This is a genomic window from Streptomyces sp. NPDC048479, from assembly GCF_040651435.1.
In the GTDB taxonomy this organism is placed as follows: domain Bacteria; phylum Actinomycetota; class Actinomycetes; order Streptomycetales; family Streptomycetaceae; genus Streptomyces.
This window is the reverse complement of sequence record NZ_JBEZKA010000005.1, coordinates 168,697-224,111: the sequence shown is the minus strand read 5'-3', so window position 1 is coordinate 224,111 and position 55,415 is coordinate 168,697. Positions and strand designations below refer to the sequence as shown.

Genomic DNA, 55,415 nt, shown 5'->3' with positions numbered 1-55,415 from the left:
GGGTGCCTGGGTGTCGCCGCCGCCTCCGCCGCCGGGGCCGTCGAGGCTGATGTCGTCGGCGTAGTAAGTGCCCTGTGCGTACCAGCCGTTGAGGTAGATCTCCGCGCTGGTCTGCGAGGCACCGGTGGTGAAGGACACGGTGAGCTGGGTGTATCCGGTCGCGGACGGGATCCAGGTGGAGGCGCCGCCGGTCACACCGAGGTACACGTAGTTGCCGCGCACCCAGCCGGAGAGCGTGTAGGCGGTGTTGGGCTGCACCGGGACAGTCTGGGTGCACTTGGCGTTGTCGCTGCTGCTCGCGGCGCCGGCCAGCGCCTTCGTACCACTGTGTACGGGGCTGCTCACCACCGAGCCGAGTCCGCCGGTGCAGGACCAGCCGGAGAGGGAGCCGGTTTCGAAGCCGGGATTGGAGAGCAGGTTGGCTGCCTGGGCCGTGCCGGGCACGGCGAGCGAGGCTGCCGCGGCGAGCAGCGCCGCGCCGAGGCCGGCCAGTAGTCGATTTCGGATACGCACGTGACCTCCCAGTGAGGGGCGGGTGCGGGTCGACGGACCTGACGCGGCGCCACGATTGGTCTGGACCTGCGAGGCGCATTGAAGCGAAATGCCGTGGTCCCGTCAAGGGGTGCGGCGGAACAACTTCCTCCGCGCGCCCTTGAGTTGGAACTGACGTCTCACCGCGGAAGCCGTGCACGGGCGACCTTGACCCTGGCCTTGTCCCTGTTGTTGCTGCCCTTGGCCTTGCGGGACAGACGGCGCTGTTCCCGCTTGAGCACCTCTCAGAATCGCTGCACCGGGCCGAAGCCCTGCGCGCTGCACGACGGCTCCAGTAGCACCGGCGAACACCGGCGCCCGAAAAACGTCGAGGCCGGTCCGTCGACTGACGGACCGGCCTCTCCCGGTGGGCGATACTGGGTTCGAACCAGTGACCTCTTCGGTGTGAACGAAGCGCTCTCCCACTGAGCTAATCGCCCGGGAACGCACTGAACCATACAGGCCCCTGCGGGCTTCCTTCAAACCCTGCCGAGGTATGCGGCCAGCCCACGCCGCCCGCCGCGCATCATCGCCGCGTGGTTGGCGAGGAAGACCGGCCGGCACGGCAGCGCCAGCCGCCTCATCAGCGGCTTGCGCACCTCCACCTCCTGCTCGTACACGGCCCGGGAGCCGGCGTCGCGCTCCGTCAGCGTCCACCGCGCCCACCCCTCCAGGTCCCCCTCCATGCCCACTTCGAGCAACCCCGCGGTCGGGTCGCGCCGCTGTGTGCGAGCGGTGACGAGCAGGTCGTACGGGAGGAAGGAGCGGAAGCGCGCGGTGCCGGTGTCCTCGTCGAGCCGGGTCACCTCGCGGACCTGCGGCCACCACAAGGGGTACTCGCCGACCCGCTCGAGGACCGTGTACACGGCACCCGGTCCGGCAGGCAGATCCCAGACGCTGCGGAAGCGGTAGTGACACCAGTTCATGGTGCAAGTCTGCGCCTGCCGGGGCGTACTCACGTGCGATCTGAGTATCCGCACCCATGTCCTGTCATGTGGCGGGGGCCACACTCCAGACCATGGAGAACGTTCCGCCACCCGCCGAGGAACTGACGATCCTCGAGCGCGAGCTGGTCCGACTGGACGCTCGCCGGGCCCAGTTGCTGGCTCGCAGAGCCTGGCTCCTCGCTGCGCTCCGGCCGCCCGTCACGCCTGCCGTAGCGGCCACGCGGCCCCCTGCCGCGCGGCCTTCCGTCGCGCAGCCCTTTCTCGCGCCGCCGCCCGACGCCTCTCCGCCGAGTGTGCAGAATCTGCTGCTCACCCTCGGCGGCATTCTGCTGACCATCGCCGCAATCGCATTCACACTGGTCAGCTGGGGTGACTTGGGTATCGGCGGACGCTCGGCGGTGCTCGGCGCGGTGACGGTCGCGGCGCTCGCGGCGCCGGTCGCGCTGCTGCCCAGGCGGCTCGCCTCGACCGCCGAGTCGGTGGCCGCGCTCGGCCTGGTGCTGATGGTGCTCGACGCCTACGCGCTGCACCAGGTGGCGCTGGCCGGGACCGACGGCCTCGGCTATGCGGCCTTCGCATCGGCCTCGCTCGCCGCGCTCTGGACGGTGTACGGGCTGTCGCTGGACCGGCTGCGGATTCCGCTGCCGGTCGCCGTAGTGACCGCGCAACTCCCGCTTCCGCTCTGGGCGCTGACAGCCACCGCGGGCACGCCGCCGATGGAGTGGGCGCTGCTGACGACCGCGGCGCTCGATGTCGCGGTCGCGGTGTGGGCGAAGCCGGCCGGTCTGCGAGCCATCGCCGCCACCGGTGCCGCGACGACGGGCGGCTGGGCGCTGCTGATCGGCGGCTGGCAGTCGGTATCGGCGGAGGCGCCGCTCGACGCGGCCGCGCCTGCCGCGCTGCTGCTCACAGCTGCCGCCGTGGCGGTGTTCGCGGCCTGGCGCGCCTCTTCGGCCGCGGTTCCCGCCTCCGCGGTGGCGGGTCTCGCGGTGATCGCGGCCGCCGGCGGCGTGGTGCGCGCCGCGGTGCCGGAGGGGTGGTCGGTACTGGGCTATCTGCTGTGTGCGGTCGCTCTGTTGGGAGTCGTACGGGCGGGCGGGCCGAAGAGGATGGCACCGGGCCTGACGGGTGCGGCCGGCGCGGCGCACGCCTTGGCGGCCCTCTCGACGCTGCCGCTGGTCGCGCTCACTCTGGCGGGCCCGCTGTCGGGCCTCGGCGACATCTGGTCGGGCACCCCGACGGACGCGCGCGGGGCGCTGGGCGTCGGGCTTCCGGAGCCGGGGCTGACCGCGGCACCGGTGGTGCTGCTGGTCGTGGCAGCGGTCCTCGCGACGGCGTCCCGCTGGTTGCCGTCGACGACAACTGCGTACACCTCACCGGCAGTCGGCGACCCGAAGGGAACGACGCACCAGTCCGGCCCGGCAGGCGCCGGCCCGCACCCCGCGGGCACTCCTGCTCCGGCCACCGGCGCCACGGGCACCGAGCCGCGCCCGGCGAACGCGCCCGCCACGGAAGGCCGTCCCGCCCGGGCGACCGGCACCACGCACCCTGCCGACCGGGCCGGCAGCACCCTGCGCCCGGGGGACTCACCCACCGCGGAAGACCATCCCGGCCGAACAACCGGCACCACCCCGTCCTCCTCCGGGCCGGCAGCCACCCACCCGGGCGCGCCCCCGAACCCCTCCGGCCCGCCCGCAGGAGCCTCCTGGCCCGGCCGGCCCCCGGCCTCCGGCGCGTGGGGAGCCGCCCCTGCGGCCCCACGGCCCGATCGGCGTGCCGCAGCCGTCGGCGCGGCTCTCGCGCTCACGTGGGCAGGTCTGTTCGTCGTGCCGCCCGCGCTGGATCTGTCCCACCCGGCCACCGTGGCGCTCCACCTGGTCCTCAGCGTGGCCGCGCTGGTGCTGGCCGTGCGCCCCGGCCGGATCGCCAGGCACGCCCCGGCCGGCCCCGTCGTCGCCCTCGCCTGCGGCCTCACGGGTGCTGTGAGCGTCGCCCTGTTGTCCCTGGCCACCCGCCCCGCCACCTTCGCGGTGCTGGGCACACTGGTCGCGGCTCTCGCGGCCGCGGCCGGGGTCCGGGCACCTCGCGCCGCGCAGGCGGTACTCGCCTGCGCCGCCACCGCTTTCGCCACCGCCTTCGTGGGCGCCGTCGCCGCTGCCGCCGAACTCCCGCCCCACCGGGCCGCGTTGACACTCCTCGTCGTCCCCGCCGCCGTGGCGCTCATCGCCGCCCGGCTGGGCCGCCACCCCGTCACCCTCCCCATGGAGCTCACCGGCGCCGCGGCCGGACTGCTCGCGGTCGTCCTCGCCACGGAGCACCGGCCGACCTTCTCCCTGGTGCTCGCGCTCTGCGGCGTGATCGCCGCGGGCACCGCGGTACGTGCCGAGCGCCGGCCCGCCGCCGGCTATCTCGCGGCGGTGCTGTTCGTGCTGGCCACCTGGGCGAGGCTGGCCGCCTCGGACGTCGCGTCGACCGAGGCCTACACCCTTCCCGTGACCGTCTCCGCGCTCGTCGTGGGCGTACTCCGCCGTCGCCGCGACCGGGAGGCGTCGTCCTGGACGGCGTACGGTCCCGGTCTCGCCGCGACGCTGCTGCCGAGCCTCTTCGCGGCCTGGGGCGACGGGCACTGGCTGCGTCCGCTGCTGCTGGGCCTCGCGGCCCTGGCCCTGACGCTCACCGGTGCCCGGCTGGGCCTGCAGGCGTTGCTGGTGCTCGGAGGCACGGTGCTCGCGCTGGACGCCCTGCACGAGCTCGCGCCGTACGTCGTCCAGGTCGTCGGCGCGCTCCCCCGCTGGCTGCCACCCGCGCTCGCCGGTCTGCTGCTCCTCGCGGTGGGCGCGACCTACGAGCAGCGGTTGCGGGACGCGCGCAAGCTCCGCGACACCCTCGGCCGGATGCGCTGAGCGGCGGCGGAGACGGAGAAACGCCGAAGGCCCCGGAGACTTCAAGTCTCCGGGGCCTTCGGTCCGGGTGGGCGATACTGGGTTCGAACCAGTGACCTCTTCGGTGTGAACGAAGCGCTCTCCCACTGAGCTAATCGCCCGGGCACTGCGCAAACATTACCCCATGTCAGCGAGTTCCCCTGACCAGTTTCGGGTCACTCCTCGATCTTCCACGGCATGACGATCCCGAACTTCCAGACGTAGATTCCGACCAGCACGGCGATGATCACCAGACCGATCGTGGTGAGGATGATGTTCCGTCGGCGCACCCTCGGATCGAGCGCCCGCTGAGCCGCCTCGGTGACTTTGCGCTTGGTCCAGCGCAGCACGAGCTGCGCCCAGACGAACTCGGTCGCCCAGATCGCCATACCGCCGAAGATCACCAGCCAGCCGGGGCCCGGCAGCGGCAGCATCACGATGCCCGCGCCGACCACCGCGAGGCCGATCACGAAGACACCGACCTGCCAGCTCAGGTGCAGCGTCCTCGACCTCTTGATGAAGTGGGGCGCCTTCGAACCGAGGACCGGCCCTGCATCCACCTTCTCCGTCACGTCCCCCGTCGCGGGGGTCGGACCCGTCGCTGCGACGGACTCTTCCCGCTCGTCACTCTCCGCATTCATGGGGCCCAACCTACCGGATTGAACCTCGTCACCGGAATGGCCCTATAACACAAAGTGACGCACCGCTGCAGGAACGGCATGAGGGATCACAAAACGGTCAGAGGGGTTTACAACGGCACCGTAGGTGGCATGTCGATTTCGCCGACGTGCGAATCCCCGAGCGCACACTGAGCGAAAGGCCCTGGCGCTTATGAACACCACGGTCAGCTGCGAGCTGCACCTGCGCCTCGTTGTATCGAGCGAGTCTTCACTGCCTGTACCCGCGGGCCTGCGGTATGACACGGCCGATCCCTATGCCGTGCACGCCACCTTCCACACCGGAGCCGAAGAGACGGTCGAATGGGTGTTCGCCCGCGATCTTCTCGCCGAGGGCCTGCACCGGCCCACCGGCACGGGTGACGTCAGAGTCTGGCCGTCGCGCAGTCATGGCCAGGGCGTCGTCTGCATCGCGTTGAGCTCCCCGGAGGGCGAAGCCCTGCTCGAGGCCCCGGCGCGGGCCCTGGAGTCGTTCCTGAAGCGGACCGACGCCGCGGTGCCACCGGGCACCGAGCATCGTCACTTCGATCTCGACACGGAGCTCTCGCACATCCTGGCCGAAAGCTGAGCCAGGCCGAGAGCTGCACGGCGCCGTCCTACTCGGGGAGACGGCGTCGCGCGGACAGCCACATACGGCGCACACCGGCGCCGTCACCGCGGATTCCCACGTGGTGACGGCGCCGGTGCGCTCTCCGCACCAACCGCTAGAGTCAGCGCAATTCGGCGGGCACCGGCCCGCAGCACCTCAGGGAGCGAATCGTGCTGATCCCCCACGACACCCGGATCGCCCTCGACACCGTCGTCGATCTGGTGAACACCGCATCGGACGGCGAGCAGGACGACGGGCTCGCGGACGTCGCGGCGCTGTACGACTTCGTGCGGAACCACAGCGTCAGCGACGTGGGCGATCTCGGCCAGCGGGACCTGAAGGCCGTACGGAAGGTACGGGCGCAGTTCGCGGAGATCTTCGCGGCGCCCGACAGTCGTAGCGCAGCCGAACTGGTCAATGAGCTGGTGGCGGCCGCGGGGACCACCCCGCAGCTCACCGACCACGACGGCTACGACTGGCATGTCCACTACTTCGCGCCGGGCGCCTCGGTCGCCGACCATCTCGCGGCGGACTGTGGGATGGCGCTGGCCTTCATCGTCGTGGCGGGCGAGCAGGAGCGGCTGAGGCGCTGCGAGGCGCCCGACTGCGGGCGCGCCTTCGTCGATCTTTCCCGCAATCGCTCGCGTCGCTACTGCGACAGCCGCACCTGCGGCAACCGCCTGCATGTCGCCGCGTACCGCGCGCGCCGCAAGGAAGCGGCCGGCTGAGCCTCACAGCAGAAACAGATCGTGTACCGCGGCCATGAGCAGCAGGAAGCCGATCACCGCGAGGAAGATCATCAGGGGCGGCTGGGAGAGTGCGAAGAGGCAGCCACGCGGCTCTTCGGTCGGTGCGGGGGCCTCGCCCCGGGAGGTATCGAGCATCTCGGGGTGATGATCGCGCAGAGCGGGCTGCCATGATCGACCAACACGCCCCGCGACTGCGGGAGTTCATCAGATGCGTACTTCCGGCCATGGCCGTATACGTCAGATGCCGTGCTTCTTCAGGATCGCCTCGATATCGCTGAAATCCTCGCCGGAACCGGCGGCCTTCGGCTTCGCCTTGGGCTGGGCCACCGGACGGCTGCCCGTCCCGAGCGTGGGCGCGGACGCCGCGGGGGCGACAGCTTCCTGCCGTGCCGCCCTGGCGGCGGCCTTGCGTTCCTCGCGGGTCCCGCCGCCGCGCCGCTCGACGGCCCGGGTGGTCATGAGGAGCAGCCAGGCGCCGCCGAGCAGACCGAAGCCGAGCCACGCCGACGGGCTGAAGGCGGTGTCGACGGCCCATGCGACCACGCCGGTCAGCGCCAGACCCACGGGGATCAGGGAGTAGGCAGCTATCCGGGTCGCCGCGAGGAAACGCTTGCGGTACGCCGTAACGGCGGCGATGCCCAGGCCCGCCGCGGACACCGCAGAACAAATGGTCTCGGCAAGCATCCGGTCCTCCAGGCTTCGGCGGGCATGTGCGGGTACGTCCCTACCCATCGTGCACCGTCGGGTGGTGTCCGGGCCACGGCCGGGAACGAGCTCAGGGAGATCTCCGGGACGCCCTCCTCCCCAGGTCCCGGTTGGGGCAGCGACGAACGGGCTGGGAGACTGGTCCCATGAGCGATTCCACCACCGCCCGCCCCGTCGTGCTCGACGTCTGGTGCGAGCTCCAGTGCCCCGACTGCCGCAGCGCCCTGGTGGACCTGCGGGCCCTGCGCGAGCGCTACGGCGACCGGCTCGAGCTGCGGCTGCGCCACTTCCCGCTCGAGAAGCACAAACACGCCTTCGCCGCCGCCCAGGCCGCGGAGGAGGCGGCCGAGCAGGGTACGACCTGGCCGTATGTCGAGGCAGTGCTGGAGCGCACCGATCAGCTCGCGGCGAACGGCGAGCCCTTCCTGCTGGAGGTGGCGCGCGAACTGGGCCTGGACGCCGATGAGTTCGACACGGCACTGATCGACGGCCGGCACATCCTCACCGTCGATGCCGACCAGGCCGAGGGCAAGGCGATCGGTGTGACGGGCACTCCGACGTATGTCATCGACGGCGAGCGTCTCGACGGCGGCAAGAACCAGGAGGGGCTGCGGGCACGCATCGAGGAGATCACCGACCGGCTGCTCACCGGCTCCGGGTCCAACTCCTAGAGCAGCGGCTTGAAGAGGTTGACGGCGGTCGTTTCGTAGCCGAGCGACTCGTAGAGGCTGATCGCCGGGGTGTTGCCGGCGAAGACATGCAGTGCGAGCAGGCGCATCCCGGCGTCGAGCGAGACGCGCTCGGCGAGCAGCATCAGGGAGCGCCCGTGGCCCTGTCCCCGATGTCCGTCGACGACTTGGACGTCGTACACGAACGACGCCTGCTCGCCGAGGCGCGCCTCGCGCCGCCCGACGAAGAGGTGGCCCACGATCACGCCGTCATGAACCAGGAGACTGAGCGAGGTCCCCGGGGTAGCGAGACCGTCGGGTAGGCTCTCGCGGTGGTCGGCCTCGGACTTCGCATGCGCCTCCTCGGCCGGCAGGCCGCGGTCGATCCAGCTCTGTGCGTAGCTCTCGACGGCCTGAGCCCGCCACTCCGCGAACTCAGCCTCGCTCATCGGACGGCCTTCGACGTGCGCGGGCAGAGCGGGCGGCTCCGCGGGAAGCACCTTGCGCATACTGCGGCTGCGTTCGGTGTAGCCGAGTGCGCTCGTCAGGCGCCGCGCGGCGGTGGCGTCGGGCGGTACGGATGTCAGTACCTGGGTGCACCCCCAGCCGCGCAGCACCTCTTCGGCGGCGAGGGCGGCGACGGTCCCGCGTCCGCGCCGCCGGTCCGCCTCGTCGATCCGCAGCGAGCGTATGGCGCCGGCCTTGGAGCTGAGCGCCGGGAAGGTGGCGATCTCGGTCCTGCCGACGGGACGGCCGTTCACGCAGACCTCGTACGCGCGTGACTTCGCGCCGTCGGCCTCGTGCTGAATCGGCCCGGTCGGCCGCAGGGTGGTGGTCATCAGGGGTGTTCTACCCGCCTGCGAGGCCACCCGTCACGAGGTTTTACGGAGCCTTCGGATCCGGGTCGGCGGCCGAGCGCTCCTCGAAGATCCGCATGGCCTTGGCGGTCACCGGTCCCGGCGCTTCCGCGATCCGGCGTCCGTCGATTCCGTGGACCGCCTGAACGTCGCGGAGAGTGGAGGTCAGGAAGATCTCCTCGGCCCGGTCCAGTACGTCGAAGGGCAGGTCGGCCTCCTTGGCTCCCGCCCACTCGGCGGTCAGTGCGCGGGTGATGCCCGCGAGGCAGCCGGAGGAGACGCGCGGGGTGAGCAGCTCGCCGTCGACCACGACGAAGACATTGGAGCCGGTGCCCTCGCAGAGCTGTCCGACGGTATTGGCGAAGAGCGCCTCGGACGCGCCCTGCTCGCTCGCCCTGGCGAGGGCGACGACATTCTCCCCGTACGACGTCGTCTTCAGGCCGGTCAGAGCCCCGCGCTCATTGCGGGTCCAGGGGACGGTGATCACCGCGGTGGTGTCGGGGCGGCGCTTGGTCTCGCCGAGCGCGACGACGAGGGTCGGTCCTGCCGTGCCCCGGTCGGAGCCGAGCGGCGAGACTCCGCCGGTGTATGTGATGCGCAGCCGGCCGAGCTCCATCGGATTGGCTTCCAGCACGGCGGAGCAGGCGCGGCGGACCTCGTCGTGGTCCGGCTCCGGCAGGCCGAGGCCGCGGGCCGAGCGGGTCATCCGGTCGAGGTGGAGGGTGAGCGCGAAGGGCTTCCCATGGACAGTCTTGACGGTCTCGAATATGCCGTCACCGACGGTCAGCCCGTGGTCGAACACGGACACCCGGGCGTCCTCGGCATCCGTGAGTCCGCCGTTGACCCAAAGCTTCATCGAGCTGTCCTTCCGCTTGCCTCGTACACCCCGGACGCTACCCTGAGCAGCCGGGAGGCCTTCAGCTCGGTCTCCTCCCACTCGCGCTCGGGGTCGGATCCCCAGGTGATACCGGCACCGGTGCCGAAGCGGAGGACCGGTCCCGCGAGGTCGTGACGGTCGATCCAGAAGGTACGTATGCCGACGGCGAGCTCGCCCGTTCCGCGGTCGGCGTCGACCCAGCCGATACCTCCACAGTACGGGCCGCGGGCCGCTGTCTCCAGCGCCTCGATGATCTTCAGCGCACTGGACTTGGGCGCCCCGGTCACCGAGCCAGGCGGGAAGGTTGCCGTCAGCAGTTCCTGCCAGCCCGCCTTGGGGGTCAGCTCGCCGCGCACGGTGGAGACGAGATGGACGAGCCCGGGGTGCGGCTCGACCACGCACAGTGCAGGGACGGTCACGGTGCCCGTGGCACAGACCCGCCCCAGGTCGTTGCGGACCAGGTCCACGATCATCACGTTCTCCGCGTGGTCCTTCTCCAGCAGGTCCGCGGCGGTGCGGCCGGTGCCCTTGATCGGCCCGGACTCGACGGTGCGCCCGTCGCGCCGCAGATACAGCTCGGGCGAGGCGGTGGCGATCTCCACGCCGTGCTCGGGCAGCCGGATCGTCCCTGCGTACGGGGCGGGATTGCCGCGCGCCAGGAGTGCGGTGAGGGCGTCGACGTCGGCGGCGGCCGGGTCGGGCAGCGGCGCGGACAGGACGCGGCACAGGTTCGCCTGGTAGACCTCGCCGGCCGCGATGTGCTCGCGGATGCGGCGTACGCCGGCGGCGTAGGCGGCCCGGTCCAGCGAGGACGTCCAGTCGCCGGCGGCCGGGCCGCGCCACTGCCCCGGCACGGGCTCCGGCACCGGCTCCGTACGCACATCGCCGAAGCGGGCGCAGGTCAGACGGCCCTCGAAGTCCGCGGCAACGGCCCAGAAGCCGGCCGAGTCGAGGGCTTCGGGGTCGCTGGTGACATCCCGCAGGTCTGAAGCGACGAGGGAGCCGAAGCGGGCCAAAGGAGCAAGGTCGTGCACGTCTGTGAGTCTAGGGTGGACACTGATGACCTGCTGCGGCGTGACCACACCTCAGCACGCTGCGGAAACGCGTTTTTGTGCTGGCTCAGGAATCCGCTAGAGTTCAACACGTCGCCGGGACGCGCAGGTGAACCGGAACCGACAAGCGGACGTGGCTCAGTTGGTAGAGCATCACCTTGCCAAGGTGAGGGTCGCGAGTTCGAATCTCGTCGTCCGCTCGAAGGGGGATCTTCCCGAACCCCTGCACTCCGGGTGGAGTGGCCGAGAGGCGAGGCAACGGCCTGCAAAGCCGTCTACACGGGTTCAAATCCCGTCTCCACCTCCAAGGACGATTAGCTCAGCGGGAGAGCGCTTCCCTGACACGGAAGAGGTCACTGGTTCAATCCCAGTATCGTCCACTGGATCCGTATGGATTCTTCGCGCGATTAGCTCAGCGGGAGAGCGCTTCCCTGACACGGAAGAGGTCACTGGTTCAATCCCAGTATCGCGCACGCAGTACCACGCAAGATCGTCCCGCGCGATTAGCTCAGCGGGAGAGCGCTTCCCTGACACGGAAGAGGTCACTGGTTCAATCCCAGTATCGCGCACCAGCCAGAACCCCCGGCCGTCTCGACGGCCGGGGGTTCTGTCGTTGCGCTGCGGGCCTGTCAGCCTGTGACGACGGGCCTCCCACCCGGTGAAGAGCCGAGTGGCCTTCCGTGATCATGCGGGCCCGGCGATCCGGACTCCGGGCCCGCAGCAGGTTCAGGAGCCGCTCAGGAGGAGAAGAGCATCCGGCCGAAGCTCTTCTGGCGGTAGTGCCCGCCATGGTGTCCGCCGTGGTGCGGCGCGCCCCAGGCGGGGGCAGGTGCGGCCGGGTAGGCCTGCGGGGCCGGCGGCGGGGGCGGGGCCTGCTGCGTCCACTGCGACTCGAGGCGGGTCAGGGACTCCAGCTCGCCGTAGTCCAGAAATATCCCCCGGCAGCCGCTGCACTGCTCGATCTGGACGCCATTGCGGTTGTACGTATGCATCGCTGCATGGCACTTGGGACACTGCATGGTCTGCTCAGCTCCTCGCCGTTCGGTCGGCATCGCCGGGATGAATGCCCGGTGATGAGGAGTTCAGACTACGACGGAGACTCGAACTCCAACTCGGGCGGGAGAGCCGCAATTCGGGCACAGGCGTCGATCATGGTCTGCTCGACCTCGTCCAGGTCGCGGTGCTCGGCTGCGGATTTCGCGAGGGCCAGGGCGGCGGTCTGGACGGTCAGGGCGCGGGCCGGCACGTCGAGTTGGGGCCAGGGGTCGCCGTCGCCGGTGACGGCCGGGCCGTGTGCCGCCGTGTAGGCGCCGAGGAATCGCTGCCAGATCTCCGGGGGGAGCAGTCCCGCCGCGTACCAGGCGGCGGGACGGGCCAGGTCCCAGGCCGGATCGCCCAAGCCCAGATCGTCGACGTCGATCAGCAGCCAGGGGCCGGCCGGGGCGGGGTGGCGTACGAGCTGGCCGAGGTGGAGGTCGCCGTGGCAGAGGGTGCCGGTCCGGGGCGAGGGAGCCTCGTTGCGGGCCCAGGCGGGGAGCCGGTCCCAGGCACGCTGGACGGTGGCGGCCGCCGGATGATGCGCGGCCGCCGTCCGCATCCGCGCATGGGCCAGGGCGGCCTTGGCGGGGCCGCGCATGGGTGGGAGGGGCGCGGGGAGTACGGCGGGCTCGATGGAGTGCAGCCGGGCGAGGAGGGCCGCTGCGTCCTCCCAGGGCGCGGCGTCGGGGTCCGCGGGATCGACGGGGACGCCGTAGGGCCAGGCGGTGACGGGCCTGCCGCGTACGTCCCGCACGTGGAGCGGGAGCGGGGGCAGCAGGATGCCGGCGAGGCGCGGGTGGGCCGCGACGGCGAGCCGGACGCGGTGTCCGTCCAGCTCGGTGCCGGGCGCGTGGGCCTTGGCGACGGCGTCCCCGTGCCGTACGACGGCGCCGTCGGCCCGGTCGGCGAGGACGGACTCGTCCCGCCCGCAGGCCCGGCACGCCTGCCGCGGCGCGGGCAGATGCGCGGCGTCACGTGCGACGTCGGCGAGCGTGCGTACGACGGATGCAGTCACGGTCTCCCCCGGATGCGGTGCGGTCTGGCGGGAGCCTACGCGGAACCGGGAGTCTGTCGCTGAAGTGCCGATGGAGGTAGGGGGCTCCCGGCCTGAGCCCGGGCAGCGCGATGGCCGGTCAGCTCCCCAGCTGACCGGCCAAACGCTGCCGTCCGCCGCACCCCCGTCCCCACGGGGTTGTTGGCCGGATGTCCCCGACCCGGACCGCTCTTCCGGGTCCGGGGCGCCGCTCAGCGCCCCAGCATCACGCCCACGGACGACGCTTGTGTGACCACCGCATCCCAGCCGCCGAAGACGACCACCAGCAGTGCCGCCAGAGGAAGAACCATGGCCGTCGCCACCAGCGGGTGGCGCGTACCGGACGGGCGGCCGCCGAACGCGGCGAAAGCCTTGCGTCCCTGCATGCGGATCATCGTCCGCGAAGCCGTGTCCGCCATGGTCCCTCTCCTGTCGTATGTGGCAGCGGCGGGTGTCTGACCTCGGGGGACGAGTGCTGCACCCGCCGCTTGACTTCAACATTAGGGAAGCGACATGGCCCGGGCGTCATGCCCGCGTACCGATTGACGGGCCTCCCGGAGGATGAGCCACCACCCGGCGACGTACTCCCCAGGGTGGAGACGCGGCCCTAGGACTTGGGGTCTTCCCGGAGGGGTCGCTCCGAGACGTCCTCCCGAGGCACCGGCTGCTCGACCAGAGCCAGCACCCGGGTGGCCATGAAGCGGGCCGTCCGCACCACCGATCCACTGCGGGTGACTTCGCTCACTTCGACCACCCCTCTGCGCACCGCCGTCTCGACCCGGCGGCCCGCCCGGCTTGCCACCACTTCGTACGTACGAGTCGTGTCACCCGCGTCCACGACTACCTCCACGCGGTCACCCTTCATCGATCCAATCCCCCTTCTGCGACGGACCTTTGAGATATCGCACGGGTCAGGGGCGGTGTATCCGCAGGCCCCTGACCACTCTTCAAGTTTCCCACCCGGCACTGACAATCGATCGGGCCGTGAGGGCGCGGCCTATGAGCACACCGGGGCAGGGGTACGTAAGCTGTGCCACGTCAAACGGACGACCGGGCAGCGGGGATGGACATGGCGATGATGCGGCTCCGGCGCGAGGACCCGCGTGTCGTCGGCTCGTTCAGGCTTCACCGGCGCCTCGGTGCGGGTGGCATGGGCGTCGTCTACCTGGGCTCCGACCGCCGCGGCCAGCGCGTCGCCCTCAAGGTGATCCGGCCGGATCTGGCCGAGGACCAGGAGTTCAGGTCGCGGTTCGCGCGCGAGGTTTCGGCCGCGCGACGGATCCGCGGCGGCTGTACGGCACGGCTGGTGGCGGCCGATCTCGAGGCGGAGCGCCCGTGGTTCGCCACCCAGTACGTCCCCGGTCCTTCGCTGCACGACAAGGTCGCCGAGGAAGGCCCGCTGCAGGCGGCCGAGGTGGCCGCGATCGGTGCGGCGCTCTCGGAAGGCCTGGTCGCGGTGCACGAGGCCGGCGTCGTGCACCGGGACCTGAAGCCGTCGAACATCCTGCTCTCCCCCAAGGGCCCCAGGATCATCGACTTCGGCATCGCCTGGGCGACCGGCGCGAGCACACTCACCCACGTCGGCACGGCGGTGGGCTCCCCGGGGTTCCTCGCGCCCGAGCAGGTGCGCGGCGCGGCGGTCACTCCGGCCACGGACGTCTTCGCGCTGGGTGCCACTCTTGCGTACGCCGCGACCGCGGACTCCCCCTTCGGGCACGGCAGTTCGGAGGTCATGCTCTACCGGGTGGTGCACGAGGAGCCGCAGCTGTACGGGGTTCCGGACGCGCTGGCTCCGCTCGTACAGGCCTGTCTGGCGAAGGATCCCGAGGAGCGGCCCAGCACGCTGCAGCTGTCGATGCGGCTCAAGGAGATCGCGGCCAGGGAGGCCAACGGGCTGCCGGAGGCCCGGCCGCCGGCCCAGCGCGTGCGTATCGAGGAGGACCGGACGACTTCGCGGTACCCGGAGCGCACGGAGCGTTCGGAGCGGACCGAACGTATGGAGCGGCGTACGGCGGGCACGTCCGTGCCGCGTCCGCAGCCCTCGCGCACCGGGGGTACGCGCCCCCAGCCGTCCCGCAACACCTCCCGGACAAACGGCCGTCAGGGCACCAGGCCCGGTACCCGGCCGACGTCGGCCGGGCGGCGGCCCGCCAACCCGCGGCTGCTGCGGCAGCGGATCATCGTGTTCGTCGTCGTGACGCTGATCGTGGCGCTGGGTATCGCCGCGGCCCAGCAGCTCTAGCTGTTGTGGCTGCTCGGCTGTTGTGGCTGCTCGGGTTCAGGACTGCGGGCGGCCCGTCGCCACGGCGTAGAACGCGACTGCGGCGGCCGCGCCCACATTGAGCGAGTCGACGCCGTGCGCCATCGGGATGCGTACCCACTCGTCGGCGGCAACCAGCGCCTGGGTGGAGAGCCCGTCGCCCTCCGCGCCGAGCATCAGCGCGACGCGCTCCAGCCGGTGCGGGGCCGCCTCGTCGATGACGGAGGCCTTCTCGTCGGGGGTGAGAGCGAGGAGCTTGAAGCCCGCTTCCCGTACGGACTCCAGGCCCTTGGGCCAGGATTCGAGGCGGGCGTACGGGACGGAGAAGACCGCGCCCATGGAGACCTTGACCGAGCGGCGGTAGAGCGGGTCCGCACAGTCCGGGGAGAGCAGCACGGCGTCCATGCCGAGGGCGGCGGCGCTACGGAAGATCGCCCCGATATTGGTGTGGTCGTTGACCGACTCCATCACGACCACCCGGCGGGTCGTCCGAAGCAGTTCGTCGGCGGTCGGCAGCGGCTTGCGCTGCATGGAGGCGAGCGCGCCACGGTGCACGTGATAGCCGGTGACCCGCTCGGCGACCTCCGGGCTGACGGCGTAGACCGGGGCCGGGAGTTCGTCGATGACGTCGCGCATCACATCGACCCACTTGGCGGAGAGCAGCATGGAGCGCATCTCGTAACCGGCGTCCTTGGCCCGTCTGATGACCTTCTCGCCCTCGGCGATGAACAGGCCTTCGGCGGGCTCGCGCTTGCGCCGGAGCTCGACGTCGGTCAGGCCCGTGTAGTCGCGCAGGCGCGGGTCGTCGGGATCCTCGACAGTGATGAGATCAGCCACAGGGTGATACTGCCTTCTCCGGGGTGCGGTGCCAACGGCTGGGGCGGAGTTGGGTTACCGCTGGTTACTTTGTTCCTACGGTGACCACGTCACCGATGACGATGACGGCCGGGGGCCGTACGTCCGCGGCCCTGGCCGTCTCGGCGACGGTCCCGAGGGTGGCGTCGACACGTCGCTGGGAGGCGGTCGTGCCCTCCTGGACCAGGGCGACGGGGGTCTCGGGGGCCTTGCCGTGGGCGACAAGGGTCTGCGCGATCGCGCCGATCTTGTCGACGCCCATGAGGACGACCAGCGTGCCGCGGAGCTTGGCGAGGGACGGCCAGTCGACGAGCGAACGCTCGTCGTCGGGGGCGACATGGCCGCTGACGACGGTGAACTCGTGGGCCACTCCGCGGTGGGTGACCGGGATTCCGGCGGCACCGGGGACAGAGATCGAGCTGGAGATACCGGGCACGACGGTGCAGGCGATGCCGGCCTCGGCGAGGGCCTGGGCCTCTTCCATGCCGCGGCCGAAGACGAAGGGGTCCCCGCCCTTGAGGCGTACGACCGCCTTGCCGGCCTTGGCGTGCTCGATCAGGGCGTTGTTGATGACCTCCTGGGCCATGTAGCGGCCGTACGGGATCTTCGCTGCGTCGATCACCTCGACGTGCGGCGGGAGTTCGTCGAGGAGGTCACGGGGGCCGAGGCGGTCGGCGATGACGACGTCGGCCTCCGCGAGGAGGCGGCGGCCACGGACGGTGATCAGGTCGGGATCACCGGGACCACCGCCGACGAGAGCGACGCCCGGGGTGCGGGTGCGGTGGTGGGGGGCGGCGAGGGTGCCGTCGCGCAGGCCCTCGACGATGGCGTCGCGGAGCGCGGCGGAACGGCGGGGGTCGCGGCCGGACACCTCAGTGGTGAGGACGGCGACGGTCACGCCTTCGGAACGGCCGGTTGCAGGGGTCCAGGCGGTGGCGGCGCCGGCGTCGTCGGAGCGTACGCACCAGGTGCGGGTGCGCTCGGCCTCGGCGGAGGCGGCGTTGTTCGCTTCGGCGTCTGAGGTGGCGACGAGGGCGTACCAGGTGTCGGCGAGGTCGCCGTCGGCGTAGGAGCGCTTGATCCAGCGGATCTCGCCGGCTTCGGCCATCGCCTCGACAGAGGGCGTCGCGGACGGCGATACGAGAACGATGTCGGCACCGGCCGCGATAAGCGCGGGCAGCCGACGCTGGGCGACCTGGCCGCCGCCGATGACGACGACGCGCCGCCCGGAGAGGCGGAGTCCGACGGGATAGGCGGGGTGCGCGGCGTGCTCGGCCATGACGGTACGGGCTCCTCGGGCGGGACGTGCGTGGTACGGGTCCGCTGCGGCGCTGAAGCGGCTGGTGGGCGGGGTGTCAGCGCCCGCGGACCAGCTTACGGGGCGGGGGGTGCGGGAGCGGGCCCGGGAGACTTTCCTTACCCCGCCCCGCCCCGCCCCTTCCGGAGCCGGGGACGGGCCCCGGGCCGGTTCGGCCCCCGGCGGACGGGTGCGCAGCCGGCGCCCCGGATTCCCGGCGCCCCCAACCCCGTGCCGCGACCCGTTACTTCGTCGCGACCCGTTACTTCTCCGTCACACCCGCCGAGTCGAACGTTGCCACCTCGTGCATCGCCCTGGCCGCGCTCTGGACCACCGGGAGCGCCAGCAGCGCGCCCGTGCCCTCGCCGAGGCGAAGGTCCAGGTCCACCAGGGGGCGCAGGCCCAGTTTGTTGAGGGCCGCCACGTGGCCCGGCTCTGCACTGCGGTGGCCCGCGATGCAGGCCGCCAGGGCCTCGGGCGCGATCGCACGGGCCACCAGTGCCGCCGCGCCCGCCGAGACTCCGTCCAGCACCACCGGCGTACGCAGCGACGCGCCGCCCAGGATGAAGCCGACCAGCGCCGCGTGCTCCAGGCCGCCGACTGCCGACAGCACGCCGATCGGGTCCGCCGGGTCCGGCGCGTGCAGTTCCAGCGCGCGGCGCACGACATCGACCTTGCGCGCGTGCATCTCGTCGTTGATGCCGGTACCGCGGCCCGTGATCTCGCCCGGGTCGATCTCCGTGTACACGGAGATCAGCGCCGCCGAGACCGTTGTGTTGGCGATGCCCATCTCACCGGTCAGCAGCGCCTTGTTCCCCGCGGCCACCAAGTCCCGCGCCGTCTCGATACCGACCTCGACCGCCGAGAGGACGTCCTCGCGGCTCAGCGCGAGACCGGTCGTGAAGTCGGCCGTACCCGGCCTGACCTTGCGCGGCAGCAGACCCGGTGTGGCGGGAAGGTCCCCGGCCACACCCACGTCGATGACGCAGACCTCGGCGCCGACCTGGTTGGCGAATGCGTTGCACACCGCCCCGCCGCCAAGGAAGTTGGCGACCATCTGGGCCGTCACCTCCTGCGGCCAGGCGGTGACCCCCTGCGCGTGCACCCCGTGGTCACCCGCGAAGATCGCGACCGCCGCGGGCTCCGGGATCGGCGGCGGGCACATCCGGGACAGGCCGCTCAGCTGGGCGGAGATGATCTCCAGCATGCCGAGCGCTCCGGCCGGCTTGGTCATCCGCTTCTGCCGCTCCCACGCCTCGCCGAGCGCCTTCGCGTCCAGCGGACGGATGTTGGAGACGGTCTCCTGGAGCAGATCGTGCGGCTCCTCGCCGGGCAGGGCACGGCGGCCGTACGTCTCCTCGTGCACGACCCAGGACAGCGGCCGGCGCTTGGACCAGCCCGCCTGCATCAGCTCGGGCTCCTCCGGGAACTCGTCGACGTAACCGACACAGAGGTACGCCACGACTTCGAGGTGCTCCGGCAGACCCAGCGTGCGCACCATCTCGCGCTCGTCGAAGAAGCTGACCCAGCCGACGCCGAGGCCTTCGGCCCGGGCTGCGAGCCAGAGATTCTCGACGGCGAGGGCCGAGGAGTACGGGGCCATCTGCGGCTGGGTGTGCCGGCCGAGGGTGTGGCGGCCGCCGCGCGTCGGGTCGGCGGTGACCACGATGTTCACCGGGGTGTCGAGGATCGCCTCGATCTTCAGTTCCTTGAACTGCTTGGCCCGGCCCTTCGGCAGGGACTTGGCGTACGCCTCCCGCTGGCGCTGCGCCAGTTCATGCATCGTCCGCCGGGTCTCGGCCGAGCGGATGACGACGAAGTCCCAGGGCTGCGAGTGGCCGACGCTGGGGGCTGTGTGCGCGGCCTCGAGCACGCGCAGCAGCACCTCGTGCGGGATGGGGTCGGAACGGAAGCCGTTGCGGATGTCCCGGCGCTCGCGCATCACGCGGAGTACGGCTTCGCGCTCGGCGTCGTCATAGCCGGGTGCGGGCGCGGTCCCGGCAGCGGCCGCTGCGGGGACCGGCTCCGGCTCGGGTGCGGGCGCGGGCTCCTCGGCCTCCACGACCTCGGCCACGTCGATCACCTCGATCACCTCGGGAGCCGACTCGGGCTCGGGCTCGATCACCGGAGCCGGCTGGACAGCGGTCTCCGCAGACACTTCCTGGGGTACGTCCCAGCCACCGTCACGCGGCGCCGGCACCTTCGCCACGGCTTGCCGCTCCGGTACGGGTACCGATACCGGTTCCGGTTCCACTACGGCTTCCGCTTCCTGCACAGGCACGGGCTCGGGCTCGGCCGCCGGTTCGGCCGCCGGTTCGACCTCCGGCTCGGGCTCGGGCGCGGGCTCCTGCTGCACCATCTCCGGCTGCACATGCACGTCGACCGGCGTGGGCGCCAGGTGGGGCGTGGTGGGGAGCGATCCGTCGACAGGGACGAACTCTCCGAAGGGCTCCGGCTCCGGCTCGGCGACCGGGGCAGGGGCCGGGACCGGTGCCGGAACAGCCTCGGCCTCGGCGACAAACGGAGCAGGCTCCGGGACGACCGTTTCTGCTGGGACGGCAGAGGGCATTTGGGGCTGCGGAGGCTGAGGGTCCCAAGGGGCTCCGGCCTGCGGGGGGATCTCGCCCAGCTGCGGCCCCGGCAGCATTGCCGACCCGTCGCGCGGGATGTCGAGGTACTCCACGCCCGTCGTGGGCGGCCCGGAGTTGGGCACGGCGTGCGGCGGCGTTGCACCCGCCGGTCCGCGGTCGGCGAGGGAGCGCACCACGCCGCCCGAGGTGTCGGGCACCGGCGGGCCCATGTGCAGCGGCCGTCGCGCGGGCGGCGGAGTCGGCGTGGCTGAGGTGGGCGGGATGCGTACGCCATTGAGGTCGACCGAACCGGAGTCACGGCCACCGGCCTCATGCGCGCCCGGCTCGGACAGCGGCGGAACCGGTGCGACCGGGACGAAGGGCTCGGCCACGGGGACGGGCTGTTCCTCGGCGAAGGCCGGAGCGACCGGCTCCGCCATCGCCGCGGGCTCCGCAAGCTCCGGCGCCACAAATTCCTGAGCCACGAAATCCTGAGCGCCGAACTCCTGACCCACGAACTCCTGACCCGCAGGCATCTGCACCGGCGCGGGCACCTCGACATGCTGCTCGGAACCCAGGTGCTCGGAAACCTGCTGCTCAAAGCCCTGATGCTCAAAAACCGGCTGCCAGGCGGCCATATGCTCAGGCACCTGCGTCTGATCCAGCGGCAGAGCCACAGGCGCGAGCCCACCCACAACGTGCCCGGGTGCCGGAGCCATCGGCATCTGCGCGACCGGCGCCTGAGCCACCGGCCCCTGCGCCCCCATGCCCGGCGGCACCGGCGCCGCGCCCGGCTGCGGGTCGCTCCACGCGCCCTGCGCGCCCGGCATCAACAGCAGATCGTCCTCTTCGGGACCGTTGTCGGAGGGGCCCAGGAAGGTGTACGCACCAGCAGCGGGGATACCCGACTGCTCCACCATGCCTGCGTTCTCCGGCAGCCCCTCGCCCGGGACCTGGCCGGTGTCAGTCATGCGTACCCCTCGCCCATAGCTTGTGCTCCTTCGCCCATCGCCCGGGGCACCCGACCACGGCACACCTGACGCCCGTCAACAAGAACGAGCGTGAGCGCCGCGCGGCACGTTCGGCCCACGGACACCAAGCATTCTCGCGGCCGTTTCGCCGCCGCGGCAGGGAGATCCGCCACGGTCCGATGTGGGCTGCGCCACGTTGCGCTTCCCCCGGTTCCGACGTACCACATACGGGAGCCAAAGGGACCCCCTTTTCCGGACATTGACGAACGAAGCGACGAACGGCCGGGCGCGGTACAACGATCGGCCAGCCTACATCGCGCGGTGCGGCGGCGGGGTCACGGGGCGCGGTCCGGCTGGCGGCCGGAGAGCAGAAAGACGACGGAGCGCTCCCGCTCCGCCCATGCCACGGTGTCCAGTTCGACGGACTGCAGAAGCGCGCACTCGACGGCGTAGCCACCGGCCGCCAGTGCCGCGCCGATCGCCTCGGCCTCGTCCCGGGTCGAGGCATGGGACACGATGCGCTGCGGCCGCCGGTCGGCACAGGCGGTCACCACCGGCACTCCCCCGCCCCCGATCCGTACGACATCGGGCTCGGGCAGCCGCTCCAGCACATGCGGCGCCCGGCCCTGGACGACCTGGAGCTGGACTCCGGAGCTCCGTGCCGTGGCGGCGGTACGGTCGCAGGCGGCCCGGTCGGCGTCGACGGCGATCACCGCGGCTCCGAAGCGGGCTGCCTCCGCCGCGAGAGCACCACTGCCGGAGCCGATGTCCCACACCAGGTCGCCGATACGCGGTCCCAGGCGGGCCAGCTGCGCGGCGCGCAGCTGCACCGACTCGCCCTCACCGATGGCACCGGCCCCGGGCTCCGGCGGCAGAGCCCAGCCCCGTACCGCCGGCGGATAGCCGGGGTCGCGGCCGGCGATCCAGCCGCTGCCCGGCACGGCCGCGCTCGCGGCTCCGCCGATGACGATGACGACATTGGGGTCGCGCCAGACGTGGTCGGCCGCCTTGTCGGAGGTGAGGACGGTGACCTGCTCACGGTCGGTGCCGAGTTCCTCGCAGATGACGAAGGTGCGGTGGACGCCTTCGAGGAGCAGGGCGAGTTCCGCGGGACCGGCGCCCGGGGAGGTGAGGACGGCCACTTTGGAGTGCGCCCGGCACACATTGACGGCGCGGCGCAGCGTACGGCGGTGGGCGACGACGATCTGTGCGTCGTCCCACGGCATTCCGGCCCGGGCGAAGGCGGTGGCCACGGAGGAGACCGCGGGGACGACCTCGACCTCGAGGCCGTGCTCCGGCGCGCGCAGGGTGCGTACGACCCCGAAGAAGCCCGGGTCGCCGTCGGCGAGGACGACGGCGCTGCCGCGGTGGCCGGCAATCCGGCGGGCGGCGAGGTCGACGCTGCCGAGGCGGATGCGCTCGGCGCCCCGCGGCACCTCGGGCAGCGCCAGATGGTGCGCCGCTCCGGCCACCAAAGTGGCGGCGGAGAGGGCGGACCTGGCCGCCGCGGTGAGGGGCGAACCGTCCCAGCCGATCACCGTGACGCGGTCGGCCATCGTCGTCAGTCTCCTGGTGTTGTCGCAGGTCGGGGCAGCCCGCAGGGGCGGGCATGGCGAGACTACCCGGAGCGGGCGGTGATCGGCTGTGACAGCTGCGTCAGTTCCAGTCGATGAAGCCGTCAGTTCCAGTCGGTGAAGGAGGCGTAGCCCGCGTCCGCCATCCGGTCCGGGACGCCCTCGAGGTCCTCGGGCAGCAGACTCCAGACGATCAGATCGGTGCGGATATCGGCCCAGCCGCCGTCCTCCGTCTGCGTACGCGCTATCCAGGCGTTCCGCAGCACTCCCTCACTGATGCAGCCGATCTTCTGCGCGACCTGCTGGGACGCGGTGTTGTCGGCGGCCGTGCGCAGCTCGATGCGCTCGAACTGCTGGATGCGGAAGAGCCACTGGGCGACGGCCAGCACCGATTCGGTGGCATAGCCCTCGCCGCGCGCCCAGGGAGCGGTCACGTAGGCGACCTCGGTGGCGAGTGTGCGCCAGTTGGTGTTCTGAAGATGGATGGTTCCCACGAGCCGCTGGGTGAGGAACTCCGTGACGGCCAGGACTATGCCGCGTCCTTCGGTGCGCTCTGCAGGAGCGATCCTGCGCACCCAATCCTCGGCGTCCGCCGCCGTGTACGGGTGCGGAACCGAGGTCCAGGCGGTGACCAGCTCGTCGTTCATCATCTCGGTGTGCGCCGGGATGTCGGATTCTTCGAAGGGGCGCAGCACCAACCGCTCCGTGCTGATGGACACGTCCGGGAAGGTGGTAGTCATGCGCAGCTCCATGCCGAAGACCGTCGTAAGGGCCGTAGCCGTAAAGGCACAGCATGCAGCATCGGGTGGCGGATGTGCATGGCCGGGTGATGAGTACCACGAGGCCCCGCCCACCTGTCGCGGTGCGCGGGGCCTCGTCCAAAGGGCTTGCTGCGGGCGTTACTTGACGGCGCCGAAGGCCGGGACGACCGCGCCGGCGTACGTGTCCTCGATGAACTTCTTCACCTCGGGGGAGTTGAGGAGCTTCGCGAGCTTCTGCACGCGGGCGTCCTTCTCATTGCCCTCCTTGACGGCGAGGAAGTTGGCGTAGGGGTTGCCCTCCGCCTTCTCCAGCGCAAGGGAGTTCTTGGCGGGCTTGAGGTCGGCCTCGATGGCGTAATTGCCGTTGATGACCGCGGCGTCGACGTCGTTCAGGGCGCGGGGCAGCGTGGCGGCCTCGATCTCCTTGAACTCCAGGCCCTTCTTGTCCTGGATGTCGGAGAGCTTGGCGCCCGAGCCGACACCGGACTTGAGGGTGATCAGACCGTTGTCCGCGAGGAGCTTGAGCGCGCGGCCCTCGTTGGTGGTGTCGTTCGGTACGGCAACGGTCTGCCCGGACTTGATCTCCTTGAGGTCCTTGACCTTCTTGGAGTAGAGGCCCAGCGGCTCCAGGTGAACGTTGACGACCGGAACGATGTGGGTCTTGTTCTTCTTGTTGAAGTCGTCGAGGTACGGCTTGTGCTGGAAGAAGTTGGCGTCGACCTGTCCGCTCTCGGTGGCGGTGTTCGGCAGGACGTAGTCCGTGAACTCCTTGACCTCGAGGTTGAGTCCGGCCTTCTTCGCCAGCTTGTCCTTGACGAAGTTGAGGATGTCGGCGTGCGGCGTCGGGGACGCGGCGACGACCAGCGCCTGGGACTCGTCGGCCTTGGCTCCGGAGCCGGACTTGGCGCCCGGGTCGGAGGCGGTGCCGCAGGCGGTGAGGCCGAGAGCGAGGGCGGCGGTGGCGGCGGCAGCCGCGGTGAGCTTGATGTTCTTACGCACGAAAAGTGCCTCTTTCTGGTGGTGCGGAACGTTGCCCGGACAAGGAGTGCGGGCTTCTTGGAATGAGGTCTGGGGGTGAGTCAGGCGGTACGGCCACGGCGCGCCAGGAGTCGTACGACCCCGTCACCGATGAGCTGTACGACGGTCACCAGGGCGATCAGGATGACGACCGTGATGAGCATGAACTGGGTCTCGAAGCGCTGGAATCCGTAGGTCACGGCCTTGGAGCCAAGACCCTCGCCGCCGACCGCGCCGGCCATCGCCGAGTAGCCGACGAGCACGATCACGGTGGTGGTGACGGCGGAGACGAGCGACGGCAGGGCCTGCGGCAGCAGCACCTTGCGGACGATCGTCGAAATGGATCCGCCCATCGCCTGGACGGCCTCGACCAGGCCGTGGTCGACCTCGCGGATCGCCGTCTCGACGAGCCGGGCGAAGAACGGAATGGCGCCGACGGCGAGCGGCACGATCATCGCGGTGGGGCCGATGAAGGTTCCGACGACCAGGGTGGTGAAGGGGATCAGCGCGATCAGCAGAATGATGAACGGCAACGAGCGGCCGATGTTCACGATCACGCCGACGACCTTGTTCACCGTGGTGTTCTGCAGCAGTCCGCCCTTGTCGGTGAGGACGAGCAGCACACCGAGCGGCAGTCCGCCGGCGACGGTGACGAGGGTGGACCACAGCACCATGTAGAGGGTGTCGACGGTGCCCTGGCTCAGCAGCGGCTGCATCTCCGACCAGTTCACTTGGCACCTTCCTTGACCAGTGCGGAGGCCTGCGCAGGGAGAGTCACCGATTCGGCGGGGGCGTCGGGGTCTACGACATCGACCTGCAGGCCCTGCTCGCGCAGGAAGCCGACCGGGACGACGTTCTCCTCGTAGCGGCCGGGCAGTTCGATACGCATCCGGCCGATCTGCTTGCCCGCGACGGTGTCCATCGCGGCGCCGAGGATCGAGATGTCGATGTTGTACGTACGCGAGAGCTGGGAAATCACCGGCTGGGTGGCGGCGTCGCCGTGGAAAGTGACGTCGATGACCGTGCTCTCGGGTCCGGAGGCCTCGCCGCCGACCGGGAAGAGCTCCTGGGCCAGCTCGGAGCCGGGCGTCGCGAGCAGTTCACTCACCGTTCCGGATTCGATGATCTTCCCCTTCTTCATCAGGGCGGCCGAGTCGCAGATCGTCTTGACGACGTCCATCTCGTGCGTGATGAGCAGCACAGTCAGTCCGAGCTGCCGGTTGAGGTCCCGCAGCAGCTGCAGGATCGAGCGGGTGGTCTCGGGGTCGAGTGCGCTGGTCGCCTCGTCGGAGAGCAGCACCTTCGGGTCGCCGGCGAGTGCGCGGGCGATGCCGACGCGCTGCTTCTGGCCGCCGGAGAGCTGTCCGGGGTACGCCGTCGCCTTGTCGGCGAGGCCCACCAGATCGAGCAGCTCGAGTGCCTTGCGGGAGCGCTCGGCGCCGGAGATCCCGAGGATCTCCAGGGGCAGTTCGACGTTGTCCTTGACGGTGCGCGAGGACAGCAGGTTGAAGTGCTGGAAGACCATGCCGATACGGCTGCGCGCCTCGCGCAGTTCCTTGCCGGCGCGACGGCCGCGTCCGGCCAGCGCGGTGAGGTCCTGGCCGGCGACGGTCACGGTGCCGGCGGTGGGGCGCTCCAGCAGATTCACGCAGCGGATGAGCGAGGACTTGCCGGCGCCGCTCTGGCCGATGACTCCGAAGACCTCGCCTTCACGGACGTGCAGGTCGACGCCGTCCAGAGCGGTGACCTCGCGGCCTCGCGACTGGTAGACCTTGGTAAGGCCCGTAGTGGTGATCACAGGGGTTTCCGTCACTGTCGAGTGCGCGGCGCGGTGTCCGCCGGGCACGGGGCATTCGGGTTTGGACAGTCAGGCGCAGCACGGCTGATTCGGCTTGTGGCCGGGAACAACGCGTGCGCGGGGGCAGGCTCGGTCCGATGCGTTCCAGGCGGAAGAATCGGATTCGGCGCGGCTGTCGGTCTCGCTTCGGGGCGCGAGGCTCAGGCAGGGGCCCTCAGTTGGCGCACATTCGACACATACAACGAGCACCGGGCGTCGTGATCGCCTCGGTCGCAAGGGTGCGGCTGCTCGTCCTGGTCATGTCGGCAAGTAAAGCAGACCTGCCTGCCGAGCGATCCAGGTTGTCCGAATAGCGGACATCCTTGATACAGCATTTGGACTGACTCATTCCGCCGCGGTGATCTCCACTCCCCCTCCGGCGGCCTGCACGGACACGGCCGAGAGGTCACGCACGACGACATCGGCGACGAGCTCGGAACGCTGGTGTGTTGTGGCCAAGCCCACGGTCCGCATACCGGCCGCGCGCCCCGCGGTCAGCCCCGCCGGCGCGTCCTCGAAGACGACGCAGCGCGCCGGATCCACGCCGAGCCGGCGCGCCCCGAGCAGGTACGGCTCCGGGTCGGGCTTACCGCGCTTGATGTCGTCGGCGGCGATCAGGCACTTGGGCCGGATGCCGACCTCTTCGAGCCTGGCTTCGGCAAGCCGCCGGGTCGCGGAGGTGACCACGGCCCAGCGGTCCGCAGGCAGCCGCGCAAGCAGCTCGGCGGTACCGGGCAGCAGGACGACTCCGCCGACCACGTCCTCGACCTCGAGCTGTTCGATACGGGCCAGGGCCTCGGGCACCATGTCCGCGGGCACCAGATCGGCGGCTATCTCCACGGCAGGGCGGCCGTGCCGTTCGACGCGGGCGAAGTCCTCCGCCGTGATTCCGTACTCCTGCGCCCAGAGGGTCCAGCAGCGGTCGACGGACTCCATCGAGGAGACGAGCGTTCCGTCGTTGTCGAACAGCAGGGCTTCGGCGTGGATCTTCATGGTCGTCGACCCTACGGGGCGCACGGGGCCGCGCGCATCGGGCCTTTTGGCCCGTAATACTCTCGGGTCCATGCTTGACGCCCTGACGGTCGCGGTCACCGTGACCGCGCTCGCCCTCGCCGCCTGGTGCGGCTTCGCCGCCTACCGCGATCAGCCCACCAAGGACTGGCACTTCATCGGCATGGCCGTGGTGTCGGTGCTGGCGCTCGCGCAACTGGTGGTCGGGGTCGTGCAGCTGGCGAGCGGCGACAAGGCGCAGGAGGGCACCGCGATCTTCATCGCGTATCTGATCGGCTCGTTCGCCGCGGTACCGGCGGCGGGCTTCCTGTCGCTGGCCGAGCGGACCCGCTGGGGCTCGGCGACGGTCGCGGCCGGCGCGGTGGTACTGGCAGTGCTCGAAGTACGGCTCTACGACATCTGGGGAGGCTGACGATGGCCGAGCCCGTCACCGGAGCGAAGCAGGCGCAGCAGACGAAGCAGCGGACCAAGCTGGTCCAGGGACCTGGAGTGCTGCTGGTCTGGCTGTACGGCGTGATGTCGGTGGGCGCGGTGTCGCGCTCGGTCTACCAGATCCTCACCGACTACGACTCGGCGCCGCTCGCCCGTACGCTCTCCGCCGTCGCGGCCGTGGTGTACGCGTTCATCACGTACACCCTCGTCCGCGGCGGAGAGACGGCCCGCAGGGCGGCACTGGTGTGCTGCGCCGCCGAGCTCGCGGGGGTACTGATCGTCGGGACCTGGACCGTGGTGGAGCCGTCCGCCTTCCCGGACGCGACGGTCTGGTCGAAGTACGGCATGGGCTACATCTTCATCCCGGTCCTGCTGCCGGTCACCGGAATGCTCTGGCTGCGCCGGTCCCGTACGGACGCGACGCAGCCCGACGGTCAGGACGGCCAGGTCGGCTAGGCGCTGGCGACATACGCGCGCGCCTCGGACTCCTTCTCCAGCGTGACGAGTGTGAGCCTCGGGCCGACCTGCTCGCTGGACACCTGGACATAGCCGCGGCTGCGGTACAACCGCAGATTGCTCTCGCTGCGATGGCCGGTGAAGAGCTGCAACCGCTTGGCGGCCGGCTCCCCGGCGAAGCGCTCCTCGATCGCGTCCAGCAGCCGTCCGCCCAGGCCGTGGCGCTGCATCCGTGGATGGACGATGAGCTTGGCGATGCGGGCCGTCCCGCCCTCGTCGACCCTGCCGCGTACGGAAGCCACCACCTCGTCACCCAGCCGGGCCACCAGGGCATGGCCCAGCGCTATTTCGGCCCGCAGACTCTCGAGGGACTGGGTGAGGGGCTCGATTCCGTAGTCGCCGTAGAGTTCGGCCTCGGTCTGGTAGCACAGATACTGCAGCTTCAGGATGTGCTCCGCATCCTGCGCCGCTGCCGCTGAGATGGTCACGCTCATGCCCATGTGCGCATGCCTCCCGCTCACCTGTCCGCCGGTTGTCTACCGCTCCTTTCCCCCGTGTTCAGGAGCGCCAACCTCTGCCGTCAGCATTCTGCGCAGGCATCCCAGGCAGCGGGAACGCATCGGCCCCAGACTGCCCTGTGAGATTCCCAACGCCCCTGCGATTTCCCGGTAGGTCGGGTCGTCCGGGGACAGCATCGCGGTGAGCAGCCGCGGGCAGTTGCCGGGCGTCCGTGCGACGGCGGCCCGCAGCGAGAGGTGCCGCTCCGCCCGGAGCGCGGTGCGTTCGGGACTGCCGGCCGGGTCGGCTGAGGGCTCCTGGCCGTACGGGAGTTCACGGGCGGCCGTCCGCCGGGCGCGGCGCGCTTCCGCTCGTACGGCCGACTTGACCCAGCGGGCGGCGTCCGGCGGCGGCCCGTCACGGTCGAGTCGCTCGAGCAGCCGCACCCAGACGGCCTGTTCGAGGTCGCCGGCCTCCAACGCGGTGCCCGGCGCCTCGGCCGTGGCCTCCGCGCTCACCAGCGGGCGCAGCGCGCGGACCACATGGGCGGGGGTGTCTTCGAGAAGCGTCATGTCCGGCGGGACGTGCCGCCGCGCGGCGGCGGTTGCCGCGAGACGGCACAGTCACCCGTTCGGGCAGGTCGGGGGTCGTCTGTGCGTCAGCCGCGGAAGTCGGCGGCGGCCAGCAGACCCGTGTCCGAGTTGTCGGTGAAGATCCCGTCGATGCCGGTCTCGAAGTAGACCTTGAAGGCGCCGAAGGCGTCGCCGTAGGCGTTCGGGTCCGTGCCGCGCCGGAAGTCGGCGGGCAGGAAGGTGTTCTCGTTGCGCATCGTGTACGGGTGCAGGATCAGTCCCTCGGCGTGCGCGTCCCGCACCAGTGTCGTCTGCGTGCCCAGCTTGCCGTTCGCGTCCTTCGGGATGATCAGGTCGAGGGTCGGGCCGATGCCCTGCGCGTACGACGCGATCCACTTCAGGCCCTCGGGCTTGACGAGATCGGCGACCGTGCGCGGGTCGCCCGCCTGGACGAAGTCCCAGGGGCGGGTGTTCGCGGCCGACAGCAGGACGACGCGCGGCGAGTCGACAAGCCCGGCCAGCCGCTGGATGCTGCTCGGCTCGAACGACTGGAGAAACACGGGCGAGTTGCGGCGGTCGCGTCCGTACCGGCGCAGCAGCCTGGCAAGTCGCTCCTCGAGTCCGAGTCCGAGCCCCCGGAAGTAGGTGGGGTGCTTGGTCTCGACATGGAGCCAGACGGGACGGCCGCGCCGGTGGCCCTCCTTCTCGGCCCAGCGCAGCACCTCCTCGAAGGTGGGAATCGCCCAGCGGCCGTCGTAGAGGGTGTTCTCCTGGCGGTTGGCGGGGATCCGCTCCTTGGCGCGCAGCGTCTTCAGCTCGGCGAGCGTGAAGTCCTCGGTGAACCAGCCGGTGAGGCTGACGCCGTCGATGGACCTGGTGGTCTTGCGGGACGCGAACTCCGGGTGGGCCGCGACATCCGTCGTACCGGTGATGTCGTTCTCGTGACGGCATACGAGGTGGCCGTCCTTGGTCGGCACCAGGTCCTGCTCGATGACATGCGCGCCCATGTCGAGGGCCAGCTGGTAGGAGCCGAGAGTGTGCTCGGGCCGGTAGCCACTGGCGCCACGGTGGGCGATCACCGTCGGGGAGGGCAGGTCCCTGTACGAACCATGTCCGCTGTCGCGCTCGTCGGCCCGTGCCGCCGTGGAGCCGAGCCCGAGGGCGGCCGTGCCGAGCACCGCCGCTCCCAGTACGGTCCGACGCCCGGGACTTCCGTCCGCACCCTGTGTCATCGACGTTCCTCCGTGTGATGTCCCGCACCTGTCAAGCGATGCCCGATGGTAGGCAGCTACGCCTTCCATACGGCAGAGCCTGGACGAACGCAGTGGAAACACACGTCAACACTGCGTATCCGATCGATGAACCCGATGTGCGATCAGGTGTGACCCACGAGTATCGTCCTCACCTGCACAGACTTCGCCGCCATACCGTCCGCCCCCACGACACCCGCACATGACACGGAGGACCCGTTGTCCCGCTTGTCGCTCATCAAGGCAGTGCTAGGACCGATCCTGCGCCTGATGTTCCGCCCACGTGTGGAAGGTGCCGAAAACATCCCGGGGACGGGGCCGGTCATCCTCGCCGGAAACCACCTCACGTTCATCGACTCGATGATCCTTCCGCTGGTCTGCGCCCGTCCGGTCCACTTCATCGGCAAGGACGAGTACGTGACGGGCACGGGCGTCAAGGGCCGGCTGATGGCCTGGTTCTTCACGGGCAGCGGCATGATCCCGGTGGACCGCGACGGTGCCAACGGCGGTGTCGCCGCGCTGATGACCGGCCGCCGGGTGCTGGAGGAGGGCAGGATGTTCGGCATCTACCCGGAGGGCACCCGCTCCCCCGACGGGCGGCTCTACCGGGGCCGTACGGGCATCGCGCGGCTCACGCTGATGACCGGCGCGCCCGTGGTTCCGTTCGCGATGATCGGCACCGACAAGCTGCAGCCGGGCGGCGCCGGTCTGCCGCGGCCGGGCCGCGTGACGGTCCGCTTCGGCGAGCCGATGGAGTTCTCGCGCTACGACGGCATGGACCGCGACCGCTATGTGCTGCGCGCGGTGACCGACTCGGTGATGACCGAGGTCATGGAGCTGTCGGGCCAGGAGTACGTGGATATGTACGCGACGAAGGCGAAGGCGGCCTGAGCCGGTCGCTCCGGGGTGACGCGAAGTTGTGAGAAGGGCCGGGCCCCAGGCGGGTCCGGCCCTTCTTTCGTCGTCACTCACCCTTGTGGCCGCTGGGGGCCTGACGGATATTCGAGGCTTTACGGCGCTCAGGGACGCACTGCCGTTCGATGCCTTACGGGTGCTTACGGGTGCTCGAGGCCTTCCTCGAGCTTCTGGCCGCGCAGCATGAACCACGCCGCGACGGCCGTCGCGAAGAGTACGGCCGCGCCGATCGCTCCCGCCGACTGGAAGCCGTCGGTGAAGGCGTCCTGCGCTGCCGACAGCATCGCCGCGCCCTGATCCTGCGGCAGGTCCTTGGCCGACTCGACCGCGCCGCCGAGTGAGTCGTGCGCCGACGCGGCCGCCTCGGCGGGGACGCCGGGCGGAGCGGTGAAGCCGCGGTAGATACCGGTCACGATGGATCCGAGCACCGCGATGCCGAGCGCCGCGCCCAGTTCGTATGCAGTCTCCGACACCGCGGAGGCCGCACCCGCCTGCTCCTTGGGCACGCTGGAGAGGATGACGTCCGCGGTCACGGTGAAGGCGAGACCCGCTCCGACACCGCCGATGAACAGGTCGATACCGAGCGCCAGGACTCCGGTGGACGCGCTGACCGCCGTACAGGCCGCGAGCGCGAGTCCGACCGCTGTCAGTCCGCCGGCCACCACGCTGCGTACGGAGGCTCTGCGGGCGAGACAGCCGGCCAGCAGACCCGCGCCCACCGCACCGATCGCGGCGGGCAGTTCGATCAGTCCCGCCTCCAACGGCGTGCGCATCTGCACCAGTTGCAGGAACTGCGAAAGGAAGAAGACCAGTCCGGACAGGCCGAGAATGGTCAGCAGATCGGCGAGGACCGCACCGGAGAAGCCGCGGTGGTGGAAGAGCCGCATGTCCAGCAGTGGCGAGTCGAGCGTCAGCTGCCGCCGGGCGAACCAGTACAGAGCGGCCAGTCCGATGATCGCGGCCGCCGCGTTGTCCCAGCGGAAGCCGTGCACCGCCGCCTCCTTGACGGCGTAGACGACGCTGACCATGCCGATCAGCGAGAGGCCGACACTGATCAGGTCCCAGGGTCCGGGGCGGGGGTCGCGGGACTCCGGCAGCAGTTTGACGCCGACCAGGACCAGAACCGCCATCACGGGCAGGTTGATCAGGAAGACCGAGCCCCACCAGAAGTTCTCCAGCAGGAAGCCGCCGACGACAGGTCCGACCGCGGCGCCCGCGGAGGCCGCCGCGCCCCAGACGCCGACCGCGAGGCTGCGCTCCTTGGGGTCGTGGAAGATATTGCGGATCAGCGCGAGCGTGGACGGCATCAGGGTGGCGCCCGCGACACCGAGCAGGGCGCGTGCGAGAATCATCAACTCCGGGCTCGTGGCGTATGCGTTGAGCACGGAGACCGCACCGAACGCGACCGCGCCGATCAGCAGCAGCTTCTTGCGGCCGATACGGTCACCGAGGCTGCCCATTGAGACGAGCAGACCGGCGATGACGAACGAGTAGACGTCGCCGATCCAGAGCAGCTGGGTGCCGGAGGGCTGCAGGTCCTCGCTGAGGAACGGCGTGGCGAGGCCGAGCACGGTCGCGTCGACGGCGACGAGCAGCACGGCAAGGACGAGTACCGCGAGCGCGAGCCAGCGCCCGGGGCGGTACAGGGTTTCGTCCGTCCGCCTCGTGCGCTGGACGGTGCTGCTCATTTCTCCACACTCCGTCGTGCTCCGCCGAGCAGCAGCTCGGCGATCATGTACTGGAAGTCGTTCTTGGCGACCCGGCCGTCCATGACGGCCCAGGCGCAGGCGCCGATGAGTCCGTAGAGAGCCTCGGTCAGCCATGCGGGCGGCAGGTCGATACGGAACTCGCCCTGTTCCTGGCCGCGCCGGAAGAGCGCGGACACCCGGGCGTCGAGCCTGGCCCAGCCCTCGTTGATCTGGTCGCCCTCGAAGAGCTGATTCTCGGTGACGAGAAATGCGAGCAGATCGGCGGCGGATTCCATCTCGGCGATGAGCCGTCGCAGCCCCTCCCCGGCCCCGCCCTCATCGAGCCGCGTCCGGTCGAGCGCGGCCTCGAACTCCTGGATACCGAGCTGTTCCAGGGCTTTGATCAGCGCGTCCCGCCCCGCGAAGTGCCGATGAAGGGTGGCCCGCCCAATACCGGCGGCACGTGCGACCTCGTCCATGGTGGCGGTGGACTTACGGGAGAGGAGGGCGGCGGCTTCGTGCAGCACATGGGTGCGATCGACAGGCATGAGACAACCATACCCCACGTGAGACAGATTTGTCTCATACGGGGAATGCGCGTCTCACCCGCAGCATCGGTCGGGAATGCAAAAGCCGCCTGACTGGCCATGAGGCTGGGCCAGGCGGCTGAGGGTCAGCGGAAGGTCAGCCGACGGGCAGGCAGTCGGGCCGGAAACCCGGATCGGCGGGACCCGATCGCTCCAGGGCGTTCAGCACCCACTGGGCGACGACAAGGTCCTTCGGAGCCTGGTCGTGCTCCGAAGTGTTGAGCGGACAGGCGTCCTGGAGCAGCACATTGGTGACGTACTGGCGAGAACCGCTGAGATAGGCACTGGTGTACGGCAACACGACCTCGTCATACCGAGTGGCGATCTGCGTGTAGTCGGGGCCGACCGGCGCCTCGGGAGCGGCGTTGAGCTTCGTCAGCAGTTCGGAGCCGGTTGTCTGGTCCACGCAGGAAGGGCAGACGGTGGCGCCGGCGGCGAGCGCCAGCGGGTTGCTGGTGCCGTGGTTGGACGGCACGATGCCGACCAGATCGTCCACCTTTGTCGCGCCGCCGAGGAACTTCACGTAGTAGCGCGGCATCATGCCGCCCTGGCTGTGGCCGACGAGGTCGGCTTTCCTGGCACCCGTTGCGTTGAGCACGGTGTCGACGAAGTCGCGCAACTGCGCCGCCGAGTCGGGGATCGGGGCGGTGGCCGCGTCGCCGTAGTCGAACGCGAAGACGCAGTAGCCCTCTGCCGCCAGCTTCGGCGAGAGCGTGGCCCAGTTCTCCGCCATCGTCTTGAAGGTGCCGTTGACCAGGACGACGGGCTGCGGGTGCGCCGCGTCCGGCTTGCAGGACCAGTCGTTCGCACCGGGCGGGGCGACGGCAGGCTCCGAGGCCGAGGCGTTTCCGGATGCGGCGAGCCCCGCCGCGCCGAGTACCGCCACCGCGGCGGCCGAGATCAACGGGCGGATGAGGTTGCGTAGACGCATGGCGTGGGGCCTTTCCGTGCGCCGGTCGTAAGGCCGAAGACGTTCGGCAATGCCGACCGGGTTACGGAATATTTGCTTCCAAGTTACTGAGGCGTCAAGACGTGCGTCGTCGGAAAATGTCACACCGGCCAGGGCAGATGCCCTGGCCGGTGTGACTGCGGCTCACGCATGAATGTCAGCGCTTGACGTCCGCCCACGCCCGCTGCACGGCCAAGTCGGCCTTCACCTCTGCCAGTTGGACGGCCACGGCCGAGGGCGCCGTACCGCCGCGACCGTTTCGTGAGGCCAGCGCGCCGGGCACATCGAGGACCTTACGGACATCTGGCGTAAGATGCGGTGAAATCTCGGCAAACTGTGCGTCTGTCAGTTGGTCGAGCTCGATGCCGTGCGCCTCGCACTCCTTGACGCATTCGCCGGCGACCTCGTGCGCCACCCGGAACGGCACGCCCTGCTTCACCAGCCACTCCGCGATGTCCGTCGCGAGCGAGAAGCCGGCCGGGGCCAGCTCCTCCATCCGCTCCCGGTTGACCGTCAGCGTCGCCATCATCCCGGTGAAGGCCGGGAGCAGCACCTCGAGCTGGTCGCAGGAGTCGAAGACCGGCTCCTTGTCCTCCTGAAGGTCGCGGTTGTACGCGAGCGGCAGCGCCTTCAGCGTCGCCAGCAGACCGGTCAGATTTCCGATGAGCCGGCCGGACTTGCCACGCGCCAGCTCCGCGATGTCCGGATTCTTCTTCTGCGGCATGATCGACGACCCGGTCGAGAAGGCGTCGTGCAGGGTCACGAAGGAGAACTCCTTCGTGTTCCAGATGATGACCTCCTCCGCGATCCGGGAGAGGTTCACGCCGATCATCGCGGTGATGAAGGCGAACTCGGCGACGAAGTCACGCGAGGCCGTGCCGTCGATGGAGTTCGCGGACGAGCCGTGTTCGAAGCCGAGGTCCGCGGCGACCGCCTCCGGGTCGAGACCCAGCGACGATCCGGCCAGGGCGCCCGATCCGTACGGAGAGACCGCCGTGCGCTCGTCCCACTGCCGCAGCCGCTCCGCGTCCCGGGAGAGGGACTGGACATGGGCGAGCACATGGTGGGCGAAGAGCACGGGCTGGGCGTGCTGGAGGTGCGTACGGCCCGGCATGGCGACGTCCGGGTGTGCCTCGGCAAGGCCGACCAGCGCGTCCTGAAGCTCGGCGATCAAGCCGCCGATGATCCGGGCGTGGTCGCGCAGATACATCCGGAAGAGCGTCGCGACCTGGTCGTTCCTGGACCGTCCTGCCCGCAGCTTGCCGCCGAGGTCCAGGCCGAGGCGCTCCAGGAGACCGCGCTCCAGCGCGGTATGGACGTCCTCGTCGGCGATCGTGCCGACGAAGGAGCCGTCGGCGACATCGGCTTCGAGCCGGTCGAGGCCGGCCAGCATCCGCGTCAGCTCGTCCTCGGTGAGCAGGCCGGCCTTGTGGAGCACACGCGCGTGGGCGCGGGAGCCCGCGATGTCGTACGGCGCGAGCCGCCAGTCGAAGTGGACCGACGCCGACAGCTTCGCCAGCGCCTCGGCCGGACCGTCGGCGAAACGGCCGCCCCAGAGCCGCATGTCACCGTTGTTGCTGCTCACAGCTGAAGCTCCTCAAGAGGGTGGATGTGCGCCCTCCCCCTGGGCCCTGCGAGCCTGGGGGACCCCCGCCCCGCCGCGGAGGAACGGGGAGGGGCGGCTGTCGTACGCGTATCGAATCAGGCGAGGTCGCGCCGCGCCGCGATCTTCGACGACAGGCCGAAGATCTCGATGAAGCCCTGCGCCTTCGACTGGTCGAACGTGTCGCCCGAGTCGTACGTCGCCAGGTTGAAGTCGTACAGCGACTCCTCGGACTTCCGGCCGGTGACGACAGCGCGACCGCCCTGCAGAGTCATCCGGATGTCACCGGTGACATGCTGGTTGGCCTCGTTGATGAAGCCGTCCAGGGCGCGCTTGAGCGGGGAGAACCACAGGCCGTCGTAGACCATCTCGCCCCAGCGCTGCTCGACCTGCCGCTTGTAGCGGGCCAGCTCGCGCTCGACCGTGACGTTCTCCAGCTCCTGGTGGGCGGTGATCAGCGCGATCGCGCCCGGAGCCTCGTACACCTCACGGGATTTGATGCCGACAAGACGGTCCTCGACCATGTCGATCCGGCCGATGCCCTGCGCGCCGGCCCGCTCATTGAGCTGCTGGATCGCCTGAAGGACGGTGACGGGCTTGCCGTCGATGGCGACCGGGACGCCCTCCTTGAAGGAGATGACGACCTCGTCGGCCTCGCGCTGCACGGCCGGGTTCGAGGTGTATTCGTAGATGTCCTCGATCGGCCCGTTCCAGATGTCCTCCAGGAAGCCGGTCTCGACGGCCCGCCCGAAGACGTTCTGGTCGATGGAGTACGGCGACTTCTTGGTGGTCGCGATGGGGAGCTGCTTCTCCTCGCAGAAGGCGATCGCCTTGTCCCGGGTCATGGCGTAGTCACGGACCGGGGCGATGCACTTCAGATCGGGGCCGAGCGCGGAGATACCGGCCTCGAACCGCACCTGGTCATTGCCCTTGCCGGTGCAGCCGTGAGCGACGATACCGGCGTTGTGCTTCTTGGCGGCGGCGACGAGGTGCTTGACGATCGTCGGCCGGGAGAGGGCGGAGACCAGCGGGTAGCGGTCCATGTAGAGGGCGTTGGCCTTGATCGCCGGGAGGCAGTACTCGTCGGCGAATTCATCCTTGGCGTCGGCCACCTCGGCCTCGACGGCACCGCAGGCGAGCGCGCGCTTGCGGATGACGTCCAGGTCCTCGCCGCCCTGGCCGACGTCCACGGCAACGGCGATGACCTCGGCGCCCGTCTCCTCGGCGATCCAGCCGATGGCGACGGAGGTGTCCAGACCGCCCGAGTAGGCGAGTACGACGCGCTCGGTCACTGGTTTCTCCTTACGATGCATTCGGTGATGGGTATAACTATGCAGTCCTCCGTATGTTTTGTCAACGCGGTCCGTACGGCCCGTACGGACCGTGCCTCGCCAGGAGCGCGAGACGAATATCGGAGCCCGGGACCGCCTGATACGGGAGCCCGGAACCGCCTGCCCCGGTGATCGATCACCGCGGATAATCCCTCGTATGGGACAGCGCTACGAACGAATAGAAGGCCGCATCCGCAGCTTCATCGAGCAACAGCCCGTCTTCTTCACCGCCACCGCCCCACTCGGCGGCGAGGGGCATATCAACCTCTCCCCCAAGGGCCGCAGCGGCACGCTCGTCGTCATCGACGAGCTGACCCTGGCCTATCTCGACTTCGGCGGCAGCGGCGCCGAGACCATCGCTCACCTCCGTGAGGAGGGGAATGGGCGCATCACGCTGATGTGGTGCGCGTTCACCGGCCCGCCCAAGGTGCTGCGCGTGCACGGCAGCGGTGAGGCGATCTTCCGCGACGACCCGCGCTGGGCCGATGTCATCCCGCACTTCAAGGAGGTCGACGGGCCGAGCGCCCGCGCGATCATCGTCATCCACGCGCTGCGGATCAGCGACGCCTGCGGTTTCGCCGTGCCCTTCATGGAGTACCAGGAGGAGCGCACGCAGCACGCAGAGCACTTCGGCCGTAAGTCGGACGAGGAGTTCGCCGCGTACTGCGAGAAGAAGGACCACGTCGGAGTGAGCCTGGACGGGCTGCCTGCGCTGCCGCTCCCCCTCCCCGCGCGTACGGACTGACTCCGGGAAGCGTCCGGGTGCGCGTACGGCGCAGTCCGGGCGGCGCGCCCCCCGCGTCGCGCGTACGGTCATGAACCATGCGCCCCGGACTCGCACTTGGCTCCGTGCTCCTTCTGCTCGCCGCAGGTACGGTCGCGGCCGTCCCCGGCCGCGCGGCCACGCTCCCCGAACGGATGGCCGACACGGGCGGCGGCACCCAGCTGATCACCGCCGAGGCCCCGAGCGCCGGCTCCACCACGGGCCAGGTCACCTGGTGGGACCGGCGCCGCGACGGGCGGTGGGTGACGGCGGGCTCGGCCGTGGCGCGGTTCGGCGCGAAGGGCCTGGTCGAGGGCGGTAGCCGGAAACAGAGCACCTTCACCACCCCGACCGGGCTGTACGGCCTGCCGTACGCCTTCGGGACCAGGGCCGCTGCCGCCTCGACCGACTACCCCTACCGCCGGGTGACGGAGAAGTCCTGGTGGTGCCAGGACAACGGATCCCGCGCGTACAACCGCTGGGTGGAGGGGCTGCCCGCAGACTGCCGGGCTGCCGAGTCCGAGCATCTGGTCACGTTCGCGACGCAGTACGCCCGGGCCCTGGTCATCGGCTTCAACTACGACCGTCCGGTGCACGGTCGGGGCGCCGGTATCTTCCTCCATGTCAACGGGCGTGGCGCGACAGCCGGTTGTGTGTCTGTGCCGGACGCGGCCATGCGCCGGATCCTGGCCTGGGCCGACCAGCACCGCGACCCGCACATCGCCATCGGCACCGCTTCGGGACGCACTGCCGTCACGCGCTACTGACCGGGCTTGGCAACGTCACATATTGCACAAGCGCCCCTCGCGTTGAACTCCACGCGCCTCGTATGCGTATCCCCGTACGCGAAAGAGGTACAGCCGAGGAGCAGTCGTGGCGATGTTGCAGAGCGGTCGGGCCGCAAGACGCCAGACCATGCGGGCGATCCGGCCCCAGCGTGACCCGGCGGTGGCACTGCTGGCCGTCGCCTGGGCAGGGGCGGTGGCCGTGCTGTCCCTGTGGTGGCAGAACACTGCGGTGGTGCATATGACCACCGCCGAGTGGCTGATCGGTGCCGGAAGGATCACCGGTCTGCTGGGCGGATACATGATCGCGCTGGTGGTGCTGCTGATGGCACGCGTCCCGGCGCTGGAACGGCGGGTGGGGTCCGACCGGGTGACCCGCTGGCACGCGATGAGCGGCCGCTACGCGATCAGTCTGATCGTCGCGCATGTCGTGCTGACCGTCTGGGGATACGCCGTCCAGGCCCGTACCGGCCTCGTGGAGCAGACCGTCACCGTCGTCGTCGACTTCCCCGAAATGATCAAGGCGGCGATCGGCACCGGGCTCCTGCTGCTCATCGGCTTCGTCTCGGCCGGGGCGGTACGCCGACGGATGTCGTACGAGACGTGGTACTACCTGCACCTTCTCACCTATGTCGCGGTGTATCTGACCTTCTGGCACCAGCTGGCGACGGGTGCCGAGTTCGCGGCGAACCCGATGGTGCGCACCGTCTGGTACGTGCTGTACGGAGCGGTCGGCGCACTGCTGCTCTGGTACCGCGTCCTGTCGCCCGTCCGGCTCAATCTCTGGCACCGGATGCGGGTCGAGTCGACCGTGGACGAGGCACCCGGTGTGGTCTCCGTGCTGATCACCGGGCGACGGCTGCACCGGCTCGGTGCCGAGGCGGGTCAGTTCTTCCGCTGGCGGTTCCTCACCAAGGGGCTGCGCTGGAGCGCCAATCCGTACTCTCTCTCCGCCCCGCCCCGCCCCACCCTGATGCGTATCACCGTCAAGGCGGTCGGGAAGCACAGCACGGCCCTCTCCCGGCTGGAGCCGGGGACGCGGATCTGGGCAGAAGGCCCCTACGGAGCCATGACCGCCGGCCGCCGGAGCCGCAACAAAGTGCTGCTGATCGCGGGCGGCGCCGGGATCACCCCGCTGCGCGCGCTGTTCGAGACGCTGCCCGGCGGCCCGGGCGACCTGACGCTGCTCTACCGGGCCAGCAAGAGGCAGGACCTGGCGCTCTGGAACGAGCTCGAGCAGATCGCTCAGCGCCGGGACGCACAGCTGATGTACGCGGTGAACGGTCCCGACGGTGCCCGGCCCGAGATCACCGCCGAGCGGCTGACGGAGGTGCTGCCCGACATCGACGAGCACGACGTCTATCTCTGCGGGCCGCCCGGTCTCGCCGAGGAGTCGTACCAGGCACTGCGCGAAGCAGGAGTGCCGTCCCGCCGGATCCACCACGAGTCCTTCGAGATGTGAGGCCGTCCTTGAAGAGGAAACATCCGCTTCGCCGGATCATGATCGGCGCCGCCGCCACCGTGTCAGGTGTCGTCCTGCTGCTCGCACTGAAGCAGCCGGGCAACACCGTGGCCGGGGCCTCGTCGCAGGCCGGGGCTCAGGTGCCGCCCGCCGGCTCGGTGTCCGCCGGGAACGGGGCCGGGGCCGCGGGGGGACAGACGGTGCTCGGTGACGTCGCCGGCACGCAGTACGGCGACGTCCAGGTCCAGCTCACGCTCAACGGCGGCAGAATCACCGGGGCACAGGCGGTGAAGGCGCCCAGCGCCGACGCCAGGAGCCGGCAGGTCGCCGCCGACGCGATCCCCAAGCTCAACCAGGCCGTGATGACGGCGCAGAGCGCGCAGATCGACGCCGTCTCCGGGGCCAGCTACACGAGCCAGGGCTACATCAAGTCCCTGCAGAGCGCACTCGACAAGGCCGGGACTGCGGGGACTGCAGGGGCGGCGGGCGGCGGCGCCGGGGATTCCGGCAGCGAAGGGTCCGGCGCGCAGGCCGGTGCACAACCCGGAGCAGGGACGCAGCCCGGGGGAGACTCGGGTTCCGGTGCGGGCTCGGGCTCCGGCTCCGGCTCCGGCTCCGGCTCCGGTGGCGCCCAGGCGACGAAAACCGTCCTCGGCGACGTGGCCGACACCCAGTACGGCCCCGTGCAGGTCCGTATCACGGTCAGCGGCGGCAAGGTCACCGCGGCCGACGCCGTCAAGGCGCCCAGCGCTGACGCCAACAGCCGGCAGATCGCCGCCAAGGCTGTGCCCAGACTGAACCAGACAGCGGTCACGGCGCAGAGCGCGCAGATCGACGCGGTCTCCGGGGCCAGCTACACCAGCCAGGGCTACATCAAGTCCCTGCAGAGCGCACTCGACAAGGCAGGTCTGTGATGCCCGCCGGGGAGCGCCTGCGCCATGTCGAGCACTCCATGGGCACGGTTTTCTCGTTCGACATCCGTATCGCCACCGGCAGCGACTCTCCCAGGGTGCGCGCCGGACTCGCCGCCGCCGTGGTCGGTCTGCACCGCGTGGACGAGATCTTCTCGACGTACCGTCGGGACAGCCAGCTCAGCCGACTCGCCCGCGGCGAACTCTCGCTCGGGGACTGTGTCACCGAGGTCGCCGAAGTGCTCGAGCTGTGCGCGGACGCGGAGCGGGATAGCGACGGCTGGTTCACCGCCCGCTACGCCGGCGAGCTCGATCCGACCGGTCTGGTCAAGGGCTGGGCGGTGGAGTGCGCGGTCCGCATGCTCGCCTCGTCCGGTGCGGATTCGGTCTGCCTCAACGGAGGCGGCGACATCCAGCTGTACGGCGGCCCCTGGCGGGTGGGCGTCAGTGATCCGCTGCACCCGGGCGAGCTCGTCACGGTGATCGAGGCCGACGAGGGCCTCGCCGTCGCCACATCGGGCCCGGCCGAGCGCGGCTGCCACATTCTCGACCCGCGCACCCGCCGGCCACCCGCCGAGGCGATGGCGTCGATGACGGTCGTCTGCCCGGGGCTGACCCACGCGGACGCCCGGGCGACTGCCGCGTACGCCATGGGCGGGCGGGCCCGCGACTGGCTGGAGGAGCTGCCCGATACCGAGGGCTTTGCGGTCAATGCCGACGGCAGTACCTGGCGGACCAGCGGATTCGCCCGCCACACGGCGAAGTTGACGGCCTGACGACGGGACCGCCGGTGGCCTCAGCGGTCGTTCTGGGCCAGGCGCAGCAGATGGTCCGCAAGCGCCTGGCCGCCGTTCGGGTCGCGGCTGATCAGCATCAGTGTGTCGTCGCCCGCGATCGTGCCGAGGATGTCGTGCAGTTCGGCCTGGTCGATGGCCGAGGCGAGGAACTGGGCCGCGCCCGGAGGCGTACGCAGCACCACGAGGTTGGCGGAGGCCTCGGCGGAGATGAGCAGTTCGGCCGAGAGGCGCCGCATGCGCTCCTCCTTGGCCGACTCCCCGAGCGGGGCCTGTGGGGTGCGGAAGCCACCCTCGCTGGGCACCGCGTAGATCAGCTCACCGCCGGTGTTGCGGAGCTTCACCGCGCCGAGCTCGTCGAGGTCGCGGGAGAGCGTCGCCTGGGTGACGCTCAGTCCGTTGTCCGCCAGGAGCTTCGCCAGCTGGCTCTGCGACCGCACCGGCTGCCGGTTGAGGATGTCCACGATCCGGCGGTGGCGGGCCGTGCGGGTCTGCGGTACGGCGGGCCCGCCGTGCTCGGTGTCCTGCGCCTCGGTCATCGTCGTCGTCTCATTCCCCGGATCGTCCTTCCCCGTACGCACCGTCGAGGATGCCCGGAAGCGCCTGGAGGAACGCGTCCACTTCCGCGTCACCGATGATCAGTGGCGGCATGAGCCGCACGACATCGGGAGCGGGAGCGTTCACCAGGAAACCGGCATCCTGAGCTGCCTGCTGCACCTGCGGTGCGAGGGGCTCGGTGAGCACGATACCCAGCAGCAGGCCCTCGCCACGGACGTGGGAGACCAGCGGGTGGCTGTGCTTGCCGTCGGCGCCCTCGATTCCGTCGCGCAACTTCTCGCCGAGGCGCTTCACCTCGTCGAGGACTCCGTCGGCCGCGAGGGTGTCGAGCACGGCGAGTCCGGCCGCGCAGGCGACCGGGTTGCCGCCGAACGTCGTGCCGTGCTGGCCGGGCCGGAGCAGGTCCGCGGCCTGGCCGAAGGCGACGGTCGCGCCGATCGGGAGCCCGCCGCCGAGACCCTTGGCGAGCGTGACGACATCGGGCTCCACGCCCTGGTGTGCCTGGTACTCGAACCAGTGGCCGGTCCGCCCGATACCCGTCTGGATCTCGTCGAGGACGAGCAGCGTGCCGGTGGCCCGGGTGATTTCCCGGGCGGCCTCCAGATAGCCCTTGGGCGGGACGACCACGCCGTTCTCGCCCTGGATCGGCTCGATGACGACCAGCGCGGTCTCTTCGGTGACCACCGCCCGCAGCGCCTCGGCATCGCCGTACGGGACGTGTGTGACGTCTCCCGGCAGCGGCAGGAACGGCTCCCGCTTGCCCGGCTGGCCGGTGAGGGCCAGGGAGCCCATCGTGCGGCCGTGGAAGCCGCCGTCGGTGGCGACCATGTGCGTGCGGCCCGTCAGCCGGCCGATCTTGAAGGCGGCTTCGTTGGCCTCCGCGCCGGAGTTGCAGAAGAAGACGCGGCCGGGGCGGCCGAAGAGCTGGATCAGCCGCTCGGCGAGTGCGACGGGGGGCTCGGCGACGTAGAGGTTGGAGACATGGCCGAGGGAGGCAATCTGCCGGGAGACGGCGTCGACGACGGCGGGGTGGGCGTGGCCGAGCGCGTTCACGGCGATGCCACCGACGAAGTCGGTGTACTCGGTGCCGTCCGCGTCCCAGACCTTGGCTCCCTCGCCGCGTACGAGGGAAAGCTTCGGCGTGCCGTAGTTGTCCGTCATCACGCCCTGCCAGCGCTGTGTGAGCTCCTCGTTGCTCATGACTCCCCCTCTAGCGGTAGCTGTCCGTCGGGCACGACCATCGTGCCGATGCCCTCGTCGGTGAAGATCTCCAGCAGGATCGAGTGCTGGACCCGGCCGTCGATCACGCGCGCGGTGTTGACCCCGTTGCGTACGGCGTGCAGACAGCCCTCCATCTTGGGGACCATGCCGCTGGAGAGGTCGGGCAGCAGCTTCTCCAGCTGGGTGGCGGTGAGCCTGCTGATCACTTCGTCGCTGTTCGGCCAGTCCTCGTAGAGGCCCTCGACATCGGTGAGGACCATCAGTGTCTCGGCGCCCAGCGCGGCGGCGAGTGCAGCCGCGGCGGTGTCGGCGTTGACGTTGTAGACATGGTTGTCGTCGGCGGAGCGCGCGATGGAGGAGATGACCGGGATACGGCCGTCCCCCAGGAGCGCCTCGATGGCGCCCGTGTCGATCTTGGTGATCTCACCGACGCGGCCGATGTCGACCAACTCGCCATCGATCTGCGGCTGGTGCTTGGTGGCGGTGATGGTGTGGGCGTCCTCGCCGGTCATGCCGACGGCGAGTGGGCCGTGCTGGTTGAGCAGCCCGACGAGCTCACGCTGGACCTGACCGGCCAGCACCATCCGTACGACGTCCATGGCCTCGGGGGTGGTGACCCTCAGGCCCGCCTTGAACTCGCTGACCAGGCCGTGCTTGTCGAGCTGGGCGCTGATCTGCGGACCGCCGCCGTGGACCACGACCGGCTTGAGGCCGGCGTGGCGCAGGAAGACGACATCCTGCGCGAAGGCCGCCTTGAGGTCCTCGTCGATCATGGCGTTGCCGCCGAACTTGATGACGACGGTCTTTCCGTTGTGCCGGGTCAGCCAGGGCAGCGCCTCGATGAGGATCTGGGCCTTCGGCAGCGCGGTGTGCTTACGGGCGCTCATGAGGAGTACGCGCTGTTCTCGTGGACGTAGTCGGCGGTGAGGTCGTTGGCCCAGATCACGGCGGAATCGGACCCGGCGGAGAGGTCGGCGGTGATCTTCACCTCGCGGTAGCGCATGTCGACCAGGTCCCGGTCCTCGCCGACGCTGCCGTTCTTGCAGACCCAGACGTCGTTGATGGCGACGTTCAGCCGGTCGGGCTCGAAGGCGGCCTGCGTGGTGCCGATGGCGGAGAGCACCCGGCCCCAGTTGGGGTCCTCGCCGTGGATGGCGCACTTGAGGAGGTTGTTACGGGCGATGGAGCGGCCCACCTCGACGGCGTCGTCCTCGGTCGCGGCGTTGATGACCTCGATACGGATGTCCTTGCTGGCGCCCTCGGCGTCACCGATCAGCTGGCGGGCGAGATCGTCGCAGACGGTCCGAACGGCCTCGGCGAACTCCTCGTACCGGGGTGTGAGCTCACTGGCTCCGGAGGCGAGCAGCAGCACGGTGTCGTTGGTGGACATACAGCCGTCGGAGTCGATCCGGTCGAAGGTCTGCCGGGTGGCGTCGCGCAGCGCCTTGTCGAGCGTCGCGGCCTCGAGGTCGGCATCGGTGGTGAGGACGACGAGCATGGTGGCGAGGCCGGGGGCGAGCATGCCGGCGCCCTTGGCCATACCCCCGACGGTCCAGCCGTCCTTGGTGACCACAGCGGTCTTGTGGACGGTGTCGGTGGTCTTGATGGCGATGGCGGCCTTCTCACCGCCGTGCGCGGAGAGCTCGGTGGCGGCCTTCTCGATGCCGGCGACGATCTTGTCCATCGGCAGCAGCAGACCGATCAGCCCGGTGGACGCGACGGCGACCTCGCCGGCACTCTGGCCGAGCACCTCGGCGGCCTTCTCTGCGGTCGCGTGGGTGTCCTGAAAACCCTGCGGGCCCGTACAGGCGTTGGCGCCACCGGAGTTGAGGACGACGGCGGTGACTTCGCCGCCGCGGAGGACCTGCTCGGACCAGAGGACGGGCGCGGCCTTGACGCGGTTGGAGGTGAAGACGCCCGCGGCGGCGCGGCGGGGACCGTTGTTGACCACGAGGGCCAGGTCCGGATTGCCGTTCTCCTTGATCCCGGCGGCGATGCCCGCCGCCGTGAATCCCTTGGCTGCCGTGACGCTCACTGCATCTCCTTGTTCGTTTCTCCGCCCGCGCGGCACGGCGGTGCGGCTTTCGTAGTTGTCAGCAGCCCGGCGGCTGCGCGTGCGTCGCTCACGGAGCGACTCCGATCGTGGAAAGTCCGGTGTCCTCGGGGAGCCCGAGGGCCAGGTTCATGCTCTGCACCGCGCCGCCCGCGGTGCCCTTGGTGAGGTTGTCGATGGCGCTGATCGCAATGATGCGGCCGGCGGCCTCGTCGTACGCGACCTGGATCTGGACGGCGTTCGACCCGTGGACGGAGGCGGTGGCGGGCCACTGGCCCTCGGGGAGCAGGTGGACGAACGGCTCGTCCTGGAGCGCCTTCTCGTACGCGGTCCGTACGTCCTGAGCCGTCGTGCCCGGCTTCGCCTTCGCGCTGCACGTGGCGAGAATGCCGCGAGCCATGGGCGCCAGCGTGGGCGTGAAGGAGACGGTGACCCGCTCGCCGGCCGCCGTGCTCAGGTTCTGGATCATCTCGGGGGTGTGGCGGTGGCTGCCGCCGACGCCGTACGGGCTCATCGAGCCCATCACCTCGGAGCCGAGCAGATGCGGCTTGGGCGTCTTGCCCGCGCCGGAGGTGCCGGAGGCGGCGGTGATCACCGCTTCGGCCTCGGCGAGCGACGCCGCGTATGCCGGGAAAAGGGCGAGCGTGACGGCGGTGGGATAGCAACCGGGTACGGCGATGCGCTTGGTCCCTTGCAGCGCGGCACGGGCGCCCGGCAGTTCGGGGAGGCCGTAGGGCCAGGTCCCGGCGTGCGGCGAGCCGTAGAACGTCTCCCAGTCGGCCGCGTCCTCCAGCCGGAAGTCGGCGCCCATGTCGACGACGAGGACCTCGTCGCCGAGCTGCTCGGCGACGGCGGCGGACTGACCGTGCGGGAGCGCGAGAAAGACAACCTCGTGCCCGGTGAGTACCTCAGCGGTGGTCGGCTCGAGCACCCGCCCGGCGAGCGGGAGCAGATGCGGCTGCAGGCCACCGAGCTTCTGGCCCGCGTTGGAGTTGCCGGTGAGGGCGCCGATCTCGATCTCAGGGTGGGCGAGGAGCAGCCGGAGGAGTTCTCCGCCCGCGTAACCGCTCGCTCCTGCCACTGCTGCTCGTACCGCCATCGAGTCCTCCTCGTCGATGGCATGACTATACGCAGCTCTGCAGATTTATGCAATCGACTGGAGGGGAAGGGCGGCGACCTCGTTGTGACCGAGAATTTTAGTTGGCGAACGAGCACGCTAGTTGGCGAATCTTGGTCCCGTAACGCTGCGTTGCGATCGGTTCCGAGAAATGTCGCCGTTGCCGGTCGCGTGGTGCTGCTGTGGGTACGTGGGCGAGGCAGCGAGAGCGAAGATCCCGTCGGATTCAAGTCATCTGGACCAACTTGTCACGGCGTACGACGGGGATGCCGGGCTTGCGGGATCGGCTGCTGCTCGGGGAGGGCTGGTCGCGTCGATGGAGCTCGACGTGGCGGGTGGGTGCCGGCGAGGTCTGCTGGCCGATCCGGGATATGGCTCACGTGCCGGTGCTGTCGTCCCGGCCCATGCGGGGCTTCACGTGGCGGGCGAAGCAGCGGCATCGACCCGGGCTTGAGGTGATGGCGTCAACGGGCAAGACACACGGCTTCGAGTCGCTGGAGGAGATGCGGCTGCTGGTCGCCCTGGACTTCCTGGGCGCATCGGAGGTGCTGTCGCAGCCGTTCCGGCTGGACTTCGAGCACGCAGGCGGGGACACGTTAGCATTCTCTTCTGCTTTGCCGCGAATTCTTCGGCTACTAGAGCCGCAATAAGGCGCTCCCGGAATTCTGCGCTACTCATGCTGATTGTAGGCTCCTCGACCGCAGCGTCCAATTCTTTGGAAGAATCTGCAGGTGGAGTTGCAGTCAGAACGGCCAGTTCGGTAGTACCGGCTTGGCCGCGAGCCTCTCTAATTGCAGATCGGAGGCTCTTGGCAATCCCGCTCAATTTCCGCTTTATAGCTGGCGCGACGACCTCCTTGAAAACGGGGACGACAAATTCCCTTACGACTGCCTCGAGCGCTTCCGCTATCGCGTCTGCCAGCGCTTGCTGGGCCGGCGAGAGCTCCCGCACGTCCGCGCTTCTTAGTAAATCCGTTTTATACGCGTGATCTCTAAGAAGTGCGTCCACGTCAGCCGGAAATGATTCGGTGGGCCCTAAGAGCTTATTGGTGCCGTCTTCACGCAGGAGGTCGCGCTCAATGCCGGGGGAATCTTTAGAGTCCGAAAGATGCGTTCCTTCTGGAATTCGAACAAAGCGGAGGTGCCACTCGTGATTCATGCGACTCCTGTACCCCTAGGCCTCAGGCAGAAAAATACACAACTCGCGCGTAATTGGCCTCCCAGCGCACCCAAGGGCGTGCACGCGCTGCTGCTCGGCGAGCGCTGTCAGTTCATCGGGCCTCTCGCTTCTTTACACAGGGATCTATTGGGTCCCTGTCCGGAAACCTCGAGGCACCTCACACCGCGTTGCCGCAGGAAGTGAGCTCCAGCTTGCGGAGCAATCCCTGCTTCCTGGCTGGACACGCGCGCACTTGGTCACTGGCCGATGTGCTCATTCTGGCGCAGGTAGGTAATGCCGAAGCCGCGTACCTCCCGGTACTGCTGGTACTTGATCGACAGGTCGAAAGCGTTGGACTCGGCAGGCCTCTGGAAGACATCCAGGCCACGGCCCAGGAGGATCTTCCAACCCGTGTCGGTGGCGATGGACCGGTCGTGGATAGAGCCATCGTCGACGAGCTGGACGTCCAGGAGCACGCCGAGGACGGCCGCGTTCTTCTTGATCTGCAGCAGGTACTTCAGCTGCTTCTGGGCACGTTCGACATCGTCAGGGACCTCCACGGTGACCAGCTTGAGGGTGATCTCGTCAGCGGACTCCTTGACGCGGGCGATGCCCTCGATGAGCTCCATCAGGTTGCGGGCCTGATGGTAGGAGCGGATGTACGGGTCAATCAGCGTGATCTGGGAGGACCCACGCAGGTACGGGACAATCTGCCGAGAGAAGGTGAACCCGCGCTGCCCTTCCTCCCACTCCACCAGACCGTTCTTGAGGACCTCCTCGACGACTGACTTCTTCTTCTCTGTCGCGGGGGCGGCAGATTGGTCTGCCAGAGCAGGACCGGCCGCAGGCTCCTCGATCGGGATCTGGCCGTCCGCGCTGCGGCGGCGGCTGTTGTAGTACTCCGGGTAGTCCTTCTCCTCTCCAGTGGCCACCGAGTGCCAGGTGCCCTGGGCGTCTGTGTAGCCGAAGCGGACCTCGGCCATCGTGGTGTCGATACGCAGGATCTGGTCCTTGACACGCTTGCGGCCTTCGATGGCGAACCGCAGAACCTCCTCGATCTCTTCGGGCGTAGCCTGCTCGTGGGGGTAGAGCAGCTTCATCAGGCCAGAGAAGGTCTTGTGGATGCCGTCGCGGTCACGGGTGGAGATGTCACTCGAGAGCGTGAAGTGCTCCTGGTACCGGTCGGATGCATCCACGGAGCGCATGGATTTGAGGACCTCGGCGATGTAGTCCACGACAAACCCGTACCCCTCGGAAAACATCTCCTCGCGGATGGTATCGACCTCCCACCCGGGAATGTAGTGGTGCAAGCGGTCGAGGTAGGCGGAGTCGTGGTAGGCCTCAGGAAGCTCGTCGAACAGGTCGGAATGCTTGAGCATGAACGGCACGGTGTGGGAGGTATTGCCGACGAAGACCATGGATGCCTCCGCGCCAAGGGTCTCGACACCACGGGAGAACGACTTGTTCGCCATGTAGTTCTTCATGATGTCGACCAGCGCCTTGTCGGTGCGCTTCTTGCGGCCGGCGAACTCGTCGAAGGCAACCACGTCCCAGTACCCGACCAAGCCGATGCGCCCGTTGGAATTGTTCACGAAGAGCTTGGGCACGGTGACCTCGCCGCCGGAGATCAGCATGCCGTGCGGGGAGAACTCTGAGTAGATGTGGGACTTGCCCGTACCCTTGGGGCCAAGCTCAACAAGGTTGTAGTTGCGTTCGACGAACGGCACCAAGCGCACCAGCTGGATGAGCTTGGCCCTACGGGAGAACATCGTGGGGTTGAACCCGATGGACTGGACCAGCAGGTTCATCCACTCCTCGGTGGTGAACTCGCCACGGGCCTGGATGTATCCGGCGAAGTCGAAGTGGGACAGCTGGATGGGCTTGATCGAGCCCAGGATCCAGGGCACCAAGCGGTAGTCGTCGGTGTGGAAGTACTCGATGTCACAGATGCACCACACACCCCCGACCAGGAGCTTGAGGTGCTTCTTGACGGTGTCGGGGCTGACGACGACGCCCTTGATGCCGAGGTTGGCGAACTCGGCCTGGTAGACATCGTCCTTCTCGTTGAGGGCGACGGTGACCCGGTCGATGACCTTGTGACGGCCCCGCTCACGGATGGTCGACTTGACCAGCTCGGCCTCGTTGCGATGCACGTAGTGGTCCGCAAGGATCTTGCGTACAGCCTGGATGCCGGCCTGGATGGTGGCCTCGTCGTCGGAGGCCGCGTACTGGCCCAGCAGGTACTCCAGGACGTAGGAGGGCACAATCGCGTTGCCCTTGACGGCCTTGACCAGGTCCTTGCGCACGACAACGCCTGGGAAGTGACGGGTTATCTTCTCGTCCAGAGGCGTCTTGACCGGCACCCCGACCCCGCCAGCAGATGTAGTGGGGCTAGGGGTGGTGTCGTCGTAGATCACGTGGCTGCCCCTAGAAGTCGAAGTCGGAGGTGAAGGAGCGCTTGAGGGTGTAGGTCGCCTTCTGCGGCATCGACTTCCACCCGGTGGTGCCGGTTATGGGCTCATCAAGACGCAACTCAACGGTGCGGTCGTTGAGCTCGTCAGCCTCCCGCGACAGCAGCAGGCGCACGTCCTGGAAACGGTCGCGCTTGTCCTCGCTTGTGCGGTCGAAGTGCAGCTCGGGCTGGTTGGAGATCAGCACGTTGTCGACGTACAGGCCAACCCGCACGGTGCGAGCCTGGACCTTCTCGGTCACAGCGTCTTCCTGGTAGAAGCGCACCACAATCTGCCCGGTGGTGATCTTGTCGCCCTCGGCCATGATGCGGACCCCGACCTGAGACAGGTCGCTGGTGCGCTTCTTGGTCACCTTGACCACTGGCACCACGACCTCCTGCAGGGAGGCGCCGCCGTGCACGAACCGGGTGCCCGAGCCCGAGCGGCGCAGCCGCAGGTTGGCCCGGGGAACCTGCACCTGCACGCCCTCGCCTTCCAGGCCGATCTGTGCGGCGGTGAAGGTGTGCAGCGCGGGAGCGGCCTTGAGACCCTTGCCCAGGACGTATCGGCGGGCCTGCTTGAAGATCTCGTCGCCCTGCGGCAGTTCCTCGGATACGAATTCGGGGTCGATGGGCTTGATCTCCTGGTACAGGAACCCGTGGTCAGCAGTGATCATCACGGTGCCGGCGTAGGCGTTCATCAAGAGCCGCACGAGCTTCTTGAGGTCCTCGAGGGTGGCGGCCACGGCCTCGGGGGTGTTGCGCTCGGTCTCCATCTTGTCGCCGACTGCATCAATGCGGTTGTGGTAGACGTACACGACTTTGTGCTCCTGCAGCAGCGCGCGCAGGCCATCACGCTTCATGCTCAGCACGTCATCTGCCTTGACCGCGGTCCCACCGACCTCCGCGAGGATCTTGGACCGGTTGGCCGCGCCCCCGGCCGCCTGTCCGTCGACCTGGACCTGGTCGTCCTTGCCGGTGGGGCCGATCGTGGTGTGCGGCAGCAGGGCCGCCATGCCCATCTGGGTGTAGCTGGGCAGCACCCCGAGCATCGTGCTCTCGGCATCCAGGACCGCGGAGTACTTGTCCAGGCCGTTGATCTCGCTCTTGAGCTCATCGGCAACCTCGAAGCGCAGGGCGTCGGAGATGATCACGACGACGCGGCGGTCCTTGCGGTGCAGAGGGGCCACGTGGTCGTTGAAGAACTTCGTCTGTGGGCGCAGCACGTCCGACTTCCAGGCCGTCAGGGCATGTAGGTGCTGCGACCAGGCCTCACCCAGCGGCTGCAGGAACCGGTTCAGGTACTGCCGGTTGATCTGTTCTCGCAGGTGCTCCAGGACGTCGGAGCGGTCGGCCAGGGTTCGGGCCTGGTGCAGGAACTGTCGGTAGCGCTGGTCGATGACGTACCAGCCAGTGCAGTACTTGGTCAGCCCGTCATCGAAGGACACGATGTTCAGGTCGATCGTCCACAACCGATTGATCAGGTCCGCCGCGATCTCCAGGCCCCGGTAGGCGGCCTCATACTGGTCGTACCAGAGGCTGTTCGGCTTGCGCTTGCGCACGATCTCGGCAACCTCGCTGGCCGGGATGGTACGGTCAGCGACTTTCTCGGCCAGGGCCGAGATAATCTTCTGCTCAGTCTGCGGGAAGACGTCGTCCTCCAACAGGTCGCGGAAGTCACGGTTCTCAATCTGGTCGGCGTAAGAGATGTCCTGGGCGACCTTCTCGGCGAGCTTCTGCATGGCTTGTTGGCTGCGCCGGCCGTTGCGCCAGGACTCGAAGTCCAGGCGGATATCCCTGGCTGCCGTGTCCTTCCCGGGGAAGCGCCGGAAGGCCTGGGTAAAGAGCCACAGCACGAAGTCGGCCATACTCGGCTGCGCCGACTTGTACCCGTAGATGCTGGCGGCGCCCTGCCAGAAGTAGGAGTCCAGGTGGTGTTCGGTCAGACGGTCAAAGAACGCGGTCTGCTTGCCCTTGCCCGAGGCATGCTCGACCAACAGCCTGCGGGTGATCTCCCGCAGGCTGTGGTCCTTCTCCTCCAACAGGACCCCACTCATCTTGGCCTGTAGTTTCAACGGTCCGTCCCCTGCCGCCAGGCGTGGTTTGAGGAGCGCCACCAAGGTCTCGTCGGAGAAGAATGCCTCATGGGCAGCCACGATCTCGTCGATTCCATCGCCCTCCAGGCCAAGGTCATGGCGCAGAAGGGTTGCCTTGTCCGCCGAAAACACGCCCCAGGCCAGCTCTTGGTCCAGCAACCAGTTCCCGGTCTTCTCGGGGACCTGACCAGACCTGTAGACGAGAAACTTCGTCTCGGGCTCTTCCCTCAGGAAGCGGTGCTTGAGCGCGAACTCGTTGTTCTGCACTCGCACGACCTCGACGCCGGGCAGGTCCAGCACCTCAAGGGGAGCGGTGTGTTCGCCGTCCGGGTCGTGCCAGAACACAACCCGCTGGGTCTCGAACAGGCGCCGCAGGCGCGCAGCGATCGAAGTCACTACTTGGCCTCCAGGCCATTGATCTTCTTCAGCGCACGGCCGAGCTTCGGGTAGTTGGCCTTGACTCCGTCGTTCAGGTCCAGCTCAATGCGCTGGGTGGCCAGGGGGTAGAGCACCTCATGCTCGTAGGCCTCCAGCTCGACCAAGTCCTTGCGCAACTGCACGGTCTCCTTGCGCGCGGCAGCGGCCTCGCGCCCTGTAGAGCTCTGCGCGATGCGCTCGGCGTTCTCCAGGGCAGAGGCCAGCTTGTTGCGGTACTCGCGCAGGTAGCCCAGCACCGTGCTGGGCGTCGAGGGCGTGTAGCGGTGCAGGTAGACCAGTGCGTTAAAGGTCCCCTTCGGGCTGGAGAACATCCAATAGATAGGGCGCTTCTTGTATCGCTGGACGTGGCCTTCGTGGAACTTCTTGACGAAGTACTCCCGCATGCCCTTGACAGCCAGTGCCTCGGTCACGAACCGCAGGTTCTCCTCAAAGCGCTCCTCACCGAACGCTGCTCGCAGAAACTTACGGAAACGCGCGACAACGTCGTCCTCGAACCGGTCGTCTCCCAGCATCGGGATGACGTTGTCCTCATCCAGCAGGAACAACGGTTCGGGTACCTCAGTCTCATAGGCGGCCGTGCCGCTTTCCTGATCGGCCAATATCAGGCCAGGCGTGTCCAGGCTGTAGCGGCCGAAGATGCACCCCACCGCGTAGGACACCAGGTCCGTGGCCATCGAGGCGCGCATGGCAGCCTCGCGCTCATCGACGCTTTTCAGGTAAGAGAAGGTGAAGTCGGGGTTGGCGCACAGGGCGACGTCTTCAGTAGCCACGTCGACCTCAACATCACCGGAGATCCCGTAGTGGTCGGCGAAGTAGGCGTTGTTCGTCGCCTCCAGTCCACGGACTTCGTCTACCTCATCGCGCTGCTGCTGGCGGATCAGCTCGTACCGTTCGGCCAGCGCTTGTGTGGTGGTGAAGTGCTCCTGCAGGAACGGGGAACGCTGAAAGTCCCAGGACTCCTCACGGGAGTCCCAGTCCGCTCGGGCGATCTCGATACACCGACCCACTCGATCAAGTACTTCAGACGAGACCGCGGGATCGAAGGGCAGCCTGCTGACCGGCCCCTCATGAAAGTCCAAGGTGGGGGAAGTGAGTCCCAGGAAGTAGTCGGCGCTAGTGCTGTTGGCGTAGGCCATGATCGCCTTCAAGGTCGCTTCGTCGTCCGCAAAGCACATGGCGCCCTTGGTTTCCGAGATGAACCCGGCGGGGCTGTAGCGCATGGCGAAGGAGTTGGCTGAGATGGTCGACCAAGTGCCGCCCTGGCGGAAGTAGAAATCCATGCTAGGGATGCGCTTGGAAGGCGAGCCGTACCTCTCCGTGGCAAGGGCGACCATCTCCTCACCGTCGTTGTGCCAGTTGACCACCAGCGAGTGATTTCCGTACCACTTGCGGAAGGGTCCGCCCTTCTGGCAGGGGAACCAACGCCGCCCTGAATCCTGCGCGGCAGGACGGTCGGGCATTCCGAAACCGATCTCGCCGAGAGCCGGCTCCCACCACTGTTTGAGGAAGCGGTCGTTGTCAGAGGTTGCCAGGCCCTGGCGGGGCTTGGCGGCTTCACCAAGAGTCGGGAACTTAGCGATGGCCTGCACGGCACCTTCGGTGACCCAGTACGTCAGCGGGGTGCCGGGAATAGTACTCAGAGCGTCGGGGTGGACCTCGTAACGCTGCGGGTGATTCTTCGCCTTGGCAGCGGCACGGAGGGTGGCGCTCTTCTCGGCTTCGTTGCGCCCGTCGGTCAGGCGAATGTAGGTCCCTGCACTCCGCTTCGCAGGCGCTTCTTCGAGTACGAAGGCTGCGGTAGTGACCACCTCGCCTCCGATGCTGTCGAAGGCTCGGGGCCCCAGGTGAGCGAAGAGGTGGACATTCGTCTCAGCTAGGACCGCCTCGCGCAGCTTCGTAAAGGAGGACAAGAATGCCCAGCCCTGCATAGTGATCATTGCGGCCAGACCCTGCTGGGTCAGCAAGCTCAGTGCCCGCTCGATGAACATCGAGAATAGGTCTGCCTTGGAGTTGGCGTACTCCTCCATGGCGAAGTCCGCCAGGACCCCATTCATGCTGCGCCCGCCCATGTACGGAGGGTTGGCGACAACCGTGGCGTAGCGGGCTTGCAGGTACTGGGCCTGCTGCAGCACACGCGTCGCCTTGGGGTATAGGGCCCCCGTAAGGAGGTCGTCACTGACCTTGAGCGTGGTCTCGATGTGCTGGTGCAGCTGGTCAATGAGTGAGGCGTCAGGCTTGATCAGCGAGCCGAGGGTGTCTGCATGCTGGAACTGGTTCCAGAACATCTCCTCCTGGTACCGGTCACCGTCCTTGGTGATCAAGAGGTCCAGCTCAGTCGGGGTAAAGAAGATCGGGTTGAGCACGCAGATGTTGGGCTCAGTCTGCTTGGCAAAGAAACGGCGGTGGCGAGCGCGAGCCTTCATCGTCAGCGCGAAGGCGGCCAGGGCCGCAGCGCGAGGGTCGATCTCGGTGCCGTAGAGGTTGTGGGTCAGGATCGCGGCCGGGGTCTCGGAGGGTGCATAGCCCTCTTCC

At 69.1% G+C, this 55,415-nt stretch carries 51 protein-coding genes and 7 tRNA genes (2 of these 58 only partly in view); 19 read left to right on the top strand and 39 right to left on the bottom strand.

Annotated features, from left to right (window positions below; genetic code table 11):
* The 3 genes from AB0D12_RS10650 to AB0D12_RS10640 form a co-directional block, all read right to left on the bottom strand.
* Nucleotides 1-513 carry the start of a carbohydrate binding domain-containing protein gene (locus AB0D12_RS10650; protein ID WP_362679352.1) on the bottom strand. Its footprint begins 1,158 nt before the window's first position, so the window shows 513 of its 1,671 coding nt (coding positions 1-513); it begins with the start codon at nt 511-513; its stop codon lies beyond the left edge, outside the window.
* 386 nt (nt 514-899) lie between these two features.
* Nucleotides 900-971 (bottom strand) — tRNA-Val (locus tag AB0D12_RS10645).
* Between the two features lie 39 nt (nt 972-1,010).
* Nucleotides 1,011-1,457: an SRPBCC family protein gene (locus tag AB0D12_RS10640; protein ID WP_362679349.1), complete on the bottom strand. Its 447-nt coding sequence runs from the start codon at nt 1,455-1,457 to the stop codon at nt 1,011-1,013.
* Between the two features lie 92 nt (nt 1,458-1,549).
* Between AB0D12_RS10640 and AB0D12_RS10635 the strand changes: the two genes are divergently transcribed.
* Entirely contained in the window at nt 1,550-4,381 is a 2,832-nt protein-coding gene (locus AB0D12_RS10635; protein WP_362679346.1) for a hypothetical protein, read from the top strand.
* Between the two features lie 68 nt (nt 4,382-4,449).
* Here AB0D12_RS10635 and AB0D12_RS10630 read toward each other — a convergent pair.
* Both AB0D12_RS10630 and AB0D12_RS10625 read right to left on the bottom strand, forming a co-directional pair.
* A tRNA-Val gene (locus tag AB0D12_RS10630) sits at nt 4,450-4,521 on the bottom strand.
* A gap of 54 nt (nt 4,522-4,575) precedes the next feature.
* Nucleotides 4,576-5,040 (bottom strand): TIGR02611 family protein, encoded by a 465-nt coding sequence (locus AB0D12_RS10625; protein WP_362679344.1) that lies wholly within the window; start codon nt 5,038-5,040, stop codon nt 4,576-4,578.
* Between the two features lie 190 nt (nt 5,041-5,230).
* Here AB0D12_RS10625 and AB0D12_RS10620 point away from each other — a divergent pair, with 190 nt between their 5' ends.
* Together AB0D12_RS10620 and AB0D12_RS10615 are read left to right on the top strand one after the other, a co-directional pair.
* Complete coding sequence (locus AB0D12_RS10620) at nt 5,231-5,644, top strand: SsgA family sporulation/cell division regulator (protein WP_003959770.1); 414 nt, start codon at nt 5,231-5,233, stop codon at nt 5,642-5,644.
* A 191-nt stretch (nt 5,645-5,835) separates the two neighbouring features.
* The gene (locus AB0D12_RS10615; protein ID WP_362679341.1) at nt 5,836-6,393 is read left to right on the top strand and encodes a CGNR zinc finger domain-containing protein; all 558 of its coding nucleotides are present in this window, start codon (nt 5,836-5,838) and stop codon (nt 6,391-6,393) included.
* 3 nt (nt 6,394-6,396) lie between these two features.
* Here the strand turns inward: AB0D12_RS10615 and AB0D12_RS10610 are convergent, their stop codons facing one another.
* Together AB0D12_RS10610 and AB0D12_RS10605 are read right to left on the bottom strand one after the other, a co-directional pair.
* On the bottom strand, nt 6,397-6,549 hold the full coding sequence (locus AB0D12_RS10610) for a hypothetical protein (RefSeq protein ID WP_186357054.1): 153 nt from the start codon (nt 6,547-6,549) through the stop codon (nt 6,397-6,399).
* A gap of 102 nt (nt 6,550-6,651) precedes the next feature.
* A complete protein-coding gene (locus tag AB0D12_RS10605) occupies nt 6,652-7,098 on the bottom strand; it encodes a hypothetical protein (protein WP_362679338.1) in 447 nt (148 codons plus the stop codon).
* 167 nt (nt 7,099-7,265) lie between these two features.
* Here AB0D12_RS10605 and AB0D12_RS10600 point away from each other — a divergent pair, with 167 nt between their 5' ends.
* A complete protein-coding gene (locus AB0D12_RS10600; protein ID WP_362679335.1) occupies nt 7,266-7,790 on the top strand; it encodes a DsbA family protein in 525 nt (174 codons plus the stop codon).
* On the opposite strand, the gene AB0D12_RS10595 is transcribed toward AB0D12_RS10600, so the two are convergent.
* The 3 genes from AB0D12_RS10595 to AB0D12_RS10585 are packed head-to-tail and all read right to left on the bottom strand — an operon-like array spanning nt 7,787 to nt 10,555.
* On the bottom strand, nt 7,787-8,626 hold the full coding sequence (locus tag AB0D12_RS10595) for a GNAT family N-acetyltransferase (protein ID WP_362679332.1): 840 nt from the start codon (nt 8,624-8,626) through the stop codon (nt 7,787-7,789). The two genes, AB0D12_RS10600 and AB0D12_RS10595, sit on opposite strands and share 4 nt — an antisense overlap.
* Before the next feature lie 43 nt (nt 8,627-8,669).
* Entirely contained in the window at nt 8,670-9,500 is an 831-nt protein-coding gene (locus tag AB0D12_RS10590) for an aminodeoxychorismate lyase (protein ID WP_362679329.1), read from the bottom strand.
* Nucleotides 9,497-10,555, bottom strand: coding sequence for a chorismate-binding protein (locus AB0D12_RS10585; protein ID WP_362679326.1), 1,059 nt, complete (start codon nt 10,553-10,555; stop codon nt 9,497-9,499). The genes AB0D12_RS10590 and AB0D12_RS10585 overlap by 4 nt, the downstream gene beginning before the upstream one ends.
* Before the next feature lie 145 nt (nt 10,556-10,700).
* Between AB0D12_RS10585 and AB0D12_RS10580 the strand changes: the two genes are divergently transcribed.
* The 5 genes from AB0D12_RS10580 (at nt 10,701) to AB0D12_RS10560 (ending at nt 11,145) form a co-directional block, all read left to right on the top strand.
* A tRNA-Gly gene (locus AB0D12_RS10580) sits at nt 10,701-10,773 on the top strand.
* A gap of 33 nt (nt 10,774-10,806) precedes the next feature.
* Nucleotides 10,807-10,880: transfer RNA gene (locus AB0D12_RS10575), tRNA-Cys, on the top strand.
* Between the two features lies 1 nt (nt 10,881).
* A tRNA-Val gene (locus AB0D12_RS10570) sits at nt 10,882-10,953 on the top strand.
* Between the two features lie 21 nt (nt 10,954-10,974).
* Nucleotides 10,975-11,046 (top strand) — tRNA-Val (locus tag AB0D12_RS10565).
* A 24-nt stretch (nt 11,047-11,070) separates the two neighbouring features.
* Nucleotides 11,071-11,145 (top strand) — tRNA-Val (locus AB0D12_RS10560).
* 165 nt (nt 11,146-11,310) lie between these two features.
* Here AB0D12_RS10560 and AB0D12_RS10555 read toward each other — a convergent pair.
* From AB0D12_RS10555 to AB0D12_RS10540, 4 genes are all read right to left on the bottom strand, one after another.
* Nucleotides 11,311-11,592: a zf-TFIIB domain-containing protein gene (locus tag AB0D12_RS10555; protein WP_362679323.1), complete on the bottom strand. Its 282-nt coding sequence runs from the start codon at nt 11,590-11,592 to the stop codon at nt 11,311-11,313.
* A gap of 68 nt (nt 11,593-11,660) precedes the next feature.
* A complete protein-coding gene (locus AB0D12_RS10550) occupies nt 11,661-12,626 on the bottom strand; it encodes an aminoglycoside phosphotransferase family protein (protein ID WP_362679320.1) in 966 nt (321 codons plus the stop codon).
* Nucleotides 12,627-12,856: 230 nt separating this feature from the next.
* Nucleotides 12,857-13,063, bottom strand: coding sequence for a hypothetical protein (locus AB0D12_RS10545; protein WP_327322338.1), 207 nt, complete (start codon nt 13,061-13,063; stop codon nt 12,857-12,859).
* A 188-nt stretch (nt 13,064-13,251) separates the two neighbouring features.
* Nucleotides 13,252-13,509 (bottom strand): hypothetical protein, encoded by a 258-nt coding sequence (locus AB0D12_RS10540; protein WP_362679317.1) that lies wholly within the window; start codon nt 13,507-13,509, stop codon nt 13,252-13,254.
* 204 nt (nt 13,510-13,713) lie between these two features.
* Between AB0D12_RS10540 and AB0D12_RS10535 the strand changes: the two genes are divergently transcribed.
* Entirely contained in the window at nt 13,714-14,886 is a 1,173-nt protein-coding gene (locus AB0D12_RS10535; RefSeq protein WP_362679726.1) for a serine/threonine-protein kinase, read from the top strand.
* A gap of 36 nt (nt 14,887-14,922) precedes the next feature.
* Here the strand turns inward: AB0D12_RS10535 and AB0D12_RS10530 are convergent, their stop codons facing one another.
* The 9 genes from AB0D12_RS10530 to AB0D12_RS10490 form a co-directional block, all read right to left on the bottom strand.
* Nucleotides 14,923-15,741, bottom strand: coding sequence for an RNA methyltransferase (locus AB0D12_RS10530; RefSeq protein WP_327322340.1), 819 nt, complete (start codon nt 15,739-15,741; stop codon nt 14,923-14,925).
* 64 nt (nt 15,742-15,805) lie between these two features.
* A complete protein-coding gene (gene cobA / locus AB0D12_RS10525) occupies nt 15,806-17,038 on the bottom strand; it encodes a uroporphyrinogen-III C-methyltransferase (protein WP_362679314.1) in 1,233 nt (410 codons plus the stop codon).
* Nucleotides 17,039-17,318: 280 nt separating this feature from the next.
* A complete protein-coding gene (cobT, locus tag AB0D12_RS10520) occupies nt 17,319-20,597 on the bottom strand; it encodes a nicotinate-nucleotide--dimethylbenzimidazole phosphoribosyltransferase (protein ID WP_362679311.1) in 3,279 nt (1,092 codons plus the stop codon).
* A gap of 335 nt (nt 20,598-20,932) precedes the next feature.
* Nucleotides 20,933-22,153 carry a precorrin-6y C5,15-methyltransferase (decarboxylating) subunit CbiE gene (gene cbiE / locus AB0D12_RS10515; protein WP_362679308.1) on the bottom strand — a complete coding sequence of 407 codons (1,221 nt, stop codon included), beginning with the start codon at nt 22,151-22,153 and terminating at the stop codon, nt 20,933-20,935.
* 122 nt (nt 22,154-22,275) lie between these two features.
* Nucleotides 22,276-22,923, bottom strand: a complete 648-nt coding sequence (locus tag AB0D12_RS10510) for a GNAT family N-acetyltransferase (protein WP_362679305.1) — start codon at nt 22,921-22,923, stop codon at nt 22,276-22,278.
* A gap of 147 nt (nt 22,924-23,070) precedes the next feature.
* Nucleotides 23,071-23,931: a MetQ/NlpA family ABC transporter substrate-binding protein gene (locus tag AB0D12_RS10505; protein ID WP_362679302.1), complete on the bottom strand. Its 861-nt coding sequence runs from the start codon at nt 23,929-23,931 to the stop codon at nt 23,071-23,073.
* Nucleotides 23,932-24,011: 80 nt separating this feature from the next.
* Complete coding sequence (locus AB0D12_RS10500) at nt 24,012-24,680, bottom strand: methionine ABC transporter permease (protein ID WP_362679299.1); 669 nt, start codon at nt 24,678-24,680, stop codon at nt 24,012-24,014.
* Nucleotides 24,677-25,795, bottom strand: coding sequence for an ATP-binding cassette domain-containing protein (locus AB0D12_RS10495; protein WP_362679296.1), 1,119 nt, complete (start codon nt 25,793-25,795; stop codon nt 24,677-24,679). The genes AB0D12_RS10500 and AB0D12_RS10495 overlap by 4 nt, the downstream gene beginning before the upstream one ends.
* A gap of 336 nt (nt 25,796-26,131) precedes the next feature.
* Nucleotides 26,132-26,779 carry an HAD family hydrolase gene (locus tag AB0D12_RS10490; protein WP_362679293.1) on the bottom strand — a complete coding sequence of 216 codons (648 nt, stop codon included), beginning with the start codon at nt 26,777-26,779 and terminating at the stop codon, nt 26,132-26,134.
* Between the two features lie 70 nt (nt 26,780-26,849).
* Between AB0D12_RS10490 and AB0D12_RS10485 the strand changes: the two genes are divergently transcribed.
* Entirely contained in the window at nt 26,850-27,209 is a 360-nt protein-coding gene (locus AB0D12_RS10485) for a hypothetical protein (protein ID WP_362679290.1), read from the top strand.
* A 2-nt stretch (nt 27,210-27,211) separates the two neighbouring features.
* Nucleotides 27,212-27,685 (top strand): hypothetical protein, encoded by a 474-nt coding sequence (locus AB0D12_RS10480; protein ID WP_362679287.1) that lies wholly within the window; start codon nt 27,212-27,214, stop codon nt 27,683-27,685.
* On the opposite strand, the gene AB0D12_RS10475 is transcribed toward AB0D12_RS10480, so the two are convergent.
* The 3 genes from AB0D12_RS10475 to AB0D12_RS10465 all read right to left on the bottom strand — a co-directional run bounded on the left by AB0D12_RS10475 (nt 27,682) and on the right by AB0D12_RS10465 (nt 29,987).
* On the bottom strand, nt 27,682-28,185 hold the full coding sequence (locus tag AB0D12_RS10475; protein WP_362679284.1) for a GNAT family N-acetyltransferase: 504 nt from the start codon (nt 28,183-28,185) through the stop codon (nt 27,682-27,684). The two genes, AB0D12_RS10480 and AB0D12_RS10475, sit on opposite strands and share 4 nt — an antisense overlap.
* Nucleotides 28,186-28,221: 36 nt before the next feature.
* The gene (locus tag AB0D12_RS10470) at nt 28,222-28,755 is read right to left on the bottom strand and encodes a sigma-70 family RNA polymerase sigma factor (protein WP_362679281.1); all 534 of its coding nucleotides are present in this window, start codon (nt 28,753-28,755) and stop codon (nt 28,222-28,224) included.
* An 86-nt stretch (nt 28,756-28,841) separates the two neighbouring features.
* Complete coding sequence (locus AB0D12_RS10465) at nt 28,842-29,987, bottom strand: glycerophosphodiester phosphodiesterase (RefSeq protein ID WP_362679278.1); 1,146 nt, start codon at nt 29,985-29,987, stop codon at nt 28,842-28,844.
* 192 nt (nt 29,988-30,179) lie between these two features.
* Between AB0D12_RS10465 and AB0D12_RS10460 the strand changes: the two genes are divergently transcribed.
* Nucleotides 30,180-30,896 carry a lysophospholipid acyltransferase family protein gene (locus AB0D12_RS10460; RefSeq protein ID WP_362679723.1) on the top strand — a complete coding sequence of 239 codons (717 nt, stop codon included), beginning with the start codon at nt 30,180-30,182 and terminating at the stop codon, nt 30,894-30,896.
* 164 nt (nt 30,897-31,060) lie between these two features.
* Here the strand turns inward: AB0D12_RS10460 and AB0D12_RS10455 are convergent, their stop codons facing one another.
* The 5 genes from AB0D12_RS10455 to AB0D12_RS10435 all read right to left on the bottom strand — a co-directional run bounded on the left by AB0D12_RS10455 (nt 31,061) and on the right by AB0D12_RS10435 (nt 37,039).
* Nucleotides 31,061-32,608: an MFS transporter gene (locus AB0D12_RS10455; RefSeq protein ID WP_362679276.1), complete on the bottom strand. Its 1,548-nt coding sequence runs from the start codon at nt 32,606-32,608 to the stop codon at nt 31,061-31,063.
* Nucleotides 32,605-33,156, bottom strand: a complete 552-nt coding sequence (locus AB0D12_RS10450; RefSeq protein ID WP_362679273.1) for a TetR/AcrR family transcriptional regulator — start codon at nt 33,154-33,156, stop codon at nt 32,605-32,607. The genes AB0D12_RS10455 and AB0D12_RS10450 overlap by 4 nt, the downstream gene beginning before the upstream one ends.
* A 136-nt stretch (nt 33,157-33,292) precedes the next feature.
* Complete coding sequence (locus tag AB0D12_RS10445; RefSeq protein WP_362679270.1) at nt 33,293-34,126, bottom strand: alpha/beta fold hydrolase; 834 nt, start codon at nt 34,124-34,126, stop codon at nt 33,293-33,295.
* Nucleotides 34,127-34,301: 175 nt separating this feature from the next.
* Nucleotides 34,302-35,729 carry an argininosuccinate lyase gene (argH, locus tag AB0D12_RS10440; RefSeq protein ID WP_362679267.1) on the bottom strand — a complete coding sequence of 476 codons (1,428 nt, stop codon included), beginning with the start codon at nt 35,727-35,729 and terminating at the stop codon, nt 34,302-34,304.
* A 116-nt stretch (nt 35,730-35,845) separates the two neighbouring features.
* Nucleotides 35,846-37,039 (bottom strand): argininosuccinate synthase, encoded by a 1,194-nt coding sequence (locus AB0D12_RS10435; protein WP_326648662.1) that lies wholly within the window; start codon nt 37,037-37,039, stop codon nt 35,846-35,848.
* 196 nt (nt 37,040-37,235) lie between these two features.
* Between AB0D12_RS10435 and AB0D12_RS10430 the strand changes: the two genes are divergently transcribed.
* The 5 genes from AB0D12_RS10430 to AB0D12_RS10410 all read left to right on the top strand — a co-directional run bounded on the left by AB0D12_RS10430 (nt 37,236) and on the right by AB0D12_RS10410 (nt 41,775).
* Entirely contained in the window at nt 37,236-37,823 is a 588-nt protein-coding gene (locus AB0D12_RS10430; protein WP_362679264.1) for a pyridoxamine 5'-phosphate oxidase family protein, read from the top strand.
* Between the two features lie 77 nt (nt 37,824-37,900).
* The gene (locus AB0D12_RS10425; protein WP_362679260.1) at nt 37,901-38,608 is read left to right on the top strand and encodes a L,D-transpeptidase family protein; all 708 of its coding nucleotides are present in this window, start codon (nt 37,901-37,903) and stop codon (nt 38,606-38,608) included.
* Nucleotides 38,609-38,720: 112 nt separating this feature from the next.
* Nucleotides 38,721-40,088: a ferredoxin reductase family protein gene (locus AB0D12_RS10420; RefSeq protein WP_362679721.1), complete on the top strand. Its 1,368-nt coding sequence runs from the start codon at nt 38,721-38,723 to the stop codon at nt 40,086-40,088.
* A gap of 8 nt (nt 40,089-40,096) precedes the next feature.
* Nucleotides 40,097-41,002: an FMN-binding protein gene (locus AB0D12_RS10415; RefSeq protein WP_362679257.1), complete on the top strand. Its 906-nt coding sequence runs from the start codon at nt 40,097-40,099 to the stop codon at nt 41,000-41,002.
* Complete coding sequence (locus AB0D12_RS10410; RefSeq protein WP_362679254.1) at nt 41,002-41,775, top strand: FAD:protein FMN transferase; 774 nt, start codon at nt 41,002-41,004, stop codon at nt 41,773-41,775. The genes AB0D12_RS10415 and AB0D12_RS10410 overlap by 1 nt, the downstream gene beginning before the upstream one ends.
* Nucleotides 41,776-41,795: 20 nt before the next feature.
* On the opposite strand, the gene AB0D12_RS10405 is transcribed toward AB0D12_RS10410, so the two are convergent.
* The 5 genes from AB0D12_RS10405 to argC all read right to left on the bottom strand — a co-directional run bounded on the left by AB0D12_RS10405 (nt 41,796) and on the right by argC (nt 46,724).
* Nucleotides 41,796-42,332, bottom strand: coding sequence for an arginine repressor (locus AB0D12_RS10405; protein WP_327322363.1), 537 nt, complete (start codon nt 42,330-42,332; stop codon nt 41,796-41,798).
* 10 nt (nt 42,333-42,342) lie between these two features.
* On the bottom strand, nt 42,343-43,551 hold the full coding sequence (locus AB0D12_RS10400) for an acetylornithine transaminase (protein WP_362679251.1): 1,209 nt from the start codon (nt 43,549-43,551) through the stop codon (nt 42,343-42,345).
* Entirely contained in the window at nt 43,548-44,459 is a 912-nt protein-coding gene (gene argB / locus AB0D12_RS10395) for an acetylglutamate kinase (protein WP_362679248.1), read from the bottom strand. The genes AB0D12_RS10400 and argB overlap by 4 nt, the downstream gene beginning before the upstream one ends.
* Complete coding sequence (argJ, locus tag AB0D12_RS10390; protein ID WP_362679245.1) at nt 44,456-45,607, bottom strand: bifunctional glutamate N-acetyltransferase/amino-acid acetyltransferase ArgJ; 1,152 nt, start codon at nt 45,605-45,607, stop codon at nt 44,456-44,458. The genes argB and argJ overlap by 4 nt, the downstream gene beginning before the upstream one ends.
* A gap of 88 nt (nt 45,608-45,695) precedes the next feature.
* A complete protein-coding gene (gene argC / locus AB0D12_RS10385; RefSeq protein ID WP_362679242.1) occupies nt 45,696-46,724 on the bottom strand; it encodes an N-acetyl-gamma-glutamyl-phosphate reductase in 1,029 nt (342 codons plus the stop codon).
* 353 nt (nt 46,725-47,077) lie between these two features.
* Here argC and AB0D12_RS10380 point away from each other — a divergent pair, with 353 nt between their 5' ends.
* On the top strand, nt 47,078-47,392 hold the full coding sequence (locus AB0D12_RS10380) for a hypothetical protein (RefSeq protein WP_362679239.1): 315 nt from the start codon (nt 47,078-47,080) through the stop codon (nt 47,390-47,392).
* 765 nt (nt 47,393-48,157) lie between these two features.
* On the opposite strand, the gene brxL is transcribed toward AB0D12_RS10380, so the two are convergent.
* The 3 genes in view from brxL to pglX are tightly spaced (at most 10 nt apart) and all read right to left on the bottom strand, a layout consistent with a single transcriptional unit that may run on beyond the window.
* Nucleotides 48,158-50,317, bottom strand: a complete 2,160-nt coding sequence (gene brxL / locus AB0D12_RS10375; protein ID WP_362679236.1) for a BREX system Lon protease-like protein BrxL — start codon at nt 50,315-50,317, stop codon at nt 48,158-48,160.
* Between the two features lie 10 nt (nt 50,318-50,327).
* The gene (pglZ, locus tag AB0D12_RS10370) at nt 50,328-52,841 is read right to left on the bottom strand and encodes a BREX-1 system phosphatase PglZ type A (RefSeq protein ID WP_362679233.1); all 2,514 of its coding nucleotides are present in this window, start codon (nt 52,839-52,841) and stop codon (nt 50,328-50,330) included.
* A protein-coding gene (gene pglX, locus AB0D12_RS10365; protein ID WP_362679230.1) for a BREX-1 system adenine-specific DNA-methyltransferase PglX crosses the window boundary here: on the bottom strand, nt 52,841-55,415 show its 3' portion. Its footprint extends 962 nt past the window's final position; only the last 2,575 of its 3,537 coding nucleotides appear in the window; its start codon lies off the right edge, out of view; its stop codon occupies nt 52,841-52,843. Before pglX ends, pglZ begins: the two co-directional genes overlap by 1 nt.

What these genes read in the sequence shown, in the direction of transcription:
- AB0D12_RS10640 (WP_362679349.1), bottom strand. Translation starts at nt 1,457, where the DNA reads ATGAACTGGTGTCACTACCGCTTCCGCAGCGTCTGGGATCTGCCTGCC.
- AB0D12_RS10635 (WP_362679346.1), top strand. Translation starts at nt 1,550, where the DNA reads ATGGAGAACGTTCCGCCACCCGCCGAGGAACTGACGATCCTCGAGCGC.
- AB0D12_RS10625 (WP_362679344.1), bottom strand. Translation starts at nt 5,040, where the DNA reads ATGAATGCGGAGAGTGACGAGCGGGAAGAGTCCGTCGCAGCGACGGGT.
- AB0D12_RS10620 (WP_003959770.1), top strand. Translation starts at nt 5,231, where the DNA reads ATGAACACCACGGTCAGCTGCGAGCTGCACCTGCGCCTCGTTGTATCG.
- AB0D12_RS10610 (WP_186357054.1), bottom strand. Translation starts at nt 6,549, where the DNA reads ATGCTCGATACCTCCCGGGGCGAGGCCCCCGCACCGACCGAAGAGCCG.
- AB0D12_RS10605 (WP_362679338.1), bottom strand. Translation starts at nt 7,098, where the DNA reads ATGCTTGCCGAGACCATTTGTTCTGCGGTGTCCGCGGCGGGCCTGGGC.
- AB0D12_RS10600 (WP_362679335.1), top strand. Translation starts at nt 7,266, where the DNA reads ATGAGCGATTCCACCACCGCCCGCCCCGTCGTGCTCGACGTCTGGTGC.
- AB0D12_RS10595 (WP_362679332.1), bottom strand. Translation starts at nt 8,626, where the DNA reads ATGACCACCACCCTGCGGCCGACCGGGCCGATTCAGCACGAGGCCGAC.
- AB0D12_RS10590 (WP_362679329.1), bottom strand. Translation starts at nt 9,500, where the DNA reads ATGAAGCTTTGGGTCAACGGCGGACTCACGGATGCCGAGGACGCCCGG.
- AB0D12_RS10555 (WP_362679323.1), bottom strand. Translation starts at nt 11,592, where the DNA reads ATGCAGTGTCCCAAGTGCCATGCAGCGATGCATACGTACAACCGCAAT.
- AB0D12_RS10545 (WP_327322338.1), bottom strand. Translation starts at nt 13,063, where the DNA reads ATGGCGGACACGGCTTCGCGGACGATGATCCGCATGCAGGGACGCAAG.
- AB0D12_RS10540 (WP_362679317.1), bottom strand. Translation starts at nt 13,509, where the DNA reads ATGAAGGGTGACCGCGTGGAGGTAGTCGTGGACGCGGGTGACACGACT.
- AB0D12_RS10535 (WP_362679726.1), top strand. Translation starts at nt 13,714, where the DNA reads ATGGCGATGATGCGGCTCCGGCGCGAGGACCCGCGTGTCGTCGGCTCG.
- cobA (WP_362679314.1), bottom strand. Translation starts at nt 17,038, where the DNA reads ATGGCCGAGCACGCCGCGCACCCCGCCTATCCCGTCGGACTCCGCCTC.
- cobT (WP_362679311.1), bottom strand. Translation starts at nt 20,597, where the DNA reads ATGACTGACACCGGCCAGGTCCCGGGCGAGGGGCTGCCGGAGAACGCA.
- cbiE (WP_362679308.1), bottom strand. Translation starts at nt 22,153, where the DNA reads ATGGCCGACCGCGTCACGGTGATCGGCTGGGACGGTTCGCCCCTCACC.
- AB0D12_RS10510 (WP_362679305.1), bottom strand. Translation starts at nt 22,923, where the DNA reads ATGGAGCTGCGCATGACTACCACCTTCCCGGACGTGTCCATCAGCACG.
- AB0D12_RS10490 (WP_362679293.1), bottom strand. Translation starts at nt 26,779, where the DNA reads ATGAAGATCCACGCCGAAGCCCTGCTGTTCGACAACGACGGAACGCTC.
- AB0D12_RS10485 (WP_362679290.1), top strand. Translation starts at nt 26,850, where the DNA reads ATGCTTGACGCCCTGACGGTCGCGGTCACCGTGACCGCGCTCGCCCTC.
- AB0D12_RS10480 (WP_362679287.1), top strand. Translation starts at nt 27,212, where the DNA reads ATGGCCGAGCCCGTCACCGGAGCGAAGCAGGCGCAGCAGACGAAGCAG.
- AB0D12_RS10475 (WP_362679284.1), bottom strand. Translation starts at nt 28,185, where the DNA reads ATGGGCATGAGCGTGACCATCTCAGCGGCAGCGGCGCAGGATGCGGAG.
- AB0D12_RS10470 (WP_362679281.1), bottom strand. Translation starts at nt 28,755, where the DNA reads ATGACGCTTCTCGAAGACACCCCCGCCCATGTGGTCCGCGCGCTGCGC.
- AB0D12_RS10465 (WP_362679278.1), bottom strand. Translation starts at nt 29,987, where the DNA reads ATGACACAGGGTGCGGACGGAAGTCCCGGGCGTCGGACCGTACTGGGA.
- AB0D12_RS10455 (WP_362679276.1), bottom strand. Translation starts at nt 32,608, where the DNA reads ATGAGCAGCACCGTCCAGCGCACGAGGCGGACGGACGAAACCCTGTAC.
- AB0D12_RS10450 (WP_362679273.1), bottom strand. Translation starts at nt 33,156, where the DNA reads ATGCCTGTCGATCGCACCCATGTGCTGCACGAAGCCGCCGCCCTCCTC.
- AB0D12_RS10445 (WP_362679270.1), bottom strand. Translation starts at nt 34,126, where the DNA reads ATGCGTCTACGCAACCTCATCCGCCCGTTGATCTCGGCCGCCGCGGTG.
- AB0D12_RS10430 (WP_362679264.1), top strand. Translation starts at nt 37,236, where the DNA reads ATGGGACAGCGCTACGAACGAATAGAAGGCCGCATCCGCAGCTTCATC.
- AB0D12_RS10425 (WP_362679260.1), top strand. Translation starts at nt 37,901, where the DNA reads ATGCGCCCCGGACTCGCACTTGGCTCCGTGCTCCTTCTGCTCGCCGCA.
- AB0D12_RS10420 (WP_362679721.1), top strand. Translation starts at nt 38,721, where the DNA reads ATGTTGCAGAGCGGTCGGGCCGCAAGACGCCAGACCATGCGGGCGATC.
- AB0D12_RS10410 (WP_362679254.1), top strand. Translation starts at nt 41,002, where the DNA reads ATGCCCGCCGGGGAGCGCCTGCGCCATGTCGAGCACTCCATGGGCACG.
- AB0D12_RS10405 (WP_327322363.1), bottom strand. Translation starts at nt 42,332, where the DNA reads ATGACCGAGGCGCAGGACACCGAGCACGGCGGGCCCGCCGTACCGCAG.
- AB0D12_RS10400 (WP_362679251.1), bottom strand. Translation starts at nt 43,551, where the DNA reads ATGAGCAACGAGGAGCTCACACAGCGCTGGCAGGGCGTGATGACGGAC.
- argB (WP_362679248.1), bottom strand. Translation starts at nt 44,459, where the DNA reads ATGAGCGCCCGTAAGCACACCGCGCTGCCGAAGGCCCAGATCCTCATC.
- argC (WP_362679242.1), bottom strand. Translation starts at nt 46,724, where the DNA reads ATGGCGGTACGAGCAGCAGTGGCAGGAGCGAGCGGTTACGCGGGCGGA.